We start from the raw sequence: 55,204 nt of genomic DNA on the forward strand, positions 1-55,204 counted from the left end.
CTGGAGTCGCTCGTACTGGTCGCGGTCGCGAGCGCGCTCGTCGGCCTCGTCGGCGTCTTCTCGACGCTCGAAGCGGAAGCCGCCGGACGCTAACGACCGACGAAACGCACGACACTCACGACACAGACACATGAACTGGACGAACTTCATCCGGACGCTCGGCTTCGACGAACCGACTTCGCTGCTCTCCCCCGCAGCCTACTCCGAGGAGGAGATCGAGGAGGACCTGCTGGACTTGGAGATGGACAAACGGCACGCTCGCAACATGGTCGAACGGAAGGGCGACCAGTACGACGCGAAGCTGGACGAGGCCGCGCAGGCCCCCGAGTGGATGGTCGAGGACCTGCTCCGGGAGGCCGACGACATCGAGCGCGAGAAGGAGGACTGGCAGGACGAGTGGCGCCAGCACGCCGACCGGCGGCGTCTCGTCAAGTCCGTCAAGTCCTTCCGTCGCCGCATCCGCTCGGGCGAGCGGGACCTCAACGTCTCGGAGCTGATAGCCGACACCGACGACAGCGAGGTGCGCCGGACGCTCCACGACGCGCTGAAAGACCACATGCGCTCGACGAAGCAGGTGAACGACCTGCTGCAGCTGTTCACCGACGGCCGCGACCTCGACCGCTCGCGGGCCGACGGCAACGCCCGCGACCTGAGCAAACACGAGGAGCGGATGCGCGAGCGCCAGTCCGGCGCGAGCACCGGCGCCGCCGAGTCGCGCGAGCGCGACGAGCGCCGCTCGCCGAGCCGCGCGGGCGCCGACGACTAGCGGCCCTCGCCACGCCGCGGGGACGACGGACGCCCCGCGAGTGTGAACGCAGACACACGGCCCGCGGTTCGCGGGCGCGCCGTCGACGCGGACACGAGAGCATGAGCACGAACGGTTCCGACTACGACCGGTGGGTCGCACAGGGCTACAGAGACGACGCCGAGGCCGCCGAGGCGGCCGCGGAGGACCACCTCGACGCGGACGAGCCGGCCGCCGCCGCCGCCGAGTTCGAGCGGGCCGCCGACTGCCTCCGGGCGTACGAGGACTACACCGGCAACTCCCGGAGCGACGAGATCGACCGGCTCCGCCGGCGCGCCGCGGCCGCCCGTCCCCAGTCGAGCGACGACGGCGGAGCCGGGAGCGGCGGGGAGGCGGCGTCCGGGGCCGACTCGGACCGGCTCCGTCGGCGCGTCGAGTCGTTCGAGACGACGACGGGGGTCGACTGGGAGGACATCGGCGGGCTCGAAGAGACGAAAGAGCGGATCTGCCACGAGATCGGCCTCGGCGCGGCCGCGGGGCTGCCCGAGGCGGTGCAGCCGTCGGACCGGCTCCTCCTGTTCGGGCCGCCGGGAACGGGGAAGACGCTGCTGGCCAGCGCCGTCGCCAGCGGGACCGAGACGACGTTCTTCAACGTCGAGCTGGGCGGCATCCTGTCGAAGTGGCACGGGGAGTCCTCGCAGCTCGTCTCCACGCTGTTCGACGTGGCCCGCGAACACACGCCCGCGGTCGTGTTCGTCGACGAGATCGACGCGCTCACGCAGTCCAGAGGGGACGGCTCCGACTCGGCAAGCCGGCGCGTGTTGAACTCGCTGCTGACGGAGCTGGACGGGATCGGCGGGGACGCCGACGGGTTCCTGATGGTCGTCGGCAGCTCCAACCGACCGATGGACCTCGACGACGCCGTGGTTCGGCGGTTCGACACGCGGATCTACGTGCCGCTCCCCGACGTCGACGGCGCCGCCGAGATCGTCCGGATCCACACCGTCGACGGCGGCGTCGAGTTCGAGGGGACGCCGGCGGCGTACGCGTTCGGGCGGACCGATCCGGCGGACAGCGTCGAGCACACGCTGGCCGGCGCCTGCGTCGAGCGCGGGTTCACCGGCAGCGACATCGAGACGCTGTGTCGGACGGCGATCTCCGAGATGGTGCGCGAGCGGAACCCGGAGCTGGCCGAGCGGGCCCGCGATGACCTCGGCGCCCGCGACGACGGGAGCGTCGACCTGCGACCGTTGCGCCCCGACGACTTCCGCGTCGCCTTCGACACGGTGTCGGCCTCCGTTCCCGAATCGACCGTTCGCGAGTGTCGGTCGTGGGCCGAGGAGTTCGGGTCCGGATGAGAGGGCGAGCGCGACGGGCGCGACGGGCAGTCGACGGACGTGGCCGCCCGACGCGCCGTCCCGGCGGTCCGAACCGGGGACTCAGGGGCCCCGTTCGAATATCCGTTCGAGCTCGGTCCTGTGTGGGCCGTCTCCTACGACCGGCTGCCCCCGCCAGTTGACGACGTACTTGTTCCCGGCCTTGCGGACGTAGTTTCGGCCGACCTCGTCGACCGCGACGTCGAACCCGGCGTCGGCGAGCCGTGCGGGCAGCGACGCGGTGTCGCCCGGGCTCGACCCGCCGAACGAACAGCCCCAGCCGTCCTCCCCCTCCTCGGGGTAGGAGTGACGGACGACGGTGTCACCGTCCCAGTTCCGACAGCGCCGAAACTCCCGGAACGCGTCGTCGACCATCCGGTCGACCGCGTCCGGCTCGCCGCCGGTGTCGAGGCTGCCCGTCCGGTCGGTCACGGTGACGCCGTCGCGGTCCGTCGCGTCGCCGCTGTCGCCCGACGCGCCGCCGGTCGATGTGGCGTCAGTCGTCTCGACGGGATCGGCCGGCGAACGCTCGGCCGGCTGGCCGTCGGGCGTATCGGACGGCCGGTCGGACTCGTCGCCGGCGCGACGCTGGCAGAGCCGCTCGATACGGTACGTGTCGTCGACGATCCGCTGTCTGCGCTCGTCGTCGACCGGGGCGGCCCCGTCGTCACCGCCCGAGGAGACGTACGACCGCTCGATGTGGGACTCGACGGCGTCCAGCAACTCCTCGTACAGTTCGCCCGACAGCGACGACTCTTCGAGCACGTCCCGGAGTTCGTACAGGTAGCGGCGGAAGTCGGCGGGCGAACTCGACTGCTCCACCGTCGAGCGCACGTTCTCGGCGACGGACGCGACGTAGAGCGGATCGGGCCGGGACATACGCGTGCGTTTGCGGAGCATCGGATAAAGATGGTGGCACTCGGCGGAGCGGTCGAGCCGGTACGCGGGATGCGCCGCGACCCCGCTGGTCACGCGGCGCCGTCGGCCCCCGGAAGCCGGCACCTCCCGGTCGGGTCGCCGCTACCCGGTTACGTCGATGTCGCCCGAGATACATAGGACCTCGACTCCAACGTTCGAGCCATGGACGACGCTCCCGAGCGCGAGGGCCCGGTGATCCCGGCGACGGCACGGATGGGGCGGACGGCGCTGACCGTCGCGGACCTGGACGGGACGGTCGCGTTCTACCGCGATGCCGTCGGACTCACGGTTCAGAGCCGGAGCGAACGGGCGGCGACGCTCGGCGCCGGCGGGCGGTCGGTGCTCGAACTGCGCCGGGACGCGGACGCGCCCCCGAGAGCCCGGGGACAGGCGGGACTCTTTCACAACGCTTTCCGGGTCCCCGACCGGACGGCGCTCGGCGCCGCGCTGGAACGCATCCGCGACCGCGGGACGCTGGACGGCGCCTCGGACCACCACGTCAGCGAGGCGCTGTACTGCACCGACCCGGAGGGCAACGGCGTGGAGGTGTACGCCGACAGGCCGCGGGAAGCGTGGCCCCGGGCGGACGACGGCACGGTCGAGATCGGGACGGTCCCGCTCGACCTGCAGGCCCTCGCCGCCGAGTCCGACGGCGCCGACGCGGCCCCGCCGGGGACGGACCTGGGCCACGTCCACCTGGAGGTGTCGTCGCTCGACCGGGCGCGGGCGTTCTACGCCGACCGGCTGGGGCTCGGAGTCCAGACCGAGACGCGGGGGGCCTCGTTCCTCGCGGCGGGCGACTACCACCACCACGTCGGCGTCAACACCTGGAACGGCTGGACCGACCCGGCTGGCGGCCGCGGGCTGGCGTGGTTCGAGTTCCTGCTGCCCGACGCCGAGGCGGTCGCGGCCGCCCGCAGTCGGCTCTCGGCCGCCGACGTTCCGGTGACCGACCGCGAGACCGGCTTCGAGGTCGCCGACCCCGACGGGATCGCCGTCCGGGTCCGGGCTGTTTCGGAGTCGGCGGGGTCGTCGGGGCCGTAGTCTCCCTCCGGGAGCGAGAACGCGCATCGGCCGGGGACGGAGCCTGGGTCGGCCGCGGATCGGCGGGGTTCGTTCACTTCCGCCGCGCTTGCCGAACGTTGATACCGGCGGGGGCGATACCCACCAGTGATGTACGCCGTCGTGGGCTGTAGCGACTGTTCGATGCTCTGGGTCGTCGAGGGGCGGCCGGAGACCAGCCAGTGTCCCCGCTGCGGGACGACTCGTCAGTACGCCAAACGCAAGAAGTTCGTCTCCACCGAGGAGGAGGACCACGCCCGCGAGGTGCGCGCGTCGATGCTCGCCAACCGGCAGGGCCACGGCGACGCCTTCGCCGAACTCGACTCGTTCACCGAGATGGAAGGACAGATCGACGACGCCGGCCCCTCCGACGAGGAGTACCTGGAGGGGTCGGGGCTGGACGCCGACGCGGTCGCCGAGGCGGGCGAGGCGGCGATGGACTCGGGCGGGTCGAAGAGCCGCAAGGAACGGGTCCGCGAGGCCGTCCGCGAACTCGACGAGGCGACGGCGGACGCGGTCGTCGACTACGCCGCCGAGCGCGGCGTCGACGCCCAGTACACCCGGAAGACGCTCGAAAAACTGGTCCGCGCCGGCGAGGCGACCGAGAACCGGGGCGTCTACCGCCTGCTGTAGGTCCCCGCTCCAGACAAGTCAACAGAACGGAAAGACACTTGCGGCGGCCGACCCAACCGTCGCTCGATGGATCCCGACTCGCTACGGGCGCTCGGTCGGCGGTTCTGGTACGCGTGGGGGGCGGCGACGCTGGCGAGCATCGCCGCCGTGCTCGCCGCGACGGTCGTCGTCGCGCCCGAGGACGCGTGGCTGGTCGCGCTCACCGGGGTACTCGCGGTCGTCTTCGTCGCGCTCGCCGCGGTGTCGCTGACGCAGGGCGACAGGCTCGACGCGGCGGGGATGGTCGTCGCGGCCGTCGGCTGGGCGGTCTGGAGCGTCGGCGCGGCGGTCGGGTTCCCCGGCCGGACCTTCTGGACGGGGTGGGCGCTCGTCGCCGTCGGCGCCGCGGTCGGGCTCTGGGCCGACCACGGCCACCGCGTCCGGGCCGCCGTGGGCGTCTAGCCTCAGACGATGAACAGCAGCGCGAACACCGGGACGGCGACGAAGTAGACCAGCCCGAAGACGAACAGGTTCGTGGGGATCTTCCCCTCCTCTTTCTCCTCGTCGAGCGTCTCGTGGTCGATGGCGTCGTGGAACTGCGCGGGGATGTCCTCGCGGACGGTGGCCCGCGTGCGGAACCGGTCGAGCGGGTCCCACCCAGTGAGGCCGAGCTTCCAGGCCGCCGAGACGATCCAGACGATCCCGAGGACGGGCACGAGAAAGAGGAGCACGAGCCCGACGACCGGGTGGACGACGCCGGCGTCGATGGCGCCCCCCACCAGCGAGACGGTCGCGACCGGCAACACGATCCCCCCGGCCGCCGCGTAGATCGGCGCCCTGTCGTCCATGGTCGGGTACCAGGGCGGCGACGGGCAAAGGCGTTTCTCCGGTGGGAAGGGCGTCGACGGCGGCCACAGAGGGGCGACCGCGGCGTCGGCCCGAACGCTACACCAGGCCGAGCGCCTTCGCGGCGCCGGCGAGGGCGGCCAGCGTCGTCGCCGCGAGTTTCACCAGTCGCATGATCCGGGTCGCGCGGCGCACCGGCGCGTCGGCGTCGGCCCCGTCGTCGCACTCGCTACGGCGATCGGTGGACCCTCCGTGGTCTCCCCCGGTTCCGTAGTTCCTCCTGGATTCGCTATTCCCCCTGGTCCCCCGGTTCTTCCCGTCCCCCCGATCCACGCGGTCCCGACCCTCCCCGTCGTTCGCGGGAGCGCTGCGGTCGGTCGTGCGGACGCCGCGGTCCGCGGTGCTGTTCGTGGGCATGGGTGTGGGCGCGCCCGCCGGGGCTCCCGGCCGGACGCACTCGAACTACCGGGGGACGACAGGTAAACGCCAGCCGTCACCGGAGCGGAAGTGAAACCGGAACCGATGCTCCGGACTGAAAAGATCTGTGGCTGTCAGGTGCCGATCCACGTCCGGTGCGTTCGGGGTCGAGGTCGGGGCCGGAGTCACCGACCGAGTTCCTCGTGGGCGCTGGAGAGGTGCCGGGAGGCCAGCGCCGAGACTAAGGAAAGCTCGCCGGCGAGCGCGCCGGCGGCGATGACCTCCGCGAGCGCGTCCGCGTTCGACCCGACCGGATCGCCGCCGCCGCCGACGCCGATCACGTCGAGCATCTCCGACTGGGTGGCCAGGTCGGTGCCGCCGCCGACCGTGCCGACCTGCAGGCTCGCGAGGTTGACGCTGGCGTACAGTTCGTCCTCGCGGGCCTCGACGGTGGTGATGCAGTTGGACCCCTCGACGACGTGGGCCTCGTCCTGGCCGGTGGCGATGAAGACGCCGGCGACGACGTTGGCCGCCTGGGCGTTGAACCCCAGGCTCCCCGCCTTCGCACTTCCGACGAGGTTCTTGCGGGTGTTGGCCTCCTCGATGGCCTCGGGCGTGGTGCCCAAGCGCTCCTCGACGACCTCGCGGGGGATGGTCACGTCCGCGGTGACGGTGTGGCCCCGGCCCTCGACGGCGTTGATGGCCGCGGGCTTCTTGTCGACGCAGAGGTTGCCCGACAGCGCGACCAGGGAGGCGGGGGTCTCGTCCTCGACGACCTCGGCCGCGGCGCGGGTAGCGATGGTCGCCATGTTCATCCCGTTGGCGTCGCCCGTGTCGTAGGAGAAGCGCAGGAACACGGAGTCGCCGACGAGGTAGGGCGTCACCGACTGGAGGCGGCCGTGACCGGTCGTCGACTCGGCGGCCTCGGCGAGGCGGTCCTCGTTGGCCTCGACCCACTCGGCGACTTCGGCACCCTCGGCGACGCCGTCGACGCGGAAGACCGGCGCGCGGGTCATCCCGCGCTTGGTCACGCGGGCGGTCGCGCCGCCGGCCGCGGAGATGGCCGAACAGCCGCGGTTGACGCTGGCGACCAGCGCACCCTCGGTGGTGGCGATGGGGAGGTAGAAGTCGCCGTCGGCCGATTCGCCGTGGACCGCGACGGGCCCGGCGACGCCGACGGGGAGTTGCGTCCCGCCGACGAGGTTCTCGATGTTCGACTCGGCCGACTCGGCGGCGAACGCGTAGTCGCCGGTCGCCGAGAGGTCGACGCCCGTCTCGCGCTCGACGACCAGCCGGCGGGCCGTCGCGGCCGTCTCGGCGTCGGCGCGGTCGTCGAGTTCGTAGAGCCGCAGGTCGCCGTCGGCGACGCGGTCGGCCAGCGCCTCGGGGTCGGTCCCCCCGTCGGTGGCCGCCTCGGCGGCGTCGCCCTCGGAGTCGTCTGTCATGCCCGGAGCCTCGCGGGCGACGCCCCTAACAGTTGCTGTCGCCGGCGGCGGTCGCGGTCGCCGCCCGTGGCGGTCGCTCCCGGATCACTCGCCGGCGGCGGTCGCAGCCTGCGGGGCCGCTCGGCGTTCAGCGGTCGCGGTCACCGCCGGTGAGGCGCCCGAGCGCCTCGACGAGGCGGTCCAGCGGCTGACTCGTGAGCAGCGAGACGAGCCGCTCGCTGCGGTCGTAGACCCGCTGGAGTTCCCGCACCTGTTCGAGGTGGTACCGGGCGCGCTCGCCCTCGGCGTCCTCGAGCGCCGCCTCGGCCTCGTCGAGCGCGCGGGTCATGATCCGGATCTCGCGGGTGACCTCCTGGCTCAGGAACTGCTGGAAGACATACCACAGGTCCGTCTCCGCCTCGAAGAAGGCCTTCTTGCCCTCGCCGGGCAGCGACCGCCGGTGGACGAGGTGGAACCGCTCAAGGGTGTTCATCGCAGTGCTGACCGTCGACTTCGCGTAGCCGCTCTCCTCGACGAGCTCGTCCAGCGAGACGGGGTCGGGCTCGAACAGCAGGATGCCGAACAGCCGCCCGTAGCTCCGCTTGGCGCCGTAGACCTCCGCGCTGCGCTCGACGGCGTCGATGACCGCCGCACGCGCCGATTCGACCGGGTCCTCGGAGTCTGTGTCGCTCATTGGTTGGTCCGCGGCCCCGACCGCTCGGCGGCCGCCTGGATACCCGACACTCGTGGCCCCCAACGCTTAAATCGTTCTCTACAGAATATTTTGTATATGCCGAATATTCCGATTGTCGGAAGCGGTAGCGACGGCGGCCGCGTCGCGATGACGGACGGGTCGGGCCGCGACGAGGGCGAATTCGAGAACGGTGGCCGGTCCGGCGGGGGCGACGGAGAAGCCAGCGGCGACGGCGGCGACGGCGAGGGCTCCGTCGTTCTACGCGGGACCGGCATCGAGAAGTCCTACGACTCGCGGCTCCCGTGGGGGCGCAGTGTGGAGGTGCTCGACGGCGTCGACGTCGAGATCCGCGCGGGCGAGATCGTGGGGATCGTCGGCGCCAACGGGTCGGGGAAGTCGACGCTGATGCAGATACTCGTGGGGGCGCTCGACGCCGACGCGGGGTCGGTCGACCGCTCCGGCCGCGTCGGCTGGTGTCCCCAGGAGTCGCTGCTGTACGACCGGCTGACCGTCGCGGAGACGTTCGACCTGTTCGGCGCCGCGTACGGCCTGGCCGACGAGGAGATAGCCGACGCGCGCGACCGGCTCGCCGACCGCCTCGACTTCGAGCAGTTCCTCGACTATCAGGTCCGGAACCTCAGTGGCGGCAACCGCCAGAAGGTCAACCTCGCCGTCGCGCTGCTGCACGACCCCGACGTGCTCCTGCTCGACGAACCGTACACCGGCTTCGACTGGGAGACCTACCTCGCGTTCTGGGAGCTCACCGAGGAACTGACCGACGGCGGGACCGCCATCGCCGTCATCTCCCACTTCGTCAGCGAGCGCGAGCGCTTCGACCGGATCTACGAACTTCGGGACGGCGACCTCGTCGAGACCGACGCAGAGAGCGGCCGCGCCGCGGCTGACCGCGACGGAGGCGGCGAGGGACCCGTCGCCGATCCGACGGAGGTAGCGTAGATGAGCGGGGGCGCGAACGCCGCCGGCGACCGGGTGGCCGGCGACCCCGCCGGCGGCCGCACCCGCCGCGACCGGCTGACGACCGGCCTGCTCGCGCACGTCCGCGAGTTCCTCCGGGAACCCGTCCACGTCGTCCTGCTGGTCGCGCTCCCGCCGCTGGTCGTCGAGGGCTACGGCCGCGCGATGGCCTCGTTCCCGGAGTTCCCCTACATGACGGCGGTCCCGGCGACGCTCGGCCGGGTCAACGGCGCCGTCTTCGCCGCCGCCTTCCTCGCGGGCCTGATCGGCCTCTTCCAGGTCGTCAGCGCCGTGCAGGCCGACGGCCGCCTCGCGGTCTGTGGCTTCTCCCGGGCCGAGATCTTCGTCTCCCGGCTGGGGACCGTCCTCGCGGTGAGCGTCGGCTCGGCGGCCGTCACGTTCGGCGCGCTGTGGTGGCGCGTCGACGTGGCCGCCCCCGCGGCCGCCTTCGGGGCGCTGGCGCTCGCGGCGCTGACCTACGGCCTCATCGGCGTGCTCGTCGGGACCGTCCTCCCGCGCGAACTGGAGGGGTCGCTCGTGCTCGTGTTCGTCGCCGACTTCGACGACTTTCTCGCCAGCGGGATCGTCGACGTCGACTCCCCGGTCGTGAACTTCCTCCCGCTGCACTATCCCCACGCCCTCTTCCGGTCGGCCGTGCTGGAGGGATCGGTCCCGACCGACGACGTGCTGGCGGGGCTGGCGTACCTCGCGGTCCTGTTCGCGCTCGTCCTCGGCGCGTACGTCCGCGTCGCGAACGGGGGTGAGGGCGCGTGAGCGTCGACGGCGCCCCCGGGTCGCCGGCCGGTTCCGGGAGCCGCCGCTCGACGGCGCTGGCCGCCTTCGCGAGCGGCGTCCGCGAGTACGCCCGCACGCCCGTCCTGCTGGCCCTGTTCGTCTTCCTCCCCGCCTACCTGATCGGCGCGTTCACCCGGCTGGTGCCCGCGACGACCGCGCCGCTGGACGTGCCGGGCGGCGGGACGCAGACGGTCGAGTTGGCGAGCGTCTATGCGGTGTTCATGGTCCCGCTCGTCGGCGCGCTCGTCGGCGCGCTGGCGGGCGTGTTCCTGATGCAGACGGCCCGCGACGCCGACGCCCGCCTCGTCGTCGCCGGCGCCAGTCCCGCGTCGGTTCTGCTCGCCCGCTTCGGCCTGCTGGCCGTCGTCGGGACCGTCGTCGCCGCCGTCTCCGCGGGGACGGCCGCGACCGTCTTCGTCCCCGAACGGCCGATCGTCCTCGCCGGCGCGACCCTGCTGGCCGCCCTCGTCTACGGCCTGCTCGGCGTGCTCGCCGGCCTCGTCGTCGACCGGCTGGCCGGCGTCTACCTCGCGCTGTTCGGCACGATGCTCGATATCTTCCTCGTCCAGAACCCGCTGGCGGACCCGCCCGAGTACGCGGCCCTCCTCCCCGGCCACGCGCCCGTCGAACTCGCCGTCGACGCCGGCTTCTCCGCCGACGTGGCGCTCTCGGTCGCCGGCGAGGGGCTCGCCTACCTGCTCGTCGTCGGCACTGTGACGGCCATCGCGCTGTACGGCTCGATGCGCGTCTCGTAGCGCATTGCGGTCCGGCGGGCGCCCGAACGCTTACCACCGACAGCGCCGCAACTGGGACCATGACAGCGGCCGCGGACCTGGTGCTCACGAACGCGGAGATACACACGCTGACCGACCCCGACGAGACGGCCGAGGCCCTCGCGGTTCGGGACGGCCGGATCGTCGCCGTCGGGTCGGCCTTCGACGTGGACCACCTCGCGGGCGTCGAGACGACAGTCCGCGACTGCGGGGGACGGGTCGTCCTCCCGGGGTTCGTCGACGCCCACACGCACCTGCCGATGGTCGGGCGGCGGCTGGTCAACGCCGACCTCTCGGCGGCCGACTCGCCCGCTGAGGCCGTCGACCTCCTCGCGGCCCGCGCGGCCGAACTCGCCGCCGCGGACGGCCCCGACCGCGAGTGGGTGCTGGGCTTCGGCTACGACGAGAGCGCGTGGGACGACGACCGGTATCTCACCGCCGCCGACCTCGATGGGGTGGACACGGACCGGCCGGTCGCTGCCGTCCGCGAGGACATGCACCTCGCGTCGCTCGACTCGACGGCCCTCGACCGCCTGCGCGGGGAGATGCCCGATTCGGACGTGCACACACGAGCGGGCGAACCGACGGGGGTCGTCGTCGAGGGCGCCCTCGACGAACTCTGGGCCGCTATCGAACCCGACCGGCCCGCGATGCGGCGGGCGGTCCACGCCGCCACCGAACGGGCGACCGAACTGGGCGTCGTCGGCGTCCACGACATGGTCCGCCGGTCGGAAGCACCCGCCGTCTACCGCGAGCTCGACCGGGTTGGCGAACTGCCGATCCGGGTCCGGCTCAACTACTGGAGCGACCACCTCGACGCGGTCGAGGAGCTCGGCCTCCGGACCAACCACGGGAGCGACCGCGTTCGCGCGGGTGCGATCAAGACCTACACCGACGGCTCCATCGGCGGCCGCACCGCGAAGCTCTCCCAGCCGTACGCCGATAGCGAGCGCGCGGACGGCGACTCGGGAGAAACCGGCGAGAGTACTCGCGGCCAGTGGGTCGTCGACCCGGCGGAGCTCCGCGATATCGTCGCCCGCGCGACGGCGGCGGACCTGCAGGTGGCCGTCCACGCCATCGGCGACGAGGCGGTCCGCGAGACGCTGGACGTCCTCGAATCCGCCGACGGCGCCCGCCACCGGATCGAACACGCCGAGGTGCTGACCGACGACCTGGTCGACCGGCTCGCTGCGAGCGATGTCGTCGCGTCGATGCAGCCGAACTTCCTGAAGTGGGCCCGCGAGGGCGGGCTGTACGCCGAGCGACTCGGCGACGAGCGGCGGCTGGCCTCGAACCGCTTCGGCGACCTGCTCGACGCGGGCGCGAACCTGGCGTTCGGGAGCGACTGCATGCCGCTGGACCCGCTGTTCGGCGTCGAACAGGCCGTCACGGCGCCCGACGACCGCCAGCGACTCTCGGTCACCGAGGCGCTGCGGGCGTACACGAGCGGCGCGACCTACGCGGGCTTCGACGAGGACCGCCTCGGCACCGTCGAACAGGGCAAACTCGCCGATCTGGTCGTCCTCGACCGGTCGCCGTGGGCCGTCGACCCCGACGAGGTCGCCGACATCGACGTGCGGACGACGGTGGTCGGCGGCGAGGTCGTCTTCGACCGGGACGCCGCCAGGTGAGCCGTCGTCCGGCGGGAACCGGCGGACAGTTCGGCGGTTCCGGAACCCAAAGGTAGAGGGACGGGCGGTCCCTGCGAACGCCCACATGGCCGTCCGCCAACGGGTCCGGGACGCCCTCTTCCTCTTCCCGGCGCTGCTGGACCGGCTCGGGGTCGCCGACCGCGAGAAGTCCGGCGAGGCGTTCGACCTGGCGCTGCCGGTGATGGTCACCGGGGCGCTGCGGGTGCTGTTGCGCGTCGCCGACTTCCTGATGGTCGGGATCGCGCTGGGCGACGCCGCCATCGCCGGCCTGGAACTGGGCTTCCAGTACTACTTCATCGGCTTCGGCCTCTCGCTGGCGGTCTCCTCGGGGACGATCAGCGTCGTCTCGCGGCTGCAGGGCGCCGACCAGCCCGACCGGGCGGACCTGGCGGTCAAGCAGTCGCTGTGGCTGGCGCTCGCGATATCGCTGCCGCTGACGGCCGTCGCGTGGGTGTACGCCGAGCCGCTGGTCGGGCTGTTGACGAGCGACGCCGCCGCCGTCGACTACGGGGCGACGTACCTGTCGATCGTGATGCTGTCGATGGCGCCGCGGTTCTGGTCGATGGTCGCCTCGCGGGCGCTGGCCGGTAGCGCCGACACGCGGACGCCGATGTACGTCCGGCTGACGACGCTGCCGACGAACGTCGTCCTCAACGCCGCGCTCATCTTCGGCCTCGGACCGGCGCCGGAGCTGGGCATCGCCGGCGCGGCTATCGGGACGGCCGCCGCCAACACGCTCGCGGCCGCGGTCTTCCTCGCGCTGCTGGTCTCGGGCGACTACGCCGTCGCGCTCCCGCTCGGCGGCCGACAGCTCGACCTCGGGCTCGGCAAGGAGATCCTCCGCGTCGGAGTCCCGCTCTCCGGGATGCGCCTGCTGCAGACGTTCGGGCGGTTTCCGTTCCTGTTCATCCTCGGCCAGCTGGGCGTCGGCGCGGTCGCCGCCTACGCCATCGGGCGCCGCGTCATGTTGCTGGCGCTGATGCCCGCGTGGGGCTACTCGACGGCGGCGTCGACGCTCGTCGGCCAGTACGTCGGCTCGGGCGACGACGACGAGGCCACCGAGTACGGCTGGCAGACGCTGCGGATCGCGCTGGCCACCCAGCTGCTCGTCGCCGCGGTCCTCGTCGCCGCGGCCCGCCCGATCGCCCTCGCCTTCGGCACCGACGAGGTCGACCTGACGGTGCAGTTCATCCGGGTGTTCGGCCTCGCGGTCGCCGGGTTCTCCGTCTCCCGGACGATGCGCGGCAGCCTCCGCGGCGCCGGCGACACGCGCTGGCCGCTCTACGGCACGATACTCGGCACCTACGTCGTCCGGCTCCCGATCGCGTCGCTCGCGCTGCCCGCCGGGTTCGCCGTCACCGTCCTCGGGGTGTCGGTCCCGCTGGGGGCGAGCATGGGGTACACGGCCGTCTTCGCGGCCATCGTCGCGGACTTCTACGTGAAGGCGGCGGTCAACACCGGTCGCTTCCGGTCGGGCAAGTGGCGCGACGTGGCCCGCGCCTCCGGCGTCGGCGCCGGCGCCGACGACTGATCAGTCGTCGCAGTAGCGTTCGTACAGCGCCGTCCCGCTCAGCGCCGCCAGGGCCGCACCGACGCCGAAGCCGGGTCCGTCGCCCGAGGTTGTCCCCGTCGGGTCCGTCCCCGACGACGCCCCGTCGTCCGCGGGTTCGGGCGTCGCGGTCGGCGTGGGCGAGGGCATCGCTGTGGGTGTCGGCGACGGTGTCGCGGTCGGGGTGGCTGTCGCCGTCGGCGAGGCCGTCGCGGTCGCCGACGGGGTGTCGGTTTCGGGCCCCGTCGCCGTGACCCGCGGGGCGTCCTCGCCGCCGAGTTTGACGAGCCACGCCTCGCTCCGGGGGTCGGCGCTCCGGGACTGGTACTGCGTGACCCCCGCGAGTGCGACCCCGCCGTCGCCCGTCGCGATCAGGTCGCGGACGTTGTTGACCGCGCCGACCGAGACCGTCCGGCTCCAGTTCCCGTCCAGCCCCTCGTCGAGTTCGCCGACCACGCCGACCGCCGCCTGGCTGGTCGCGGACTCGCTGCCCTGGCCCGCGACGACGATCCCCCCGTCGGTCGTCGCGAGCGCGGTGAACAGCGTCACGGGCCGGGGCGACAGCCGGCGGGTCGCCCGCCCCTCGCCGCTCCCGTCGACCGAGAGCACCCAGCCGTCTACCGTCTCGAAGCCGCTGTCCGCCGCGTAGCCGGCCGCGACGTAGCCGTCGCCGTCGGCCACCAGATCGACCAGCTGGTTCTGCGCGAGCGCGTCGCCGTCGGCCGGCGCGGTGAACTCCTCGCGCCACTGGACCTCGTCGTCGGCGTCCGCGCGGAACAGGACCGACCGGACCGACGCCCCGCCGCCCGACGACGACTGGACGACGGCCGTCCCCACGTACCCGTCGCCGTCGGGGACGACGCGCAGGATCTCGGACTGCCGGTCGGTGAACAGCCGCGTCCGCGACCGCTCCTCGCCGTCGGCCCCGACCCTGAGGACGAGCCCGCTCGCCGAGCGGTTCCGGACGCTCGCGCCGGCGACCAGGTAGCCGTCGCCGGTAGCGATCGCGTCGCGCGCGAGCAGGCGCCCGTCCGACTCGCCGTCGGTGTCCACCTCGTAGGTCTCCCACCACTGTATCTCCCCCCCGGGACCCGTCCGGACGAGCGAGCCCGTGCCGGACTGGACGTGGAAGCCGACCAGCGCGTAGCCCTCGCCGTCGACCGCGGGGAGGTGCGTCTGGAACTGCGGCGGCCGGCGGTCCTCGCTCTCGACCGTCGCCATCCACTCGCCCTCTCCGCTCGTCGCGTCCGTGCCGAACAGCCACCCCGGGATCCCCGACGCCTGGCCCCCCGACTGGCCAAGGACGACGTACCGGTCGCCGTCCTCGACCACCGAGGTCGCGGCGTTGTACGTGGCGTCGGAGTACGTCCGGTTCCAGCGGAGCGGTAACTCGTCGGCGCCGCTGTCGGAACCGTCCGCACCGTCGCGGCGCGACGCGCCCGCGGTCCCCCCGAGGGCGACGCCGGCGGCCGCCAGCCCGGCGCCGGTCAGCACCCGTCGTCTCGACAGATCTTCTGTCATACGGTCGTCAGTCGCGGCGGCCCCGCCATAAATCGCCTCATTCGGCGGCGGGGACGGTCGGTCCGGGCGGGGCCGGTCCGAGCGGACAAACGGGGGCTTTAGGTCACTGGCCGCGGAATCGCCGCCCATGAGCTACGCGACGAAGTTCACGCTCGGGACGATCAGCATCGCCGCACTGCTCGCGCTCGCGCTCGTCGTCGTCTTCCTGTCGTAGGTCGAGCCCCGCGGGGGGACCGCCGCGGGTCACTCCCCGTCGGTCGAGTCCCCCCGTAGCCGGGCCAGCAGCGCGCTCCCGCCCAGCGCCGCCAGCGTCGCGCCGACGCCGAAGCCGGGGCCGTCCGCGGACGCCGTGGTCGACTGACCGTCCGGGTCGGCGGTCGCGATCGGCGCCGGGCTGGCGGTCGCCTCGGGCGTCGGCGTCCCGGTCGGCGTCTCGGTCGGCTCCGCGGTGGGCGAGGGAGTCAGCGTCGGCCAGGGCGTCGACGCCTCCGTCTCCGTGGGCGTCGGCGTCGCGGTCTCGGCCGGGTCGCCGCCGAGCTTCGCCGCGATCGGATACGACCAGCCGTCCGCGTTGAGGTGGTTACCGACGACCGCGACCCCGCCGTCGTCGGTCGCCGCGGCGTCGGTGAGCGCCGACGGCTGGTCGAGCGGGTCGACGAGCTCCCACTTCGAGGAGAGCGACGCGTCGACGCCGCGGAGCCAGACGTACCCGACCTCCTCGTCGCGGACCGGGAACGTCGAGCCCGCGAGGACGAACTCGTCGCCGTGGGGGACGACCGCGACGAACTCGCCGGCGCCGTCCCCGCCGGGGCGACGGAGTGCGCTGTAGAGTCGGTCGCCCGCGGCGTCGGTCGAGAGCGTCCACGCCCGCCCCTCCGCGTCCTCGTCGGCGGGCGAGACGTACCCCGCGAACAGGTATCCGTCGTCCGTCTCGGCCACGTCCTCGATGTAGTGGTATTCGCTCGCGTCGCCGACCGACCGCTGCCGGTAGAGCCGCGACCACTGCGGTTCGCCGTCGGCGCCGGCCTTCGCCACCCAGCCGTCCTGTCGCTCGGCGTCGCGTTGCGATCCGTCGCGGGCGCCCCCGTAGACGAGATACGACCCGGCGGCCGTCCGCTGGACGCCCCAGGCGTACGTCGCGTAGAACTCGTCGAGCCGCCGCTGCCAGCGGACCGACCCCTCGGTATCGACAGCGACGAACCACGTGTTCGGGTTGCGCCACGCCTCGGAGTACCCGACGAACACCGGGCCGCCGTCGACCCCGGGCGCCACGTCGGTGACGCGGAAGTCGTCGAACGGCGGCTCGTAGGTCCGGCGCCACTCGATCTCGCCGTCGGCGGTCGTCCTGAGGACCATCGGCTCCGTCGTGGCGTCGAAGCTCCCCTGGTCCTCCGTGTATCGCCCGAGGAAGAAGCGACCGCCGTCGGCCGCCGGCGCCGACCCCTCAGTCAGGAACTGGCCCTCGACGTAGGCGGTCGTCCCGGTCCGGTCCGTGCCGCGGACCGCGTCGACCCCGTACTGCCAGGGGTCCGTGTCGTCAGAGTCGTCCCCGGAGAACCCCCCGACGCGAACGCGACCGCCGCCCGCTCGCACCGAGACCGGCCTGGTCACGTCGTCGTCGTTCTCGACGAGCGCCTGCCAGCGGACCGCCGGCGCCCCGTCCTGGTCCCCCCGGGCGGCCGCCGAACGGGTCCCCAGCTTCGCCGCGATACCCCCCGACAGCGCGGCGCCCCCTGCCAGCAGGACGCCCCGCCGCGAAACGTCGTCGACCATACACCCCCGCTTGGCCCCGTCATCTGTTTTAAACGTTCGCGCCCGAACCCGGGACACGGGACCGCGGTCGCGGTGGCCGACTCGGCCGGGCGGGAACCGATGGGGTTTACCCCGGACGGCCCCTGCCGACGGACATGACCACCTCGCCGAGCGTCGCACCGGTCGCCGACCGGCGCCGCCCGCCGGAGGCCCCGCTCCCGGGAGGGCGTCGCTGATGTTCAGCGACCGGGACCTCCCGCCCGAGCTGGCGGCCGTCCGCGACGAGCACGCGCCCGGCGCGGTCGTCCTCGACTGCGCGCGGGACTTCGAGACGCTGCCGGCCGCCCAGGCCGAGGACCTGGCGCTGGTCACCGACGCCTTCGACCCCCGCTCGTACCCCGAGGCGTGGCTCCCGGCCGACGCCCCGGAGCTGCTCCGCCGCTACGCGAGCGACGAGCTGACCGTCGGCGCGCCCGGCGACGGCGGCGTCGCCTGGACCCGCCAGACCGAGCCGCCGGTCGTCCTCGTCAAGCCCCGGCTGGAGGGGTCGCCCGACGCCTTCGTCGACTTCCTCGTCGCCGAAGCGCTCGTCCAGGTCGGCCTCGACCGGCCGGAGCACTTCCTGGGCTTCTTCGGCGAGCGCTACCGCGACCTCGCCGCGGCCGCCGAGGACCGCCTGGACCCGACGGGCACCTACCAGCTGGCCGCCGCGCTGTACGACGCCTACCTCGGCCTGCACACCCGCGAGACCTTCGCCGGCTGGGCCGACGACCACCCCGACCTGTTCGACGCGTGGGTCGACGCCGGGGAACGGCTCGAACCCCGGCTGGCCGACCTCTCGGCGGAACTCGCCCGCGGCGAGACGGGCTTCGGCGACGCCGCCGAACTCGCCTGCGCCGCCGTCAAACACGGGACCGAACCTCCCACTCCGTTCGGCGCGCTCGACACCGACGCCTACCGCGAGTACGGCGCCGACTACGCCGTCCAGTGGGCCGAGAAGACCTTCGACCGGCTCGACTGACGACCCGCTCACCGGCCGTCCGCATACACCTTCGTTTCGTGTGGAAACTATGCACACACCTTCGCGATCGAAAACCGGGGGACTGCGACCGTGTGACGGGCGTCTGACGGGGCGGAGTGAAAGTGAAATTCGTGCCGGGGAATCGCAAGACGTGGGCGGGGTTCGAGTCGAAACGAGGGGGTTCGGCGGAAATCGAGCGAGAGCGGCGGTTTGAGGTGAAACGAGGGGGTTCGTCGATCTGGTGTGGAAAGGGAGGTTCAGTCCCCGGCGGCCTGCTTGTCGATCCCTTCGAGGTCGGCGCCGCCGACCGACGAGCGCAGCGCGTCCATGCCGTCGTCGCGGTCGACGCCGAAGTTGTCCTGATACAGCTCCTCGACGCGCTCCATCTCCGCCTCGGAGAGGGGCGGCACGTCGGCGGCGCCGGCCCACTCGTCGATGTCGTCGGTCGTGCGGAACGTGGGCGTGACCGTCGCCACCTCGTCGTGGCCGAGCAGCCAGCGGATCGACGCCTGGCCCATCGTCCGGGTGCCCTCGGCGTGGTCCGGATCTTCGAGGAACCGGAGCGCGTCGACCTTCTCCCAGCCCGTCTCGTACCACTCGTCGGGCCGGTGGGCGCGGTGGTCGCCCTCGCCGAGTTCCGTGTCGGGGGTGACCTGCTCGTTCAGCAGGCCCGAGGAGTGGGGCACCCGCGGGATGACGCTCGTCTCGGCGTCGAGCTCGCGGATCGCCTCGATGGTGTGCCGACCGGGCGTCTGCTCGAAGACGTTGAAGACGAGCTGGACGGCGTCGAACCCCTCCTCGACGGCCGTCTCGGCCTCGGCGAGCCAGCCGATCGAGGGGCCCAGCGCCCAGCCGACCGAGTCGACGCGGCCGGACTCCTGGAGGGCGTCGAGCGTCTCCAGCACGTCCGCGTCGACCTCGTCGACGTTGGCGTTGTGGAGCATCAGGTGGTCGACGTGCTCCATGTCGAGCCGGTCGAGCGAGCGGTCGAGGGCGGTCTCGACCCACTCGGGGTCGACCCGCTTGGGGAGCTCGCCGTGGCCGGCCTGGGGGTTGTTGTAGAAGTCGTAGCCGACCTTCGTCGAGATGGTAACCTCGTCGCGGTACTCGCCGAGCGCCTCGCCGACCAGCTCCTCGCTGTCGCCGTGGCCGTACACGTCGCCGGTGTCGAAGTAAGTGATGCCGCGGTCGACCGCGTGGTGGAGCATCTCGACGGCCTGCTCGCGCGTGCGGTCGCCCCACCAGTCGGTGCCGACGACCCACGCCCCGAAGCCGACCTCGCTGACTTCGACGCCCGAATCGCCGAGTTCGCGCTGGTTCATGCCCGCGGATTGGGCGTCGTCGCACTTAGCCGCCGCGGTTGCGCGCCGCCGGCGCGAGAACTGTCCACGGGGACCGCGACGGTCGGGGCGTCCGGACCTGGTCCGGTCAGTCGCTGGCGGTCCGGGGCTGGACGGCCGCCGAGTCGGCCCGCCGGTAGTAGGTCGTGCCGGGCTCGTCGGCGCCCACGGTGTCGACGTGGCCGTACTCCTCGAGCTGGTCGAGGTGCGGCTCCAGCGCGTCGTAGGTGACCGTCACGTCGGCGGTGTACGCGAGCTGTCGCCGGATCGCCGTCGTGTCCGCCCTGGCCCGCTCGTCCAGGAACTCGAGGATCTCCCGCTGGATCTCGTAGAGGTGTGTCATTACCAGGAGTGTGGGCACACGGGCTTATAAGCACCCTCTGAGTCGGGTTCGAGTAAAGAATTGGATCGGGTCGGTGAAAGTCGACGACGGCGGACGGGTCGCCCGTTCGCGGCGGCCGGGCGCGGACTCCCGTTCGGCGACCCGACGGCCGGGTCACCGGAGCGCGTCGAGCCGGCACTCCATCTCCGCTTCGAGCCGCTCGGCCGCCTCGGCCGGCGTCCGGTCGACGTGTTCGACGTGTCTGTCGAAGAAGCCGGCCGTCCCGAGCAGCCGGACCGCGTCGTACACCGGCGCGCGCTCCGCGTGGCCGTCCGGGAGGGTGTCGGCCCGCCGGCGGTAGCCGTCGCGAAACGCCACGACGAGGCGCTCGCCGTCGGCGGCGTCGCCCGCGTCGGCCAGCCGGTCCTCGACCCGGTGGAGCTCCCGGGCGGGGTCGCCGACGTGGGCGATCTCCCAGTCGATGAACCCGACCGCGCTCTCCGAGCGGAAGACGTTCGGCATGGCGGCGTCGCCGTGGACGAGGGCGGCCGGCGCGCGGTCGAGCACCGCGGCGTTCGCTCGGACCGCCTCGATCACCTCGTCGAAGTAGTGGTCGTACCGGTCGGTCGAGGCCAGCCGTCGCTCCCGCTCGATCTCGGCGACCAGCGTCTCCGTCCACGAGCCGGTCTCGACGGTGAGTCCCCCGGCGTCGCCGCCGACGACCCGTCCGTGGCGGTCGAACTCCCGGGCGTGGATCTCGGCGAGCGCGGCCCCGACACGCTCGATCTCCGCCGCGCGCTCGTCGGTCGACCAGTCCGCCCAGGGGCGGTGGAAGTTCGCACCGTCCATCGGCGCCGTGGCGAGGTAGGGCGTCGAGGCCGCGGTCCCCGTCGCGAGTATCCGGGGGACCGCCACGTCGCAGTGTGTCGCCACGTACGGGATCACCGCCCGCTCGGTGGCGATCCGCGACCCGTCGCCGTCGACCGCGACCTTCAGGAAGGCCGCGTCGCCGTCGGCGAAGTCGACGCGGACCGTCCGGTTCGCGTCGTTCCAGGAGGGTCCCGTCCCCGACCGCTCCTCGACCGCTCGACCCGGGAACGCCTCGTCGAGGGCGGCTTCGACCGCCTCCGTTCCGTCGGCCATCGTTGCCACCCCGTTCCCGCGGCCCGGGTTTGAGCGTTGCCGTCGCGTGGGGGATGGTACCACGCCCGTCCGGTCAGTCCTCGCCGTCCGGACCTCGCCGGAGCAACCTGCCGAGCCCGCCGAGCGCGGCCAGCGCACCGCCGACGCCGAAGCCCGACCCGTCGCCGCTCGTGGTCCCGTCGGCCGTCGCGTCGCCCTCCGCGACCACGGTGGACTCGACCGGTCCGTCGGTCGTCCCGGCCGGCCGGCCCGCGGTCGCGGTCGGCGAGTCGGTGGCGGCCCCGGCGTTCGCCGTCGTCCCGGTTGGCGACTCGGTGGCCGTCGCGGTGCCGGTCGGCCGCGCGGTGTCGGTCGGCTCGTCCGCGAACGCGCCGGCGAGCGCCGACTCGCCGCCGGCGACCGGCAGGTCGACGGCGCTGTCGGCCAGCGACAGCGCGACCTCCCGGTTTCCGGGCGGGTGGAGCGTGAACTCGTGGTCGCTCGCGTAGACGACGACCCCGATCCGCGAGTCGGCCTCGAAGACGTGGTCGGTCGCCTGGAGCGGGAACTCGACGGTGACCCGCCCGTCGTCGGGCAGCGGGGCGGACTCCCGGAGCGACTGCCGGTAGGCGAGCGGCGTGTCGTAGTCGCGGTAGGCCGGCCGGTTCAGCGGGTCCGCCCAGCCGCGGGTCACGATGTCGGCCGAGTAGGGGCCGTACTCCACGAGCGCGACGCTGACGACCGTCGGCTCCGCCAGCGACAGCGACAGCGACGGGACGACCCGCCCGCTGACGTGGACCGGCTCTGCGAGCGGTGGCGTCTCGTAGCGCAGCCGGTGGGGCGACTCGTCGGCGGCGACCAGCTCCGCCGCCGGCGTCGACGGGTCGTCGACGAGCGACTCCGTGCCGGAGCCCGGGTCGCCCGTCGTCACGCCGCCGCTCGTCGCACCGCCGGACCCGAACCGCACGGTGGCGGGCTCGGCGGCCGGGACCGGCCACTCCGCGTAGGTCTCCATCGACCCCTCGGCCGCCGACCGGCCGCCGTGGACGACCGTCACGGGGTCTTCGTCCATCACGCCGGTGTCCTCGTCTTTCAGCCAGCGGGCCCACCAGCGGTCGAGTGTCCGCTCCCACGCCTCGCCGGCGGGGCCTCTGTGGCCGCCCTCGTAGAGCCAGAGCTTCAGCGGCACGTCGCGGGCGGCCAGCGTCTCGTACCAGTCGGCGGCGTTGTTCGGCTTGACGATGGGGTCGTCGACCGCGTGGGCGATCAGGACCGAGCAGTCGACCCCGTCGGCGTCGGCGAGGAACGTCCGCTCGTGCCAGAAGTCGTTGTAGTCGCCCGTCGCCAGGTCCTGCCCGTCCTCGACGCGGTCGGTCCAGTGGCCGCAGTCGTCGCGCCTGGCGTTGCTGGCCTGGATCCACGTGCCGATGTCGGTGAACCCCTCGCTGCCGTCGGGGACGACGGAGACCGGCGTCCCGTTCGAGCGGAAGAGGCCGTACTGGCCGACGTTGGCGGACTGAGGGACGATGGTCTCCAGGCCGTCGACGCCCGTCGTCGCCGTCCCGTTGGCGAGTTCGCCCAGCGCGGACCCGCCGATCATCCCCGTCCGGCCGTTGGTCCAGTCGGCCGCGACCTCCGCGCCGCCCTCGGGCGCGTCGTAGGCGGTCGCGCGGCCGTTGAACCAGTCGACGACCGATTCGAGCGCCGAGACCGTCGGCGGCCCGGCGGCGGTGTAACAGCCGGTCGAGCGGGCCGTCCCCAGCGAAGAGACCCGCGCGACCGCGTACCCCTGGGGGATGTAGCGCCGCTCGATCCGCCGGAGCGCCGACGGGCCGCCGACCGGCGAGTGCGCGGGACCCGGCCCCCCGGCGCCCGACGGGTCACCGAGCGTCGCCGGTTCGCTCGCGGCTGTCGTCGCAACGGTCGGGTCGTCCCCGTCGGCCGGGTCGTCCGGTGCGGGCGCGATCGACCGGTCGTAGTACATCTCGGCGGTCGCGTCCCCGTGGGTCTGCTCGCCGTGATAGGGGCTCGCGATCGCGATCACGGGCGGCCGCTCGCCGTCGCCCGTCGCCTCGGGCCGCGACACTCTGACGTGGATCCGGTCGGGGGTCCCGTCGTCGTCCGTGTCGACGCCCGTCTCGACCCAGGCCTCCTCCCGGACCGCCCCGCCGGCGTCGTCGGTGGCGTCGGTGCGGTCGGCCGGTGTCGCGGACGCACACCCGGTGAACGCGCTCGTGCCGACCGCCGCCGCCGTCACCGACGCCAGCACTCGCCGTCTGGACACCGCTCCCGCCGGTGTCGGGCCGGTGGCGCGCTCGCCGTCGCTCCCGTTCGACTGGTCCGTCATACCCGGTGGTAGCGAGGGGGCCCGTATCGCCGTTCCGAAGGGTGAAACGCGCCTTTTCGTTACCACGGGTGACGCTGCGAGCGGCCGTCGGTCACTCGGCGGCCGACTCGTCGCCGGGTCCGGTGTCGCCGGACGCCGCCGCGGCGCCGTCGCTCGTGCCGTGCCGGAGCCGCGGCCGCGCGACCGACTCGCGCCACCGCAGCTCCCCCTCGCGCCACCGGACCCAGCCGGCCAGCGCCCCGAACCCGGCGACCAGGGCGCCCAGGGCGACCAGCCCGCCCTCCGGGCCGAACGACCCGCCCGTGAGGACTGCCGGACCGGACTGCTCGACCGCGACGACGGTCACCGGCGTCGTGAAGCCGCTGACGGGGAAGCCGAACAGGGAGGCGATCGAGAAGTTCCAGGTGACGTGGAGGCCGACGGCGGCGGCGATCCGGCCGGTCAGGAGGTAGCTGGCGGCGAACAGGCCGCCGAACAGCGCGATGTTGCCCAGCGCCAGGGCGGTGGCGCTGGGGTTCAGCCCGTGGGCGACGCCGAAGGTGAGGCCCGAGACGGCGGTCGCCCCGGCGAACGCGCCCCCGAGGCCGATCCCCCGCCAGCCGGCGAGCCCCTCGGCGACGTTGGTCAGCAGGTACCCCCGGAAGAGCAGTTCCTCGAAGACGCCGACGCCGACGAAGTACGCGAGCGTGAGCGCCAGCGCCAGCGCGGGCGCGACGCCCGGACCGATGGCGATCGAGGGGTCGGTCCTGGTGACGACGGTGCCGGTCACCCGCAGCAACCCCGCGGCGAGTTCGACGGCGAACACCAGCCCCGGGAGCGCGACGCCGAGCGCGAGGCCGAACGCGAGGTCGGCCCACCACGCCCGCGAGCGGTCGAGGCCGAGGTCCGAGAGGTAGCGGCGGTCGATCAGCCAGGCGGCGGCGAGGACGCCGACGACGAACCCGGCGACCTGGAGGGTGCGGGCGGCGACGGTGACGAGCGCGGTCAGCGTCGACCCGGCGGCGCTCGGCGCGAGCGCTGCCAGCCCGGCGGCGCCGAGGACGCCGCCGACGCCACCGACGACGAGGACGACCAGCGCGAGCCCGAGCCGCCAGGGCGCGCGCGGCCGCCGCTCGCTGTCGTTCCAGAGGAGCGCGCGGAGCGCGCCGAGCCCGCCGCGTTCGCGACCGTCCGGCGACGACATGGCGGATGGATCGGCCGTCGGTGACTTAAAGCCACGTCGGTCGGGGTTGCGAACCCACGTCGGACGAGCGGGGAGTGACATCGGTGTCACCGGGTTTCGGACCGGTACGGAAACCCCTATTGTCGGCGGGGCCGATCCACGGGGTATGACAAAGCGCCACGTCTCGCTGCCGCCCGGCGGCGAGGAGGGTATCCACGCGTTCATCGAGGAGGTCGATCGGCGGCTGTCGGGCGAGGAGGACACCTGCGACGTGGTCGAGGACGTGCTCGTCGACCTGTTCGGCGACCGGGAGGCCTACGAGCGCTGGCAGTCCGGCGGCGAGGTCTCCCCCGCCGAGCGCGTCCGCCTCCAGGGCTACGACCCCTGCAACGTCACCCTGGAGAGCGAGTACTACGCCGAGGTCGAGGGGATGGACGAGGGGGAGTTCGAGCGCACGAAGTACCTCCAGTGGCTCTGGCGCCAGTTCGACGCCACGCCGATGGCCGACAACGTCGAGTTCGCGCTGCGGTTCAGGCGGATGCTCGCCGACCACCTCTTCGCCGACGTGGGCGAGGACTGCCGCTTCTTCAAGGGGATCACCTTCACCTACGGCCACAACATCTCCGTCGGCGACAACGTCGTCGTCCACGACGACGTGCACCTCGACGACCGCGGCATGCTCACCATCGGCGACCGCGTGTCCATCTCCGACGACGCCCACGTCTACAGCCACGACCACGACATCGTCGACCAGACCGCCGTCGACAACTACCACACCGTCATCGAGGACGACGCCCGGATCACCTACGACTCGATGGTCCGCGCGGGCGTCCGGATGGGGGAAAACTCCGTGCTCGCCGCCAAGTCCATCGCCGGCAAGGACGTGCCAGCCCACCACATCGCCGCGGGCACGCCTGCCAAGAGCATCGCAGTCAAGGACGGCTGGGAGCCGGTCGCCGAGGACCTCGAAGACGCGAACGTCGACCGCCGCGAGTCCCGGAAGATCGACTACGACCTCCCGGAGAACCTCGACGTCTTCGACGAGTTCGGCCGCGACCGGCAGCCGCCGGGCGAGTAGCGCCCGCCGGCCCCGTTCAGAGCCCGCGGAGCGTCACGTCGCCGTTGGTCGAACGGAGCGTGAGCGTGTGTTCCGGCTCGCCCTCGCCGAGTCGCCCCTCGATGCGGCGCTCGCCCGAGCTATCGACGGTCGCCGGGACGCCGTCGATGTCGGCGTCGCCGTTGCTCGTCACCAGGCGCAGGGCCGCCGACAGGTCTTCGGGCACGGCCACGGCCACGTCGCCGTTGGTCGACCGACAGACCGCGTCCGCCGTCATCGCGTGGATCTCGATGTCGATGTCACCGTTGGTCGTCTGGGCGCCGCCGACGCCGCCGCCGGTGGCTGACACGTCGCCGTTCGTCGAGCGGAGGTCGGCGCTTCCGTCGATACCCTCGACGTCGACGTCGCCGTTCTCGGTCCGGAGCCGCCCCTCGCAGGGCAGGTCGGTCACCGACACGTCGCCGTTGTCCGTCGTCACCTCCAGGACCGTCAGGCCCGACGGGACCGCCAGGTCCAGGTCGACGGTGACCGCGGCGCCCTCGGGGATCCGCGGCGCGACGATCACGCGGTCGGCCTCGAAGCTCGCCTCGACGGTCACGTCGTCGAGGGCGTCCTCGCCGGAGCTGGACTCCTTGCGAACGGTGCCCGAGAGGGTGTCCCCGTCGCCGGCCGAGAGCGTCACGTCGCCGCTTTCGTTCCTGACGACCAGTTTCCGGGCGTCCTCGGGGTCGAACGAGCGCTCGACCGTCTCGGAGTACGGCGACACCGAGAGCACGCACCCGGCGAGGCCGACGGCGCCGACGAGGCCGCCGCCCGCGCGGAGGAACGCGCGACGCGAGCGATCCCGTGATCCGCGGCGAGAGCGGTCGGACGACGGGTCGGCCGATCGGTCGGAGGGGGGGACTGGCGGGGACATCTTCGTCCGGGGGCGACACGTCTGGCCGGCAAAAGCGTGGCGGTCACAGCGCCGATCTCCGCGTCTCGACGGTCGATGCGGTCGATCCGCGCCCGGCGTCGCTGCCCGGGAACGGGACGGCGAACACGGCGACGCGGAGGACCGCTTTCGCCTCCCGACCAAACAACCAAGTGTCGTGGCAACGTACCACACGGTATGGAACCGTGGGGCTGGATCCTCGTCTACCTGGCCGGGTTCACCCTCTTCCAGCTGCTGCTGGTCCGGTACTTCTCGGAGGACCGGTCGCTCGGGGGCGTCTCGCTGGAGTCCAACGAGGCCTCGCCGCCCCAGTCGGGGGAACGGGGGCGGTCGGTCGGGGAGCGCGACGGCCGCTCCCGCGAGGCGGCCGACGAGGGGGCCGAGGGCGTCCGCTGTCACCAGTGCGGGACCGAGAACGCCGACGAACAGCCCTACACCTACTGCCGCGAGTGCCTGGCACAGCTCCGGTGAGGCGAATCCGTTATCAGGAACGATACCGGGGGCCGAACCCTCAAGGGACAGCCGCCGGAAGCCCCGCGCATGGAGGGCTGGGCGTTCGCCGCCGTCGCGCTCGGGGTCGTGCTCGGCTTCGAGCTCGTCCTGTTCCGCTATTTCACCCCCGAACGGTCGGCAGCCGCGAGTCCCGACGACGCGAGCGAGCAGTCCGGGACACGCGGGGCCGGCGGGAGCGTGCGAGCGGGCGGGCACACCGCGGGGACCGGCCGCGACGAGGCGGGGAGCGTCGTCTGCGAGGCCTGCGGGACGGCCAACGCGGACGCCCCGGCCGTCGTCTTCTGCCGGCAGTGCCTGGGCCGACTCCGCTGAGCGGGCCGACTGTCCTGAGCCCGGCCGGTGTGCGTCCGGGTCGACCGCCTCGACACCCCGACAGGCCCGACGCCACCGCGGCCGTTCGCGACCCCGGCGGCGGTAACGCCGCCGCTCAGTTATCAGCCGTGAAAAGCGAGGGGCAAAGGTCTATAGCGGGGTCGTCGATCCGACAGTATGCGCGTCTCAAGCGGCGTCCCTGGGTTCGACGAACTCGTCCAGGGCGGCCTCCTGAAAGACAGGCTCTACGTGGTGAGTGGTCCCCCGGGGAGCGGGAAGACGACCTTCTCCTCGCAGTTCATCACGCAGGGCGCCAAGGCGGGGGAGAACTGCCTCTACGTGACGATGCACGAGACCAAAGAGGAGCTGATGCAGGACATGTCGGGCTACGACTTCGGCTTCGACCAAGTGATGGCCTCCGGGAAGGTCCAGTTCCTCAACCTCATGACCGACGGGGGCAAGCGGACAATCACCCAGTTCGGCACGGAGGGCGGGCTCACCAACCGCATCGTCGCCTTCCTCGAACAGCAGGACATCGACCGCGCGGTCATCGACTCGACGATGCTCCTGCAGCACTTCTTCAACGACGTGTCCGACGAGATCACGGGCTTTCTCTCCGCGCTGAAACAGACCGACACGACCACCGTCCTGATCTCCGAGATGACCGACCCCTCGTCGTACGCCGACGAGCACTACCTCGCCCACGGCGTGATCTTCTTCCACAACTACCTCGAACAGGGCGGGATGACCCGCGGGGTCCAGGTGATCAAGATGCGCGGCACCGCCATCGACTGCGACATCCGCGCGATCGACTTCTCCGACAGGGGACTGCGGGTGCGGCCGGACAAGAAAGTCGAGGCCTGACCCATGGGACTGTACGAACAGAAGTACGGCACGTCGTGGGCGACGCTGGACCGTGACGAGGCGACCGAACGGGCCTACGCGCTCGGTGTCGCCGAGTCGCTCGGCGAGTACAACCGCGAGGAGTTCGAGGCCGTCCACGACGAGATGGACACCGCCTACACCAAGAGCATCGTCGAACTCGCGTTCCGCGAGGGGAAAAACGAGGGCCGCGAGGCCGCCCCCGCGGGCGACGCCGACGACGAGCAGGTGTGGGACGAACTCGTCGAGGGCGAGACGGTCACCGTCGACGAGGACGAACTGCCGACCGGCGGCCGCGACGGGCTCCCCGAGGCCGTCGAGAAGTTCGAGGCCATCGAGAAGCCCGACCCCGAGGAGATCGACGCGACCGACCGCCCCGACTTCCTCGACAAGTAGCCCGCCGAGCGGTCGGCGGGTTGGCCCCGGGGTGAGGATCGCCGCGGACCGGCCTCGGCGCGACCGCCGCGACGGGCCGGCTCCGAGGCGAGGGCCGCCGCGGGTCCGCCGGGTTTGCGTCGACCGCAACCGGCTTGGGGGTTCGGTGTGACTGACAGCTATGGTCGCCGCGGATCTCCACGTCCACACAGACAACTCCGACGGAACCTTCCGTCTCCCAGAGGTCGCGCCCGCGGCGCGAGCGGCCGGGCTCGACGCCGTCGCAATCACCGACCACGACCGCGTCCACCCCGGCCTGGACGCGCCGGTCGTCGAGCGCGACGGCGTCGCACTGGTCCACGGGATCGAACTCCGCGTCGAGGCGAGCGACCAGCGGGTCGACGTACTGGGCTACGGGGTGCGACCGACCGACGCGCTGCTCGCCGAGATCGACCGGCTCCAGCGCGACCGCGTCGAGCGCGGCCGCGCCATCCTCGACTGTCTGGAGGACCGCCTGGGCGTCTCGCTCCCGGTCGACCCCGAACCCGGCCTCGGCCGGCCGGACATCGCCCGCGCCGTCGTCGCCAGCGACGCCGACTACGAGTCGGTCGGCGCCGTCTTCGACGACCTCATCGGCGAGGGCGAACCCTGCTACGTCGCCCGCGACGTCCCCTCCTTCGAGCGCGGCCGGGACCTCCTGGCGGAGGCCTGCGCCGTCGTCTCCCTCGCCCACCCGCTCCGGTATCCGGACCCGCAGGCGGCGCTGGAGCTTACGCCGCGGCTCGACGCCGTCGAGGTGGCCTACCCCTACGGCGCCCGCGGCCACACCGGCGCCAACGGGGAGCTGTCCGTCGACGACGTGGCCGCGGTCGCCGAGCGCCACGACCTGCTCGTCACCGGCGGGAGCGACGCCCACGAGCGCGACCTCGGCGAGACCGGCCTGTCGACCGAGCGATACCGGCTGTTCCGCGACGCGCTCGACGCCGGGCTGTGATCGACACGCGTCGGGGGCGATTCCTTCGAAGGTACGGCGCGCGAGCGGGGCGGAGGGCCGCGGTGGCCACAGTCGCCGCGGCCGCAGGGTTCAATGCCCCGCGGACCCAAGCGGGGGTATGCAGTGTCACTACTGCGACCGCGAGGCCGAGATCGCGGTCGAGAAGGACGGCGTCAAGGTCGGGGTCTGCAAGACGCACTTCCGCGAGCAGATGGAGGAGATCGCGGACTCCGACTGGCTCGACGGTATCGAGGAGGACCTCGACATCGACCGCGCCGAGTGACCGCCGCCGACCCCCACTCGTCGCTCCCGTAGCCGCCCCGCCGTCGACCCGCCGGCCGCTCGCGCCCGCCCGCTCCGGTCCCCGCGTCCGCCCCGCCGGTTCGCTCGCCCGCCGGTCCGCCCCGCAGATCGACTCGCCGGTTCGTCGCCCGCGGACCCGTCCACCGGTTCGCCAGCCACCCCCGCGAGACTTTACTGACTCGCCGTCGTAGCCGCCGGTATGAAGCGCATCGCTCGCGAGGCGGTCGACCGGCGGATGGGCCCCGCCGCCGACAAGCGCGCGCTCGGCGCCGCCCTCGACACGGAGGAACTGGCCGTCAACTACTACGAGCTCGCTCCCGGCGACAGCTTCGGGTTCGGCTACCACCGCCACCCCGAGCAGGAGGAGGTCTTCTACGTCCTCGAGGGGACGGCCACCTTCGAGACGGAGGACGGCGAGGTGGCCGTCTCGGCGGGCGAGGCGGTCCGGTTCGCCCCCGGCGAGTGGCAACTGGGCCGCAACGCCGGCGACGAGCGGTGCGTCGCGCTCGCGATGGGCGCCCCGAAGGACGACCGGCGGACCGAGATGCTCCGGGACTGCCCCGACTGCGGCGGCCGCACCGAACAGACGGTCGAGATGGCCGACGACCGCGAGTCGCTCGTGACGCGCTGTACCGACTGCGGCACGGAGACCGGCCGGTTCGACTGAACGGCCCCGCTCAGGCGACCCGCTCGACGGCGTTGTACAGCGCCAGCCCGGCCACCGCGGGCCCGAGCGTGACGACGAGGGCGAGCGTCAGCCAGGCGACGGTCGCGGCCAGCCCCTCCAGGAAGAGGACGTTATAGCGCCCGAACCCGCCGGGCGCGACGAAGAGAACGGCGCTCGCAACCATCGCAACCGGCCAGCCGAGCGTCGCGTACTCCAGCGCCTCGTCGGCGTCCAGCAGCGTCCACCGACCCAGTAGCTGCCGGCCGATCACCACCGGGAAGACCGCCAGCACCAGCGCCGCGCCGACGGCGACGCCGGCGAACGTCAGTCCCGCGCCGGGGTCGACGAACAGCGCCAGTCCGACCGCGCCGGCGGCGGCCAGCCCCACCGCCACTGCGACGACCGAGCCGAGGGCGTCTCCGAAGTAGTCGGTCCGCGTCGAGAGCGCCCACGTCCCGAGCGCGAGGACCGGCGAGGTCGCGACCAGTCCGAAGTAGACCACGAGCGCGACCGCCCCGACGAAGCCGTTTGCCATCGCCGAGTGGTTGGCGCGATTTCGCATAAGTCCCGGGGCCGTCTACCGGCGATTTCGGCCGGAACTCGCCCCGACGGCGTCGAACTGTCGCGTGGCGTCACTCGAAGGCCGGAATGCCGGTCGCTGCCCGCCGTTCCACCGACTCGGACACGGGCGTCACTCGAAGGCCGAGATACCGGTGAGGTCCTCCCCGACGATCAGCGTGTGGATGTCGTGGGTGCCCTCGTAGGTGTAGACGGTCTCGACGTTCGCGAGGTGGCGCATCGGGGAGTAGTCGGTCGTGATGCCGTTGCCGCCGAGCATCTCGCGGGCGGTGCGGGCCACCTCGCGCCAGGCCGCGACGTTGTTGCGCTTGGCCATCGACACCTGCTGGGGGCGCAGCTCCCCCCGCTCCTTGAGGTCGGCGAGCCGGTGGGCCAGCAGCTGGGCGGTCGTGATGGCGGTGGCCATCTCCGCGAGCTTCTCCTGCTGGAGCTGGAAGCGGGCGATCGGGCCGCCGAACTGCTCGCGGTCGGCGGCGTACCCGCGGGCGGTCTCGAAACAGTCCCGCGCCGCCCCGACGGCGCCCCACGCGATGCCGAAGCGGGCCTGCGTGAGACACGACAGCGGCCCCTTCATCCCCGACACCTCGGGGAGGACGGCCTCGTCGGGGACGTAGCAGTCGTTCAGCCCGATCTCGCCCGTGACCGAGGCCCGCATCGAGAGCTTGCCGTCGATGTGGTTCGTGGTGATCCCCTCGCGGTCGGTCTCGACGAGGAACCCACGGACCGGGTTCCCCTCCGCGGAGCGGTCTTTCGCCCACACGAGCGCCACGTCGGCGATGGGCGCGTTCGTGATCCACGTCTTCGACCCGTTCAGGACGTATCCATCGTCGTCGGCGCGCTCGGCGCGCGTCTCCATCGCGTTCGGGTTCGACCCGTGGTCGGGCTCCGTCAGGCCGAAGCAGCCGACGGCGGACCCGTCGGCCAGGTCGGGCAGCCACCGCTCGCGCTGGGCCGCCGAGCCGAAGGCGTGGATGGGGTACATCACCAGCGCCCCCTGGACCGACGCCATCGAGCGGACGCCCGAGTCGCCCGCTTCGAGCTCCTGCATCACGAGCCCGTAGGCCCGCTCGCCGAGGTTCGCCGTCGCCTCGTGGTCGAGGTTGGGGGCGTAGAAGCCAAGCTCGCCCATCTCCTCGATCAGCTCCGTCGGGAACGTCCCCTCTTCGAAGTGCTCGCCGATGTCCGGCCGGACCCGCTCGTCGACGAACTCCCGCGCCGTGTCGCGGACGAGCCGCTCCTCCTCCGAGAGGTCGGCCTCCATATCCACGTAGTCGAGCATGGCTATCCTTGGCGGGCTGTCGTGAAAAACACTCGCGGCGACGCGCCGTCGGAACAGACGGCGGACCACGCCCCTCAAGTTCGTCCGCCCCTACTCCCGAGTGATGAGCGACACCGAGGGTCCCCTGTCGCCGGACAGGCCGGACGCCGAGAGCGAGTTCCGGGTCGACGCGCCGTTCGAGCCGGCGGGCGACCAGCCGGAGGCCATCGAGCAACTCGCCGACGGCTTCCGGCAGGGCATGGACAAGCAGACGCTGCTGGGTGTCACGGGGTCGGGCAAGACCAACACCGTCTCCTGGGTCGTCGAGGAGATCCAGAAGCCGACGCTGGTCATCGCCCACAACAAGACGCTGGCCGCCCAGCTCTACGAGGAGTTCCGCGAGCTCTTTCCCGACAACGCCGTCGAGTACTTCGTCTCCTACTACGACTACTACCAGCCCGAGGCCTACGTCGAACAGACCGACAAGTACATCGAGAAAGACGCCTCCATCAACGACGAGATCGACCGCCTGCGCCACTCCGCGACCCGCTCGCTTTTGACCCGCGACGACGTGATCGTGGTCGCCTCGGTCTCCGCGATCTACGGGCTGGGCGACCCGCAGAACTACGTCGACATGAGCCTCGAACTGGAGGTGGGTCAGGAGATCGACCGCGACGAGGTGCTCTCGCGGCTGGTCGACCTCAACTACGAGCGCAACGACGTGGACTTCACCCAGGGCACCTTCCGCGTCCGCGGCGACACGCTCGAGATCTACCCGATGTACGGACGCTACGCCGTCCGCGTGGAGTTCTGGGGCGAGGAGATCGACCGGATGCTGAAGGTCGACCCGCTGGAGGGCGAGGTGAAATCGACCGAGCCCGCCGTGCTGATCCACCCGGCGGAACACTACTCCATCCCCGAGCAACGGCTCCAGCGCGCCATCGCGGAGATCGAGGACCTCAAGGAGGAGCGGGTGCGGTACTTCGAGCGCCAGGGCGACCACGTCGCCGCCCAGCGCATCGACGAGCGGACCACCTTCGACCTGGAGATGATGCGCGAGACGGGCTACTGCTCGGGCATCGAGAACTACTCCGTCCACCTCTCCGAGCGCGACTCCGGCGACCCGCCCTACACGCTGATCGACTACTTCCCCGACGACTTCCTCACCGTCATCGACGAGTCCCACCAGACGATCCCCCAGATCAAGGGGCAGTTCGAGGGCGACCGCTCACGGAAGGAGTCGCTGATCGACAACGGATTCCGGCTCCCGACCGCCTACGACAACCGCCCGCTCACCTTCGAGGAGTTCGAGGAGAAGACCGACAAGACGCTGTACGTGAGCGCGACGCCCGCCGACTACGAGCGGGAGGTCAGCGACCAGGTCGTCGAGCAGATCGTCCGCCCGACCCACCTGGTCGACCCCGCGGTCGAGGTCTCGCCGGCGGAGGGCCAGATCGACGACCTGCTGGACCGGATCGACGACCGCGTCGAGCGCGACGAGCGGGTCCTGGTCACGACGCTCACCAAGCGGATGGCCGAGGACCTCACCGAGTACCTCGAAGAGGCGGGCGTCGCCGTCGAGTACATGCACGACGAGACCGACACCCTCGAACGCCACGAACTCATCCGGTCGCTGCGGCTGGGCGACATCGACGTGCTCGTCGGGATCAACCTCCTCCGGGAGGGGCTGGACATCCCCGAAGTGTCGCTCGTGGCCATCCTCGACGCCGACCAGGAGGGGTTCCTGCGCTCGGAGACCACCCTGGTCCAGACGATGGGGCGCGCCGCACGGAACGTCAACGGCGAAGTCGTCCTCTACGCCGACGACCCCAGCGACGCCATGGAGGCGGCAATCGAGGAGACCAACCGCCGCCGGGAGATCCAGGAGGCGTACAACGAGGAACACGGCTTCGAACCCACCACGATCGACAAGGAGATCGGGGAGTCCTCGCTGCCGGGGTCGAAGACCGACACCGACGGCGCCGCCTCGATGGACCCCGACGACGACGAGGAGGCCGCCCGCGCTATCGAACGCCTCGAAGCGCGCATGGAGGAGGCCGCCGACAACCTGGAGTTCGAACTCGCCGCCGACATCCGCGACCGCATCCACGAGCTCCGCGAGGAGTACGACCTCGCCGGCGGCGACGACGAGGAGGGCGTCGTCCCCGAACCCGTCGACGAGTTCTAGCAGCCACTTTTTGCGGCGGAGGATCCCCGCAGCGCGCCGAAGGCGCGCGGATGCTACCCTCGCTCAAACGGTCCGACGGAAACGTGATACCGTCTCACACACCCACCGAACACTTTTTTCGAACCCCACCGGATCGCCGCCCATGAACTCCGACTGCTGACCGGACCGGTGACGGCGCGACGCCGCTCGAATCCCCGATAGTCGCCCGTTCGCCGCTCCGGTCGCCGCCGGCCGCCCGTTCGATAGCCGCGCCGGCGGCGTTCTCCCATTCTCCGACCCGACAGCCGTCAGTCCGTCCGCCGTCGGTGCGGACGGACGCGCCCGCAGACCGACCCAGCAGTCACACAACACGACGATGACCGATCGAACGATCCCGCACGCACAGATCACCGAACTGCTCGCTCGCATCCGGCCGACCTGGACCGTCGAGTCAGCGACGCCGGCCAGCGACGGCTCCCACGTCGTCTACTTCCTCGACGTGGCGACCCCCAACGGGCCCCGGGAGTGCGTCCTCAAGGCGACGCGTCCAGACCAGAGCCCCGTCTGCGACGACGAGGCGCGGGTCCTCGCCGTCCTCGGCGCCCACACCGACCTCCCCGTCCCGGCGGTGTTCGGCGCCGTCGACGACGACCCCGACCTGCCGACGCCGGCGTTCCTCGCGTCGGTGCTCCCGGGCGCCAACCACAGCCGGACGGCGTTCCCGGAGTTTTCGCCCGAAGCGATCCGCGAACTCGGCCGCTCGACCGGCCGGCTCCTCGCCGAGCTCCACCGGTTCGACGCGGTGGACGCCTACGGGTTCGTCGGCGTCGACCACGACGGGTCGCTCGACGGCGGCCGCCCGAGCGCCGATCCCGCGTCGATCACCGTCCACGACCCCGCGGACGACTGGACCGGCTACCTCCGCGGGGAGATTGAACGACTGGACGACGCCCTCGCGGACGCCCGGTTCGCCGACCTGCGGGGGGAAGTCCTGCCAGCGCTCGACGCGGCGGTCGACGACCTCGCCGGCGAGTTCCGACCGGCGCTCTGTCGGATCGACCAGTCGCTGGACAACTCGCTGGTCGACCCCGAGAGCGGCGCCGTCACGGGCCTGCTCGACTGGGAGTTCGCCGTCGCCGCGACGCCGGCATACGACCTGGCGTTCGTCGAACACACCCTCGCCGGCGGCCACTGGCCGCTGCTGCCCGACCAGCCCGACTACGGCGAACGGGTCCGCGAGGGGCTCCTCGCCGGCTACCGCGAGGCCGGCCCGAACCGCGTCGTCGAGCAGTTCCGCCGAGATCGCGAGTGCTACGCGCTGCTCGTCGAGGTCCACTCGATGCTGAACTTCGACTCGTGGTTCGACCTCCGGGGGGTCGACTCCGGCGGGCGCCGCGAGGCCGCCGCCGACGCGCTCCGCGACCGCGCGCGCCGCTACTGCTGAGGGGGAGCCCCCCGAACCGGCCGGGTCCCGTCGTCAGTACTGTTCCAACGGAAAGTTATTTCCCGCGAGTCGACAGTTACAGCGGTATGCGACGGGCACAGGGTCGCTTCGGGCGGACGGGCGGACGAACGGGCGTTCGGACGACGGAGGGCGGCGCATGACCGGCGACGGGCGGAGCCGGCGGCGCTTCCTCGCGGGGGTCGCCGGCGCGGTCCCGGCGACGGCCGCGCTCGCCGCCGGCAGCGGCGGGGCGAGCGGGTCGACCGCGGGCGACGCCGAGCGGGCCGACCGCGACGGCCTGGAGACGCGCGACGACTGGCCGATGTTCGGCAACAACCTGCGCAACTCGGCGCGGACGCTCGCTACCGGGCCGGAGGAGGGCGTCCGGATCGGCTGGGAGGCCGACGTGGCGGCGACGACCCAGCCGGCGGTCGTCGGGGTGCGCCTGTTCGTCGGGACCGAGGACGGCGTCGTCGCGTACAACGTCGAGTCGGGCGAGCGGATCTGGCGGGCCGAGACGCCCTCGCGAGTGGTCACCTGTCCGGCCGTCGTCGACGACATCGTCTTCGTCGGGACCGCCGAGGGCACCGTCTACGCCTTCAGCGCGACCGAGGGCGAGGAGGACTGGACCTACGAGGTCGGCGACACGGTGGCCTCGCCGGTGGCGGTCGACGCCGACGAGAGCCACGCCTACGTCGCCAGCGAGGACACCGTCTACCAGCTCGACGCGCGGGCGGGCTTTCTCAACTGGGACAGCGAGCGCGAGGAGGCGGTCTCGGGCGCCGTCGCGGTGGCGCCGGACAAGGAGACGGTGTACGTCCCGACCGCCGCGGGCCGGATCGTCGGCCTGGACTACTCGACCGGCCAGGCCAACCGGCTGACCTACGGGCCGACGAGCGGCGAGATGGGGCCGCCGGCCATCGACCGCCGGTACGCCTACTTCGCCGACCGCGCGGGCGGGCTCTACGAGGTCGACTCCCGGAACGGCAACACCCGGCTCCAGCGGTCGCTCAGCGGCGGCGTCAGGGGCGGCGTCACCTACCGCTACGACACGGTCTACGCCGCGACGGACCGCGGCCACGTCCACGCGTTCGACACGGCCAGCGGCGAGACCGACGAGGCGACCGAGCGGTGGCACGTGGAGCTGGCGGAGGGGATCACCGCCCCGCCGGTCCTGACCGAGGGCGGCGAGACGCTGTATCTCGGCGGGGAGGCGGGGACCGTCTACGCGCTGGCGATGTCCGACGGGACGCGCCGCTGGTCGGCCGAGGTGGCCGACGGCCCCGTCGAGCTCACCGTGGCCGCCGACGCCGTCTGGGTGACCGGCGACGGGCTGGTCGCGCTCGAACCCGGCGACCAGACGGAGCTCACGGGGGCGACGCCGACCCCGACGGCGACGCCCACGCCGACCGAGACGCCGACGCCCTCTCCCACGCCGACCGAGACGCCCACGGCCACGCCGACAGCGACGCCCTCGCCCACGCCGACGGCGACGCGGACGCCGACGGACACGCCCGCGTCGACCCCGACGGCCACACCGTCACCGACGGCCGCGGAGACGGCGACGCCGACCGAGGCGGTCGCGTCGACCCCGACGGCCACGCCGTCCCCGGCGCCGGCCGGCGGCGACGGCGGGGACGGCGACAGCGGCAACGGCGCGGCGACGACGACAAGCGGCGACGGCTCGCTGCCGGCGTGGGCGGCGCTGGCCGGGATCGGCGGGCTGACGGCGCTGGGGCTCCGGCGGGCCGCCGGACCGACCGGCGGCGACGGACCGGACGACGACTGACGGGGACTGGCGAGGCAGTGGACAGCGGCGTCCGACGGGTGACGACGGGTCGGGTTCGACCCCGCGACTGCGGTCGGTCGCTTGCGCTCGCAAGCGGCGTGCGACAAGATATTTGACGGGGCCGGACGACTCCCCGCCAGAGGCCCGTTGGATGGACGACACGACCCCGCACTCAGATTCGACACGCCCCGCACCGACGCGGCGGCGCTTCCTCGCCGGCCTGACCGCGGCCGGCGTCGCCGGTTCGACCCTCTCGGCCGTCGCCGGCGGACAGCCCCCCGCCGCCGACCGCGCGCCCAGCGGCGCCGCGTCCCGCAGCTGGCCGATGTACGCCTACGACGCGGCGAACACGGGATACAGCACCGCGAGCGCGCCCAAAGACGGGATCGCGGTCCGCTGGGACCGGGCGATCGACGCGACCGCGGAGCCGACGTTCGACGACGTCAACGCCTACGTCCGGAGCGCGGACGGCAGCCTGTACGCGCTGGACCGCGGCTCGGGCGAGACCCGGTGGCGCTACCGGACCGACGGCGAGAGCCCCTCGCCGACCGCCGCGGCCGTCTCCGGCGGTACCGCGTTCATGGACGACGGCGCCGCGGTGCTGGCCGTCCGGACCGGTTCCCAGCGGCAGTACTGGCGCACCGAGGTCGACGGCGTCGTCTCGGCGCCGGTCACGGTGACCGACTCGCGGGTCCTCGCGGGGACCGACGCGGGGACGCTATACTCGCTGAGCCGCGACGGCGGCGCCAACAGGTGGTCGTTCGACGCCGGCGACTCGATCGCGGCCGCGCCGGCCCGCGGCGGCGACCGCGTCTTCGTCGCCGCCGCCGACGGGACGGTCTCCGCCCGCGACGCGACCGGCGGAAACGGCCGCTGGCAGTTCGAGGCCGACGCCCGCACGGGGGCGGTGCCGCCGGTCGTCAGCGGCGACCGGGTGTACGTCGGCGACAGCGGCGGGACGGTGTACGCGCTGGACCGGACGGACGGCCGTGTCCGCTGGCGGGTCGACCTGGACAGCGCCGTCGTCGGCGGGCCGACCGTCGCCCGCAACACCGTCTTCGTCCCGACGACCGACGGACGGCTCCACGCGCTCAACACGAGCGGCGGGAGCGAGCGCTGGTCGGTCGACCTGGGGTCGGCCGCGAGCCGCAAGCCGGTCGTCACCGACGACGCCGTCTACGTCGCGACCGCCGAGGACACCGTCTACGCCTACTCCCGGACCGAGGGCGCCGAGAACTGGCGCGCGGACCTGCCGGTCAACGACCCCGCGATCTCGGTGGTGAACGACATGGTCGCCGTCGTCGGCGGGCTCTACGTCGCGCTCGGGAGCGGTTCGGCGACCGCGATCGACCGCGGGTCGTTCGACGCGGTGACGACGCGGTGGACCTACGAGACCGGGGGCACGGCGACGGGGTCGCCCGCGCTCACCGACGACGCGCTGTACACGGCCGACGACGAGGGGGTCTGCTACGCCCTCGACCCGACGGAGGGCGGCGAGCTGTGGCGCTCCGAGGCCGACGCGGACCTGACCGGCCCGGTGGCCGACGGCGACGGCGTCTACCTCGGGGCCGCGGACGGGACCGTCCGCGCGCTGGCGGCCGACGACGGGAGCGAGCGGTGGACCGTCGAGACCGACAACCCGGTCCCGGCCGCGCCCGTCCGCTGGTCGGACCTCGTCGTCGCGATGGACTCCCAGGGCCGACTCTACGGGATCGACCGCGCGGAGGGCGACCAGCGGTGGACCGGTCGCGTCGACAGCGGCGGGACGAGCCCCGCCGCGGGCGGCGACCGGATCTACGCGAGTTCGCCCAGCGGCGTCGTCTCCGCGTTCGACGCCGCGACCGGCGAGGAGCTGTGGGGCTTCCGCGCCAGCACCACCGTCGGCGCCCCCGCGGCCAGCGCCGACACCGTCTACGTCGGCGACCGGAACGGTCGGTTCTACGCCGTCGACGCCACGGGCAAAGAGCCCGCCGAGCGGTGGTCGACGGAGCTGGACGGGGCCGTCAGGGCGGCGCCGACGGTCGCCGGCGACACCGTCTACGTCGGCACCGACGCGGGGACGCTGTACGCCTTCGACCTGGAGGGCGACCGCCGCTGGGAGGCCGAGGCCGGCGAGTCGATCCGCTCGAAACCCGGCGTCGCCGGCGACCTCGTGACGGTCGGCAGCGAGAACGAGAGCGTCTACGCCTTCGACGCGGCCGACGGGAGCCGGCGGTGGGCCTACGACACCGCCGCGCCGCTGCGGACGACCGCCGCCTTCGGCAACGACACCGTCTACGTCGCGAGCGCCGAGATCGCCGCGCTCGACCCGCCCAACGCCGTCCAGACGCCGACCCCGACGGCGACGGCCACGCCGACGGAGACGCCGACGCCCACGGCGACTCCGACGGACGGTGCCACGCCGACCGACACGCCGACGCCCACCGACACGCCGACGACGACGCCGACCGACACGCCGACCGACACGACGGGGACGATGCCGACCGACACGCCCACAGCGACCGACGCGTACGCCGGTGGGACCGCCACCCCGACCGGGAGACCGACGACGACGGCATCCGGCGGGGCGGGCGGACCGACGGCGACGCCGACCGACGCTCCGACGCCGCCGGCGACGACGACCACCGGCAGCGGGGCCGGCGGCGGAGGCGGTGGTGGCGGCCCGCTCGACGGGTTCGACGTCGAACCGGACTGGCTTCCCTACGCCGGCGCGGGCGCGGTCGCCGCCGTCGCCGCGCTCGGGGCGGCGGTCAAACGCTTCGGCGGTGGCGGTAGCGGCGGCACCGGCGGCAACCAGGCCGACGCCCTGAACTGGGGCGGCGGGCTCGACGACGACGACAACTGACTCGACCGCCGCTCCCCTCGGGATTCGACGACCCCTAGCCGCTTCTATCCCACTCGGTGGCGGGTTCTGTATCGCGATATGCGATTTATTACGGTGGGCGAGGGCCTGGTCGGTCGCAGGTGGCGGACCCGCGGCGTCGAGCGGATCGAACGGCTCAGCGGCGGTCGCGGGCGCTCCCGGTGTGGTCAGGAATCCCCGACGAACGCCGTCAGGACCGCCGATTCCGCCCGCCGCAGGAGCTCCCCCGCCGTACTGCGGGCGCAGTCCAGTTCCCCGGCCACGTCGGCGACCGATCCGGACCGCTCGATGTCGTAGTAGCCGACCGCGACGGCCGCCTCCAGCGCCTCCCGCTGGCGGTCGGTCAGCCGCGCGGGCTCGGGCCAGCGGCGGAACTCCCGGACGCGTACGACGTCGGTGTCGACGACTGCGTCCAGTTCCCCGTAGAACTCGGAGAGGGCCTCGGACTCCCCGACGGCCTCGAACCGGGCCGTCCCCGAGGCCCGGAAGGTCACCGGCGGCACGAAGGCCACCCGCGAGTCGGCGACCACGTCAAGCACGGCGTCGGGCAGTTCGTAGGTCGACTGCCGGACGAAGGCGTAGGTTCCACTGTCGGCCGCGACGAGCTGTACCTCCGTCGTCGAGTCGACCGCGTCGAGGACTTCCCGGACGGCCGCCGGACCCGCGTCGAACCAGGTCAGCGTCGTCACGTCGGCCGTCGGCCCCCAGATCAGGAGGTCCGCCCGGGTCACCGGCCCGTCGGCCGCCAGCCGCCGGTGCAGCGGATGGGCGGCGTCCGGCGGGTAGGTCGCCTCGAAGGTGACCTGTCGCATCGGCTACGCCGTCGGCACACGTATAAAAGACCGTATCGATCCGGGGAAACGACCGAGGCAGCGGCTCGACTACGGTCGAGTGATGCGGCACTCGACGCTCGCCGGCGAGCGCGCCGACGGGGCGGACGTTCCACGGACGGTAGCGTACGGACGAACGGGGCGTCGGCTGGCCTGGGACGAGTACGGGGTGGCCGAGGGCGACCCGGTCGTCTTCCTCCACGGGACGCCGGGGTCGCGGCGCCTGGGCGCGCTCGTCGACGACGCGGCCCGCGAGGCCGAGGTTCGCGTGCTCGCGCCGGATCGGCCGGGGTTCGGCCGGTCGGCGGACTGGCCGGGGCGCCGACCGACCGACGCGGGTGACTGGTTCGGGCCGCTGCTGGCCGACGCCGGCGTCGAACGGGCGCGCGTGGTCGGCTTCTCCGGCGGGGCGGCCGACGCGCTCGCGCTCGGGGAGCGGCGGCCGGACCTGGTCGACCGGGTCGACCTCGTCTCCGGGGCCGTGCCGCCGTCGGTCGCCGCGGCGACGCCGCGGCTCCAGCGCGTCCTGGGCCGGCTGGCCGCCGGGACGCCCCGCTTGCTCGGGGCGGCCCTCCGCGGGCAGACCTGGCTGGCGGCGCGCGGCGACCCCTCGGCGGTGGTCGGGCAGTACACCGACGACCCCGACGGGATCCCGCCCGAGGCGGCCGAAATCGTGTACGAGGACTTCCTCGAAGGCGTCGGCCGCTCGCGCGACGGCGTCGTCACGGAACTCGCCTGGATCGCGGAGGGGTGGGGCGTCACGCCCGCCGACGTGACGGTTCCGGTCCGTCTCTGGCACGGGAACGCCGACGCGAACGTCCCCCTTGCCGACGCCGAGCGCCTGCGCGACCGGTTGCCCGACGCCGACCTGACCGCCCTCGACGGCGACCACCTGAGGACGCTGCTGGCCGCCCGGTCGCGCGCGTTCGCTATCGCGCCCCGGGATTGATTGTCCCGGCGGCCGACCCGCCGGTATGGTCGAGCGGCGCCACGAGACGGCCGTCGTCGACGGCCACCGGATCCACTTCCTGACTGCCGGCGACCCGGCGGACCCGCCGCTGGTGTTGCTGCACGGTGGGATCATCGACGCCGCGGGGGTGAGCTGGGGCGCCGTCGTCGAACCGCTCGCCCGCGAGTACCGGGTGGTGGCGCCGGATCTGCTGGGCTACGGCCGCAGCGCCAAGCCCGACGTGACCTACTCGCTTTCCACCCACGTCGACGTGGTCGCGGCGTTCGTCGAGACGGTCGGCCTCGACGACCCCGCGGTCGCCGGCATCTCGATGGGCGGCGGCGCGGCGCTGGGAGTCGCGCTCCGCGCGCCCGAACGGGTCGACCGGCTCGTCCTGCTCGACAGCTACGGGCTCGGCCGGGAACTCGCCAACGGCCACCTGACTCGCCTGCTCGCGAAACAGGGGCTGACGAACAAGCTCGCGATCGCACTCATGCGGCGCAGTCGCGGGTTCACGGAGGCCAGCCTCGGGAACATCGTCCACGACACGGACGACCTCTCGGCCGACGCGGTCGACGCCGTCTGGGAAGAGGTCAAGCGCCCGGGCGTCGGGAAGGCCTTCCGGAGTTTTCGCGCGGCGGAGGTGGGACCCGACGGCTACCGCACGGACTTCTCCGACCGGCTGGGCGGCCTCGGGGTCCCGACGCTGCTGCTCCACGGCGAACACGACGAGGTGTTCCCCCACCGCTGGAGCGAGCGCGCGGCCGCCCGCATCCCCGAGGGGGAGTTCCGACTGCTGGACGACTGCGCCCACTGGGCGCCCCGCGAACGTCCGGGCGCCGTGGTGGACCTGATTTCGGGATTTGTCTCACCGTAGCCGTTCCTCGAGATCGGCCCTCTCGCTCGCACTGCTACAGTTTCCGGCACGTTCGCGGGCAACCAGGAATAAATCACATATCGCGATACGGATTGATGGTGAGTCGGCGATACGCGGTCGACGCCCGGCTGTCGTCTGTCTTTTGGGTTGCCGAACGCTTCAAATGTGACCGCTCGAAAACAGTCTGTATCCGTGCCACGACCGGAGACCATCGAACGGATACGGGAAGCGGAGACCGAAGCGGAGCGAATCCTTGAGGACGCCGAGGCCGACCGCGAGGAGATGCTCGAAGCGGCCTCGGATCGGGCGGACAGAATCCGGGCGGAGATCCGCCAGCGGGCCGAACGCCGGAGCGAGGAGCGACTCGCCGAGGCCCGCACGGAGATCGAGGCCAAACGGGAAGCTATCCTCGAAGCGGGTCGGGCGGAGCGGAGAACGCTCGAAGAGCGAGCGACGGCGCGACGGGAGGATGTCGTCGGGTTCGTCGTCGATCAGGTGGCGGCCGCGATACGAGACGATGCCGACTACAGTCGCGGAGATATTCTCAGCGGGATGGACCTGTCAAATCGAACGTTCGATGATGTGAGATGGTTCTACACGGACTGTTCGGGTGCCGATCTCACGGACGCGACACTCTCGGGAAGCGCCCTGGGCTGTGACTTCGGGACGACGACGCTCACCGGGAGCGATCTCTCCGGGGCCAATTTTCGTTCGTGTGACTTCTCCGGAGCCGATCTCAGCGAGAGCGACCTGTCGGACGCGGTCCTGTCTTGGGCCTCCTTCGAAGACGCCTCGGCACCGGATGTCGACTTGAGGGGAGCGACGCTCACGGGCGCGGCGGGCGTTCGGGCCGACTTCAGCGGCGCGACGGCTGAACGGACCGTGGCCAAGCGAGCCGACTTCCGGGATGCCATTCTCGCAGATGGCGATTGGTCGCGGGCGTATCTGCCGAAATCGAACTTATCGGGTGTCGATGCGGCCGATGTCGACTTCCACGACTCCGCCCTCCGCGGTGCGGACCTGTCCGGTGCCGACCTGTCCGGGGTCGACCTCTCGGGGGCGACACTACAGGGGGCGGACCTCGCTGGCGCGACGCTGACTGGTGCCGATCTTACCCACGCATCGCTCATCGAGGCCGACCTGACCGGGGCGAACCTCCGGGGGGCGGACTGTACGAGTACGCTCCTTCGGCGCGCGACGCTCCGCGAAGCGACGCTCGCCGACGTGACGTTCGCCGCCGGATACGACAGCCAGGGGACGAAGCGGCGTCCGTCGCTCCGGGGCGCCGACCTGACGGATGCAACACTCGACGGCACGGATCTATCGGCGGTCGAGACGGCTGACGCGACGTTCTCCGAAACGCGGTGAGCCCTCGGGGGTGTCGAAGGTCACGGGGCGTTCCCTCGACAGACCGCCGCGGACCTGCTGACAACGGTACCTTGATGATCCGACTCCGCCACGTGTCCCTATGCCGAACGGACGCAGGCCCCATCATCAAGTGGCCTCTCTCACGGCCGTGGGTGTCGGCGAACGGGGTGTACGCGCCCTGGAGCGGTTCGCCGAGGAGTCGAGCGATGACGACCAGGTCACGGCTCGGTTCATCTGCGTGGACACGGCGGAAACGGCCGACTCGAGGACGGACCATTTCCAGTTCTGCCGGCTCGATGCTCCGGACTCCGGAGGGTCCGAGGCCGACTCCACGCCGCCGTACGCGGACTCGGTGAAGGCGACGGCGACGGACGGCCCGGGTCCGGCGCCGCTCGTCCGTCGCCGTCTCGACTCCCGCGCGAACTTCCTCCCGCTGTTCGAGCGTATCGAGTCGACGATGACGGACGGCGCGACACCGGACGCCGAGTGGACGCGCTCTCCGGGCCACCTCAATCTGCTCGTCGGCGACCTGTCGGATCCGGCCGTGCGCGGCGTGGTGCCACTCGTCGCGAAGATGCTCGACGACGGGGCCGACGCCCTGTCGATGCCGACGCTCACGGGGGGGATGTTGCTCGCTCCGGTGGGCGCGGTCGCCGACGGCGAATCGATAGCTCCGTGATACCGCCGGACGTACGTGGGCCTCCGGGAGGCGACGGCGCTCCTGACCGACCACGAGCCGAACGCCGAGCGCTCGCTGTCGGTCCGGCCCGGTGTCGTTCCGAACGATCGGACGGAACTCGACCTCACGGAGCGACTGTTCGACCTGTTCGGGCTCGTCGGATACGATCCCGACCGCGAGTCTTCGACCGAGGTGTCGGCCTCGGTCGCGTCCGCTCTACGGGTGTTCGTGGACCTGCGGTTGACGATCACGAACGGCGGCGTCGAGGGATTCCCGGGGTCCGGAACGCCGGCGTCGACGACGAGAGGTGGCAGGGCGGCCGAGCGCGCGGATCCCGGAATGACATTCGTCTCGTGGATCGAGAGCCACCGGCGGGAGTCGCCGTCGCCGGACGACAGCGAGCGTCAGCTACCGGTCAAGTACGGACGTGCGCTCGCACCCGTCCCTGAAGATACTGCAGGCCACTGTGCCATCGGCGTATATCGTCTGGAAGAGGACCAAGCGGACAACAGGGGGTGGTCCGCCACGCGCGGAGACGAGCTGTCGGTCGAGACGCCCGGTCACTCGCTCGTCGAGGGAGACGAAGGGGTCGAACTGTGGCCGGCTTCATTCGCGTCTCGCGAAGAGCGTCACGTCTTCGTCCACCCCGACGTGGGCGCGTTCGACGTTTCGCCGTACGCCCGACTGCACGACCGATACGCTGACGACCTCCGCTCGCTCCTCGTCGGACTGGATATGTCGCCGCTTGCGTATCCCGAACTGGTTTCGATGGACGGAGACACGACAGCGCCGTGACCGGAGAGGACACCCCGGACCGGCCAATACCGTCGCGAGCGCGCAGCGGACTAGTCACAGCACGTCGAGAAACGCGTCGATAGCGCCGCTCTCGGGGTGGCAGTGGCAGTAGGTGCCGAGCGTCCGGTACTCGGTGAGGCCGTCGCGGCCGTCGGCGATGCCGTCTCCCCGTTTCACGTCGAACGCGAACCGGGCGTCCCCCGCGGGGTCGGCCGAGGAGTAGTGGAACTCGTGGCCGCGCCGGTGCTCGCCCGCCCCGGCGGTGAGCGTGTCCTCGCGGGCGCGCAGTTCCACGTGGTCGAGCGCCTGATACCGGTCGTGCATCGTCACGTCGGCCGGGAGGACGCCGGCCATCTCGTACGTCTCCCCGTCGATCGTCGTCAGCGACTCGGAGAGGGCCATCAGCCCGCCGCACTCGCCGAAGGCCGGGAGGCCGTCGGCGGCGCGGTCGGCCAGCGTGTCCAGGGCCGGCCCCGCCGCCAGGTCGGCGGCGTGGTTCTCGGGGTAGCCGCCGGGGAGGTAGACGCCGTCGCACGCCGGCAGGTCCTCGCCGTCGGCGGGCGCGAACGGGACGAGTTCCCCCCGGTCGCGGATCCGTTCGAGCGTCGCCGGGTAGACGAACCGGAAGGCGTCGTCGCGCGCGACGGCGACGCGGGGGCGGTCGCCGTCGTCCGCCGTCGACTCCGCCTGCGCCGCCGCGCCGGTCGGCCGGTCGACCGCGGCCCCGGATTCGGGTTCGGTCGGTTCCCGGGCCACCTCGCGCAGGCGGTCGACGCGGAGGTGGTCCGCGGCGGCGTCCAGCGCCCTGTCGTCGAGCGGCGACTCCTCGCCCATGTGGAGGCCGAGGTGCCGCTCCGGAATTTCGAGGTCGTCGTCGGGCGCGATCCGCCCGAAGTAGTCGAGTTCGTCGGGCAGCGCCTCGCGGATCCCCTCGGCGTGGCGGCCGCCGTGGGCGCGCTGGGCGACCACGCCCGCCACGTCGATGTCGCGGCCGGCGCGGGCGGCGTACTCCCGGAAGCCCAGCGCCGTGGCCGCGACGCTCTCCATGCCGGCCTTCGCGTCGACGACGAGGACGACCGGGAGGTCGAGCGTCTCGGCGACCATCGCCGTCGATGACGCGTCGCCGTCGTAGAGGCCCATGACGCCCTCGACGACGCAGAGGTCCCCCTCGCCGCGGCGGTAGTTGCGCCGGAGGCCCGCTTCGCCCTGGAGCCAGCGGTCGAGCGTCCGCGAGGGGCGACCGGCGACCCGCTCGTGGTGGCTCGGGTCGATGAAGTCCGGGCCGGCCTTGGCGGATTGCACGTCGAGGCCCTCGCGCTCCAGCGCGTGGATCGTCGCGAGCGTCGCGACCGTCTTCCCGACGCCGGAGCTCGTCCCGGCGAGGACGAATCCATTCACGGCCTCGCCCCCCGGGTATCGGCCCGCACGACCAGCACCGACAGGTCCGAAAAGGGCGTCCCGTCGGGGCCGTCCCCGCCGGCGTGGGTCGCCAGCTCGCCGAGCGTGGTCCGGGTCGTCACCTCGTCGTCGTGGGTGAGCCGCTCGTAGACCAGCGCGGTCAGCGACTCGCTCGCGCCAGCGTCGAGCAGGTCGGCGGCGATGTCGCCCGGCATCAGGTCGTACGGTCGCGGGAGGACGAGCAGGTGGCGGTCGCCGGCGTCGGCCCGCAGGCGCTCGCGGTCGGCGGTCAGCTCGCCCCGCTTGTGCAGCGTGACGAACGTCGACCTCTCCATCGGCGTCCGGGCGCGACTCGCCGCCAGCTGGAGCGAGGAGATGCCCGGGATCACCCGGACCGGACGGCCGACGGCCCGCTCGACGCGGCCGAGGAACTGATAGCCCGAGAAGTTCGGGTCGCCCATGAGCACCGCGGTCCCCGCGGCGCCGTCGGCGACCCGGTCGCCGAAGGCCGCCAGGGTCTCGCCCTGGTCGTCGTACCCGCAGGCGAGGACTTCCCCGTCGATCCGGTCGCGGACGTGGTCGACGACCGTCTCGAAGCCGACCACTGCGTCGGCCTCGCGGATCGCCCGCTCGCCGCGCGGGGTGAGGTACTCGGGGTTCCCGGGCCCGATCCCGACGGCGTAGACGGGGTCGGCGGTGTCCGCTGAGTCGGCGTCGGCGACGGGTCGTTCGGGCGCCGCGGCGGCGACGGCCTCCGGCGGGCGGTCGTCGTCGGAAGGTGCGTCGGTCACGATGTCGGGTCCCACGGGGGGCGGCCCGTTGACTGTTCCGGACGCGCCCGGCGGCGCGCCGGTTGGTCCGCCGGAGCGGTCAGTAGATCCGCCGCGTCACGAAGACCAGGACCCCGAGAACGAGCAGGCCGATCCCCCAGTAGACGGACGGGTACGGGAGGTATTCGAGCAGGAGCGTGACGACGCCGGACGTGATGAGCGACCACCCGATGGTCGTTCGGTACGCCATGGGCGGTCGCTCGCCACCCGCGCCGATAGTTACCCGCTGGTTTCGAGGATAGCGCGAGCTTACCGGCCGATACGGGCCGCCGCAGCGGGCGCGGCTACCACGGACGCGTTCGGCCGCCGGACGCCATCTCCGGATCAGCCGCTCGCCGCGACCGCCCGTTCCTGTCCGGTCTTCCTGCAGAGCCAGGCGCCGACGAGGCCCCCGAAGAGACCCGGGATCGCCGCAGCACCGAGGACGACGGCGCTGAAGACGACGAACAGCAGCGCTTTCGCGGGCGGGGACGACCACGCGTCGGCGAAGCTGCTCGCGCTGGCCAGTATGGTCGGGGCGATCCAGACGTAGCCGGCGAGGCCGCCGATCACGCCGGCCCTGAGACTCGCGGCGCTCACGTCGGCCGAGTACCGGCGGGCGAGGAAGCCGGCGATCAGGCCGCCGACGACGACCATGTTGAACGAGAAGTGGTCGTTCGCCCCGGAACTCCAGTAGGCGGCGAGCGTGAGCGGCATCGACACCGCGCCGCCGACGAGGGCGTACTGCCAGGCCCGCGGGATCGAACCGGGGAGGGGACCTGAACCGGGACCAGCTCGGGACATCGTCGTTCGATTGACAGTACCGCTCGGGGCGTAATAAATCACGCGTCGCCCGGCGGGACCGGACCGGATCCCCCCGGTCGACGGTCACAGCCGCTCGGCGAGCGTCGCGGCGGTCCTGGCGCCCACGCCGTCGACGGTCTCCAGCTCCTCGCGGGAGGCCGACCGGACGTTCTCGACGCTGCCGAACCGCCGGAGGAGTCGCTTGCGCGTCTCGGGGCCGATCCCGTCGATGTCGTCGAGCACCGTCGACACGTCGTCCCGCAGGGTCTGGTGGTACTGGACGGCGAAGCGGTGGGCCTCGTCGCGGGCGCGCTGGAGGAGGTGCAGGTGGCCGGCGTCGTCGGGCCAGTCGTAGACGCCCGTCGGCGTCACCACGAGCTCCTCGTCCTTCGCGAGCGCGACCGCGGGCACGTCCCAGCCGGCGGCGTCGAGGGCGTCCCGCGCGGCGCCGAGTTGCCCCTCGCCGCCGTCGATCAGCAGCAGGTCGGGGTCGGGCCGCTCGTCGCGGCCGGAGACGGCGCGGTCCGCGCGCCACCGCACCAGCGACCGCATGTTCGCGTAGTCGTCGTTCTCGTCGTCGAGTTTCTTCCGGCGGTAGTCGGACTTCTCGGGCTCGCCGTCGACGAAGGTCACGTCGCTGCCCACCGCCGACTTCCCCTGGGCGTGGCTCACGTCGAACCCCTCGATCCGTTCGACCCGCGAGTCGAGGCCGAGCGCGTCGGCCAGCGCCCGACCCTCGTCGTCGCGGCGGTCGCGCCGTCGGGCGTTTTTCAGCGCCAGGTCGACCAGCGTCGCCTCGCGGCCGGCGCCCGGCACCCGCAGCGCGACGCCCTCCCGTTCGAGCCACGTCTCCAGGTCGGCGTCGTCCGGGTGGTCCGAGCAGAGGACGGCGTCGGGCAGCTCGCGCTCGGCGTAGAACTGCGCGATGAAGGCGGCCAGCACCGCGCCCGCCCGCTCGCCCTCGGGCGCGTCGAGGGTGTGGCGCTCGCGGTCGACCAGCTTGCCGTCCTCGCTGTGGAGCCGCGCGACGGTCGCCCGCTCGCCCTCGACGGCGACGCCGAGCACGTCGACCGCCCGCTCGCGCTCGGCGTCCTCGTGGCGGCCCTCGCTGGCGACGGCGTCGCCGGCCTCACCGTGGATCGCCTCGACGGCGTCCAGCCGGTCCCGGAGGTTCGCCGCCCGCTCGAAGTGCTGGTCGCCCGCCGCCGCTTCCATCTCCCGGCGGATCGGGTCCGCGAGCGCCCCCGTCTCGCCCTCGAAGAACCGCTCGACCGCCTCCGCGTCGCCCACGTAGGCCTCGCGGTCCACGTCCGTCTCGGGGACGCAGGGCGCCGAACAGAGGCCGATGTCGTGGTCGAGACAGGGACGGTCGCGGTTTTCGAACTTGTGGTCCGAACATCCACGCAGGCCGTAGGTCTCGCGGACGGCCTTGACGACCGTCTCCAGGCGGCCCTTGTCGGTGAACGGGCCGAAGACGGTCGCGCCGGGGTCGGGGTCGCGTGTGATCTCGACCCGGGGGAACTCGTGGTCGGTCAGCTGGACCAGCGGGTAGGACTTGTCGTCTTTCAGCCGGACGTTGTACCGGGGCCGGTGGCGCTTGATGAGGTTCGCCTCCAGCAGCAGGGCCTGGGTCTCCGTGTCGGTGACCGCCACCTCGACGGACTCGGCCTCGGCGACCATCCGCCGGATGCGCTCGCTGCGCGGGTCGGCGTACGAGCGCACCCGGTCGCGCAGGTCGACGGCCTTCCCGACGTAGAGCACTCGCTCGTAGGAGTCTGTCTCGGCGAGGTCGGTGTCGCCCTCGACGGGTCCGGTTCCCGTCGGGACGGCGCCCGCCGAGCCGTCGCCGGAGTCACCGCTACCGGCGTCGCCGCCGCTCGCGCTCCGGCCGCGGGACTCCCGGGCGAGGAACTGGTAGACGCCCGGCTCGGCCGGCAGGTCGCCGGCCCGGTCCCGGACCGCGTCGGGATCCATCGCCAGTCGGTAGCGACTCGGCGGATTTGAACCCTGCGTCCGCGGGTCGGTCGCCGGCCGCCGTCGCCCCGGGACCGGTCACTCGGTCGGTTCGTCGTCGCCGGTCCCCATCACCTCGTCGACCGCCTCGGAGCGGTCGGTCTGGCCCGTCTCGCCGACGGCGCGGTCGACTTCGGCGTCGGCGTCCGGAGCCGGGGATCCGGCGTCGCCGGCGAGCGGACCCGCGCCGTCGGCCAGCGGATCCCCATCGCCGGGGGGCGCCTCCCGGACGCCGGCGTCCTCCGCGGCGCCGACCCCGGACGCTCCGGCGCCGAACAGGACGGCCTCCAGGTCGGCGACCGCGCCGTCGAGCGCGTCGTCGTCGGCCGGCACGCGGATCGGGTCGCCGTCGCCGGCGACGGCGACCTCCAGCACGCGGTCGCGGGTGAGCAGGTAGACGCCGGCGACGAAGACGGCGAACAGCACGAGGGCGGAGCCGACCAGTCGGGCGAACTCGTCGGCGTCCGCGAGCAGCGAGAGGAACCGCTGGAGGGTCGCGAGCAGCCCGCCCATCCCGAGCCGGCCGGCGCCCGCGCCGGCGAAGGCGTCGGTCGGGACGAACGATCCGAAGTCGACGAACACCCCGACCGCCAGCAGGACGGCGCCGTAGGCGCCGAGCCGGACGCCCAGCCCGACGAGGGCGGCGTCCCCCTCGTGGCCGGCGCGCACGTCCGCGACGTTCGGTAACTCGACCGCGCGGTAGTTCTCCCCGTCGCCGTCGGGTGTGAACGCGAGCAAGCGGTGGGTGGTGACGACGACGCGGTTGCCGTCGGCGAGGTCGACTCGCTCGCGGACCGTCTCCCCGTCGTACAGCAGGTCCTCGGCCGACCCGGCCCACCGGCGGCCACCCGTCCCCCCGAGGCCGCCGAGTAACCCGCGGAGTCGGGACATACCTCCCCGTGTCGCCCGCTCGGTCTTGAAACTGTGGCCCGGAGTATCTCGGCTGATAAGCGCGGGTTTCCGACCGACAGGCACGGCATTACTACGTGCGAGACCGCGCGAGCGCGACGCATGTTCGACGCCCTCCGCTCCGGTCCGGTGGCGGCGGCCTGTCGATGGGCGCTGGTCGCCGGCGTCACCGCCGTCGAGGCGGCCGCGCTGTCGGTGTGGCTGGCGCTGCTCGCCGGTGCGAGCCCCTGGTCGCGCGAGGCGGCCGTCGGCGTCGTCGCGCTCGCCGCCGCGCTGCTCGTCGGTCACTTCCTGGTCGACCTGACGGTCAACGGGCCCGCGGTCGGGTTCCCGCTCGGGCGGACGCTCGCGGTCAGCCTCAGCGAGGCGGCGCTCTGGACGGGCTGGCTGGCCGTCGTCGCCGCGCTCGGCGGCGCGCGCGGCCTGTTCGTCGGCGGCGTCGCCTTCGCCGTCGCGCTCGCCGTACAGCACACCGCCGAGGTCGACGCGCTGCGCGGGGCGCCGCTGGGATCGCGGCTGTTCGACGTGCGGACCGTCGGCTACAGCCTCGTCACCGCCGGCGGGGCGACCGCCTGGCTCGCCCTGGAGACGGGGCTCGCGAGCGCCGGCCCGCTCGCCGACATCGCCGCGGGCGTCGGGGTCGCGCCCGGGACGGCCGGGTTCGCCGTGCTGGTCGCCGCGCTGCTGGTCGAGCACGCCGTCGGCGTGGCGATCGCGCGCCGCGAGCGCGCCGAGCGGACGACGCCGGCCTGGTATCGTCGGCGCTCGTGGACCTGACGCCGCGGCGGACATCGAGTGTGTCGGCCGGCCACCGTGGCGGACGCCGGGGGAGTCGACCGGGCTGACCGGGATGTGGCGGTCGCGTCCACTGCCCGATCCGCTGGGTACAAACCCGCGCGCGCTCCAGTGGGGGACATGAGCGACGACACGGTCAGGTGCTGGCTGGTCGACCGGATCTCCCGCGACGAGAACCTCGTTACGCTGGTGTACGCGACGCCGGACGGGCAGCGCCAGCTCACCAAGCAGCTGTCCTTCCAGCTGCTGTCGCGCAAGCCGACGACGGCGGCGGTCGACGTCGACCCCGAGAAGCTCGAACCGACGCCCGATCCCGACGAGCGGGAGCGCTACGCGACCCAGGCCCAGTCGATGGCCGAGAAACACGACCCCGACGACGAGGTCTGACCCGGCCGCGGGGGACGGCGCGGTCGCCGCCGCTGGCCGGGCCGCGCGAGCCGGCTCGCGGGCGGCCGCGAGCCCGAGGAGCGTGTATGAAAACCTAAATCGGAGGGGGAGGAAGGCCCGGCCATGCCAGCCATCGAACTCGACGGCGTGACCAAGCGGTTCGACGACGTCACCGCCTTGCGGGGGGTCGACATGACCGTCGAGGACGGGGAAGTCTTCGGGTTCCTGGGGCCCAACGGCGCCGGCAAGACGACGACGATCGACATCCTCCTCGATTTCGTCCGACCGACCGCCGGCTCGGCCGAGGTCCTCGGCCTCGACGCCCGCGAGGAGTCGGAGGCCGTCCGGGAGCGACTGGGGGTGCTCCCGGAGGGCTACGACCTCTACGACCGGCTGACCGGGCGCCACCACATCGAGTTCGTCGCCGAGGCCAAACGGGCCGACCCCGACCCCGAGGCCATCGCCGAGCGGGTCGGTCTCGACAGCGAGGACCTGGACCGCAAGGTCGAGGGCTACTCCCGGGGGATGGCCCAGCGGCTCGCACTCGGGATGGCGCTGGTGGGCCAGCCGGACCTGCTGATCCTCGACGAGCCCTCCAGCGGTCTGGACCCCAACGGCGCGCGCCTGATGCGCCAGATCGTCCGCGAGGAGAACGAGCGCGGCGCGACCGTCTTCTTCTCCAGCCACATCCTCGGGCAGGTCGAGTCGGTCTGCGACCGCGTCGCCATCCTGCAGGACGGCGCGGTGGTCGCCGTCGACACCGTCGAGGGGCTGCGCGAGGCGACCGACACCGGGACGCGGCTGGTCGTCAGCGTCGACCCCGCGGACCTGGAGGCCGCCGCCGACGCCGCCCGCGGGGTCGACGCGGTCGAGGGCGCGACCGTCGAGGGCGACGACCTCGTCGTGTCCGTCGACAGCGACGCGAAGATGGCGGTCCTGACGGCTATCGAGGACGCCGGCGTCGCGGTCGACGACTTCGAGACCGAGGAGGCGTCGCTAGAGGACCTCTTCGCCGCCTACACCGACGAGGGGCCCGCACCCGAGGCGACCGCCGACGGGAGCGACGACGGTGCGGCGGACGGCGACGCCGCGGCGGACGGGGGTGACGGGCGATGAGCACCGACACCGCGTCCGGCGACGCGGGCGGGAGCGGCCTCGACGGCGCGCTCCGGGACGCCTTCGACTGGTACCCCGTCGCGAAGAAGGAGTTCCGCGACGCCATCCGCTCGAAGGGGCTGTGGGTCCTCTCCTTCCTCTTCACCGCCCTCTTCCTGATCCCCGGCGCGCAGGTGCTGCTGTTCAACGAGGACATCAGCCCGGGCGCACAGGACATCGGGATGCAGTACTTCATCTCCTCGTCGTACCTGAACATCGTCACGCTGCTGGTCCCGATCGTCGTCATCTTCGCGGGCTACGCGGCGGTCTCCGACGAACGCACCAGCGGGTCGCTGAAGGTGCTCCTGTCGCTGCCGTTCTCCCGCCGGGACGTGATCGTCGGGAAGGTCGTCGGCCGGAGCGCCGTCGTCGGCGTCCCGCTGCTGGCGGCGCTCGGACTCACCGGCCTCTTCTTCGCGCTCTCGCAGTTTACCTTCAAGTTCGACGTGTTCGCGTGGTTCGTCCTGTTCACCGTCGCGTTCACCCTGGTCTTCACCGCGTTCGTCGTCTCCATCTCGGGGGCGATGTCGACGAACCTCCGGTCGCTGGCCGGCGCCGGGATCGTCTACTTCTACCTCTCGTTCGGCTGGAACGCGCTCGCGAACTCGCTGGGCGACGTGCTCGCCGACTACGCCGGCATCGAGGGAGCGCTGCGCTGGCAGATCGTCCTGTTCGTCAAGCTGCTGAGTCCGACCCAGGCGTACAAGACGCTCACGAACTCGATGCTGGGCGAGGGCGCGGGCGCCGCGATGACCGCCCGCTACAACATGTTCCAGCAGGGCCAGGAGACCATGGCGACCATCTGCGGCGACGTGCTGAACGGGAACCCCTCGGTCCGCCAGAGCATGTTCGGCAACCAGACCGTCTGCGAGGC

The 55,204-nt window shown here is 72.6% G+C and carries 55 protein-coding genes (2 of these 55 only partly in view); 33 read left to right on the forward strand and 22 right to left on the reverse strand.

The features are described from left to right. From E3328_RS17525 to E3328_RS17535, 3 genes are all read left to right on the forward strand, one after another. Positions 1-93: the final stretch of a hypothetical protein gene (locus E3328_RS17525; protein ID WP_135365932.1), read on the forward strand. It extends 195 nt beyond the left edge of the window; only the last 93 of its 288 coding nucleotides appear in the window; the start codon falls outside the window, past its left edge; the stop codon is at positions 91-93. Between the two features lie 37 nt (positions 94-130). Next, positions 131-766: a hypothetical protein gene (locus tag E3328_RS17530; protein ID WP_135365933.1), complete on the forward strand. Its 636-nt coding sequence runs from the start codon at positions 131-133 to the stop codon at positions 764-766. Between the two features lie 101 nt (positions 767-867). Next, a complete protein-coding gene (locus E3328_RS17535) occupies positions 868-2,103 on the forward strand; it encodes an AAA family ATPase (protein WP_135365934.1) in 1,236 nt (411 codons plus the stop codon). 81 nt (positions 2,104-2,184) lie between these two features. Here E3328_RS17535 and E3328_RS17540 read toward each other — a convergent pair whose 3' ends face one another. Beyond that, entirely contained in the window at positions 2,185-3,000 is an 816-nt protein-coding gene (locus E3328_RS17540) for a hypothetical protein (RefSeq protein WP_135365935.1), read from the reverse strand. Between the two features lie 201 nt (positions 3,001-3,201). Here E3328_RS17540 and E3328_RS17545 point away from each other — a divergent pair, with 201 nt between their 5' ends. The 3 genes from E3328_RS17545 (at position 3,202) to E3328_RS17555 (ending at position 5,175) form a co-directional block, all read left to right on the forward strand. After that, a complete protein-coding gene (locus tag E3328_RS17545; protein ID WP_135365936.1) occupies positions 3,202-4,083 on the forward strand; it encodes a VOC family protein in 882 nt (293 codons plus the stop codon). A gap of 129 nt (positions 4,084-4,212) precedes the next feature. Beyond that, the gene (locus E3328_RS17550) at positions 4,213-4,734 is read left to right on the forward strand and encodes a DUF5817 domain-containing protein (RefSeq protein WP_135365937.1); all 522 of its coding nucleotides are present in this window, start codon (positions 4,213-4,215) and stop codon (positions 4,732-4,734) included. Between the two features lie 66 nt (positions 4,735-4,800). Beyond that, positions 4,801-5,175, forward strand: coding sequence for a hypothetical protein (locus E3328_RS17555; RefSeq protein ID WP_135365938.1), 375 nt, complete (start codon positions 4,801-4,803; stop codon positions 5,173-5,175). Between the two features lie 2 nt (positions 5,176-5,177). On the opposite strand, the gene E3328_RS17560 is transcribed toward E3328_RS17555, so the two are convergent. The 4 genes from E3328_RS17560 to E3328_RS17575 all read right to left on the reverse strand — a co-directional run bounded on the left by E3328_RS17560 (position 5,178) and on the right by E3328_RS17575 (position 8,094). Continuing rightward, a complete protein-coding gene (locus tag E3328_RS17560) occupies positions 5,178-5,561 on the reverse strand; it encodes a hypothetical protein (protein WP_135365939.1) in 384 nt (127 codons plus the stop codon). A 97-nt stretch (positions 5,562-5,658) separates the two neighbouring features. Then, the gene (locus E3328_RS17565; protein WP_135365940.1) at positions 5,659-5,976 is read right to left on the reverse strand and encodes a hypothetical protein; all 318 of its coding nucleotides are present in this window, start codon (positions 5,974-5,976) and stop codon (positions 5,659-5,661) included. Between the two features lie 185 nt (positions 5,977-6,161). Then, positions 6,162-7,421, reverse strand: a complete 1,260-nt coding sequence (gene hmgA, locus E3328_RS17570; protein WP_135365941.1) for a hydroxymethylglutaryl-CoA reductase (NADPH) — start codon at positions 7,419-7,421, stop codon at positions 6,162-6,164. Between the two features lie 127 nt (positions 7,422-7,548). Next, positions 7,549-8,094, reverse strand: a complete 546-nt coding sequence (locus E3328_RS17575; protein WP_135365942.1) for a GbsR/MarR family transcriptional regulator — start codon at positions 8,092-8,094, stop codon at positions 7,549-7,551. Positions 8,095-8,190: 96 nt separating this feature from the next. Between E3328_RS17575 and E3328_RS17580 the strand changes: the two genes are divergently transcribed. The 5 genes from E3328_RS17580 (at position 8,191) to E3328_RS17600 (ending at position 13,820) form a co-directional block, all read left to right on the forward strand. Next, positions 8,191-9,051, forward strand: coding sequence for an ABC transporter ATP-binding protein (locus tag E3328_RS17580; RefSeq protein WP_246023049.1), 861 nt, complete (start codon positions 8,191-8,193; stop codon positions 9,049-9,051). After that, positions 9,052-9,843 carry a hypothetical protein gene (locus E3328_RS17585; protein WP_135365943.1) on the forward strand — a complete coding sequence of 264 codons (792 nt, stop codon included), beginning with the start codon at positions 9,052-9,054 and terminating at the stop codon, positions 9,841-9,843. It abuts the gene before it with no gap. Continuing rightward, positions 9,840-10,619, forward strand: coding sequence for an ABC transporter permease (locus E3328_RS17590; protein ID WP_135365944.1), 780 nt, complete (start codon positions 9,840-9,842; stop codon positions 10,617-10,619). Before E3328_RS17585 ends, E3328_RS17590 begins: the two co-directional genes overlap by 4 nt. A gap of 59 nt (positions 10,620-10,678) precedes the next feature. Further along, the gene (locus E3328_RS17595) at positions 10,679-12,268 is read left to right on the forward strand and encodes an amidohydrolase (RefSeq protein ID WP_135365945.1); all 1,590 of its coding nucleotides are present in this window, start codon (positions 10,679-10,681) and stop codon (positions 12,266-12,268) included. Positions 12,269-12,353: 85 nt separating this feature from the next. Beyond that, complete coding sequence (locus E3328_RS17600; protein WP_135365946.1) at positions 12,354-13,820, forward strand: MATE family efflux transporter; 1,467 nt, start codon at positions 12,354-12,356, stop codon at positions 13,818-13,820. Here the strand turns inward: E3328_RS17600 and E3328_RS22385 are convergent, their stop codons facing one another. Further along, complete coding sequence (locus tag E3328_RS22385; protein WP_209452233.1) at positions 13,821-15,359, reverse strand: hypothetical protein; 1,539 nt, start codon at positions 15,357-15,359, stop codon at positions 13,821-13,823. It abuts the gene before it with no gap. Between the two features lie 243 nt (positions 15,360-15,602). After that, positions 15,603-17,132 carry a PGF-CTERM sorting domain-containing protein gene (locus tag E3328_RS22170; protein WP_167837454.1) on the reverse strand — a complete coding sequence of 510 codons (1,530 nt, stop codon included), beginning with the start codon at positions 17,130-17,132 and terminating at the stop codon, positions 15,603-15,605. Between the two features lie 214 nt (positions 17,133-17,346). Between E3328_RS22170 and E3328_RS17615 the strand changes: the two genes are divergently transcribed. After that, positions 17,347-18,132, forward strand: a complete 786-nt coding sequence (locus E3328_RS17615) for a DUF7089 family protein (protein WP_135365947.1) — start codon at positions 17,347-17,349, stop codon at positions 18,130-18,132. Positions 18,133-18,389: 257 nt separating this feature from the next. Here the strand turns inward: E3328_RS17615 and E3328_RS17620 are convergent, their stop codons facing one another. The 5 genes from E3328_RS17620 to E3328_RS17640 all read right to left on the reverse strand — a co-directional run bounded on the left by E3328_RS17620 (position 18,390) and on the right by E3328_RS17640 (position 24,446). After that, positions 18,390-19,454 (reverse strand): aldo/keto reductase, encoded by a 1,065-nt coding sequence (locus tag E3328_RS17620; RefSeq protein ID WP_135365948.1) that lies wholly within the window; start codon positions 19,452-19,454, stop codon positions 18,390-18,392. Between the two features lie 106 nt (positions 19,455-19,560). Continuing rightward, positions 19,561-19,815 (reverse strand): hypothetical protein, encoded by a 255-nt coding sequence (locus E3328_RS17625; RefSeq protein ID WP_135365949.1) that lies wholly within the window; start codon positions 19,813-19,815, stop codon positions 19,561-19,563. Between the two features lie 153 nt (positions 19,816-19,968). Next, positions 19,969-20,937 carry a phosphotransferase family protein gene (locus tag E3328_RS17630; protein ID WP_135365950.1) on the reverse strand — a complete coding sequence of 323 codons (969 nt, stop codon included), beginning with the start codon at positions 20,935-20,937 and terminating at the stop codon, positions 19,969-19,971. 73 nt (positions 20,938-21,010) lie between these two features. Next, positions 21,011-23,263, reverse strand: coding sequence for a CocE/NonD family hydrolase (locus E3328_RS17635; protein WP_135365951.1), 2,253 nt, complete (start codon positions 23,261-23,263; stop codon positions 21,011-21,013). Between the two features lie 91 nt (positions 23,264-23,354). Beyond that, positions 23,355-24,446, reverse strand: a complete 1,092-nt coding sequence (locus tag E3328_RS17640) for a CPBP family intramembrane glutamic endopeptidase (protein ID WP_135365952.1) — start codon at positions 24,444-24,446, stop codon at positions 23,355-23,357. 145 nt (positions 24,447-24,591) lie between these two features. Between E3328_RS17640 and E3328_RS17645 the strand changes: the two genes are divergently transcribed. Then, positions 24,592-25,503: an acyltransferase gene (locus E3328_RS17645; protein WP_135365953.1), complete on the forward strand. Its 912-nt coding sequence runs from the start codon at positions 24,592-24,594 to the stop codon at positions 25,501-25,503. Positions 25,504-25,519: 16 nt separating this feature from the next. Here the strand turns inward: E3328_RS17645 and E3328_RS17650 are convergent, their stop codons facing one another. Further along, the gene (locus tag E3328_RS17650) at positions 25,520-26,398 is read right to left on the reverse strand and encodes a DUF4097 family beta strand repeat-containing protein (RefSeq protein ID WP_135365954.1); all 879 of its coding nucleotides are present in this window, start codon (positions 26,396-26,398) and stop codon (positions 25,520-25,522) included. 195 nt (positions 26,399-26,593) lie between these two features. On the opposite strand from E3328_RS17650, the gene E3328_RS17655 reads away from it, so the two are divergent. The 7 genes from E3328_RS17655 (at position 26,594) to E3328_RS17680 (ending at position 30,462) form a co-directional block, all read left to right on the forward strand. Then, positions 26,594-26,887 carry a DUF7577 domain-containing protein gene (locus E3328_RS17655; RefSeq protein WP_135365955.1) on the forward strand — a complete coding sequence of 98 codons (294 nt, stop codon included), beginning with the start codon at positions 26,594-26,596 and terminating at the stop codon, positions 26,885-26,887. A gap of 69 nt (positions 26,888-26,956) precedes the next feature. Then, the gene (locus E3328_RS17660) at positions 26,957-27,241 is read left to right on the forward strand and encodes a DUF7577 domain-containing protein (RefSeq protein WP_135365956.1); all 285 of its coding nucleotides are present in this window, start codon (positions 26,957-26,959) and stop codon (positions 27,239-27,241) included. A gap of 177 nt (positions 27,242-27,418) precedes the next feature. Next, positions 27,419-28,105, forward strand: coding sequence for an RAD55 family ATPase (locus E3328_RS17665; RefSeq protein ID WP_135365957.1), 687 nt, complete (start codon positions 27,419-27,421; stop codon positions 28,103-28,105). Positions 28,106-28,108: 3 nt separating this feature from the next. Then, positions 28,109-28,519 carry a DUF8057 family protein gene (locus tag E3328_RS17670; protein WP_135365958.1) on the forward strand — a complete coding sequence of 137 codons (411 nt, stop codon included), beginning with the start codon at positions 28,109-28,111 and terminating at the stop codon, positions 28,517-28,519. A gap of 160 nt (positions 28,520-28,679) precedes the next feature. Next, the gene (locus E3328_RS17675; protein ID WP_135365959.1) at positions 28,680-29,492 is read left to right on the forward strand and encodes a PHP domain-containing protein; all 813 of its coding nucleotides are present in this window, start codon (positions 28,680-28,682) and stop codon (positions 29,490-29,492) included. 118 nt (positions 29,493-29,610) lie between these two features. Beyond that, positions 29,611-29,775, forward strand: a complete 165-nt coding sequence (locus E3328_RS22175) for a DUF6757 family protein (RefSeq protein ID WP_006882760.1) — start codon at positions 29,611-29,613, stop codon at positions 29,773-29,775. Positions 29,776-29,994: 219 nt separating this feature from the next. Then, on the forward strand, positions 29,995-30,462 hold the full coding sequence (locus E3328_RS17680; protein ID WP_135365960.1) for a cupin domain-containing protein: 468 nt from the start codon (positions 29,995-29,997) through the stop codon (positions 30,460-30,462). Positions 30,463-30,472: 10 nt separating this feature from the next. Here E3328_RS17680 and E3328_RS17685 read toward each other — a convergent pair whose 3' ends face one another. Together E3328_RS17685 and E3328_RS17690 are read right to left on the reverse strand one after the other, a co-directional pair. Beyond that, positions 30,473-30,997 carry a hypothetical protein gene (locus tag E3328_RS17685; RefSeq protein ID WP_135365961.1) on the reverse strand — a complete coding sequence of 175 codons (525 nt, stop codon included), beginning with the start codon at positions 30,995-30,997 and terminating at the stop codon, positions 30,473-30,475. A gap of 156 nt (positions 30,998-31,153) precedes the next feature. After that, entirely contained in the window at positions 31,154-32,320 is a 1,167-nt protein-coding gene (locus tag E3328_RS17690) for an acyl-CoA dehydrogenase family protein (protein ID WP_135365962.1), read from the reverse strand. 103 nt (positions 32,321-32,423) lie between these two features. Here E3328_RS17690 and uvrB point away from each other — a divergent pair, with 103 nt between their 5' ends. From uvrB to E3328_RS17710, 4 genes are all read left to right on the forward strand, one after another. After that, the gene (uvrB, locus tag E3328_RS17695; RefSeq protein WP_135365963.1) at positions 32,424-34,487 is read left to right on the forward strand and encodes an excinuclease ABC subunit UvrB; all 2,064 of its coding nucleotides are present in this window, start codon (positions 32,424-32,426) and stop codon (positions 34,485-34,487) included. A 355-nt stretch (positions 34,488-34,842) separates the two neighbouring features. Next, positions 34,843-35,910, forward strand: a complete 1,068-nt coding sequence (locus E3328_RS17700; RefSeq protein ID WP_135365964.1) for a phosphotransferase family protein — start codon at positions 34,843-34,845, stop codon at positions 35,908-35,910. 157 nt (positions 35,911-36,067) lie between these two features. Then, positions 36,068-37,699 (forward strand): outer membrane protein assembly factor BamB family protein, encoded by a 1,632-nt coding sequence (locus E3328_RS17705; protein ID WP_135365965.1) that lies wholly within the window; start codon positions 36,068-36,070, stop codon positions 37,697-37,699. Between the two features lie 151 nt (positions 37,700-37,850). Continuing rightward, positions 37,851-40,544: a PQQ-binding-like beta-propeller repeat protein gene (locus E3328_RS17710; protein WP_135365966.1), complete on the forward strand. Its 2,694-nt coding sequence runs from the start codon at positions 37,851-37,853 to the stop codon at positions 40,542-40,544. 185 nt (positions 40,545-40,729) lie between these two features. On the opposite strand, the gene E3328_RS17715 is transcribed toward E3328_RS17710, so the two are convergent. Continuing rightward, positions 40,730-41,374, reverse strand: a complete 645-nt coding sequence (locus E3328_RS17715) for a helix-turn-helix domain-containing protein (protein ID WP_135365967.1) — start codon at positions 41,372-41,374, stop codon at positions 40,730-40,732. Between the two features lie 82 nt (positions 41,375-41,456). Between E3328_RS17715 and E3328_RS17720 the strand changes: the two genes are divergently transcribed. The 5 genes from E3328_RS17720 to E3328_RS17740 all read left to right on the forward strand — a co-directional run bounded on the left by E3328_RS17720 (position 41,457) and on the right by E3328_RS17740 (position 46,060). Continuing rightward, a complete protein-coding gene (locus E3328_RS17720) occupies positions 41,457-42,341 on the forward strand; it encodes an alpha/beta fold hydrolase (protein ID WP_135365968.1) in 885 nt (294 codons plus the stop codon). A 25-nt stretch (positions 42,342-42,366) separates the two neighbouring features. Next, positions 42,367-43,218: an alpha/beta fold hydrolase gene (locus E3328_RS17725; RefSeq protein WP_135365969.1), complete on the forward strand. Its 852-nt coding sequence runs from the start codon at positions 42,367-42,369 to the stop codon at positions 43,216-43,218. 192 nt (positions 43,219-43,410) lie between these two features. Further along, positions 43,411-44,586, forward strand: a complete 1,176-nt coding sequence (locus tag E3328_RS17730; RefSeq protein WP_135365970.1) for a pentapeptide repeat-containing protein — start codon at positions 43,411-43,413, stop codon at positions 44,584-44,586. 100 nt (positions 44,587-44,686) lie between these two features. Next, positions 44,687-45,265, forward strand: coding sequence for a hypothetical protein (locus E3328_RS17735; RefSeq protein ID WP_135365971.1), 579 nt, complete (start codon positions 44,687-44,689; stop codon positions 45,263-45,265). Between the two features lie 15 nt (positions 45,266-45,280). Then, a complete protein-coding gene (locus tag E3328_RS17740) occupies positions 45,281-46,060 on the forward strand; it encodes a hypothetical protein (protein WP_135365972.1) in 780 nt (259 codons plus the stop codon). Positions 46,061-46,114: 54 nt separating this feature from the next. Here the strand turns inward: E3328_RS17740 and E3328_RS17745 are convergent, their stop codons facing one another. The 6 genes from E3328_RS17745 to E3328_RS17765 all read right to left on the reverse strand — a co-directional run bounded on the left by E3328_RS17745 (position 46,115) and on the right by E3328_RS17765 (position 51,975). Further along, on the reverse strand, positions 46,115-47,458 hold the full coding sequence (locus E3328_RS17745; protein ID WP_135365973.1) for a cobyrinic acid a,c-diamide synthase: 1,344 nt from the start codon (positions 47,456-47,458) through the stop codon (positions 46,115-46,117). Further along, positions 47,455-48,249 carry a cobalt-precorrin-7 (C(5))-methyltransferase gene (locus E3328_RS17750; RefSeq protein ID WP_135365974.1) on the reverse strand — a complete coding sequence of 265 codons (795 nt, stop codon included), beginning with the start codon at positions 48,247-48,249 and terminating at the stop codon, positions 47,455-47,457. Before E3328_RS17750 ends, E3328_RS17745 begins: the two co-directional genes overlap by 4 nt. A 79-nt stretch (positions 48,250-48,328) precedes the next feature. Then, positions 48,329-48,478, reverse strand: coding sequence for a hypothetical protein (locus E3328_RS22180; RefSeq protein ID WP_167837455.1), 150 nt, complete (start codon positions 48,476-48,478; stop codon positions 48,329-48,331). A 134-nt stretch (positions 48,479-48,612) separates the two neighbouring features. After that, on the reverse strand, positions 48,613-49,071 hold the full coding sequence (locus E3328_RS17755; RefSeq protein ID WP_135365975.1) for a DUF5518 domain-containing protein: 459 nt from the start codon (positions 49,069-49,071) through the stop codon (positions 48,613-48,615). An 84-nt stretch (positions 49,072-49,155) separates the two neighbouring features. Beyond that, complete coding sequence (locus E3328_RS17760) at positions 49,156-51,045, reverse strand: excinuclease ABC subunit C (protein ID WP_135365976.1); 1,890 nt, start codon at positions 51,043-51,045, stop codon at positions 49,156-49,158. A 78-nt stretch (positions 51,046-51,123) separates the two neighbouring features. After that, the gene (locus E3328_RS17765; RefSeq protein ID WP_135365977.1) at positions 51,124-51,975 is read right to left on the reverse strand and encodes a hypothetical protein; all 852 of its coding nucleotides are present in this window, start codon (positions 51,973-51,975) and stop codon (positions 51,124-51,126) included. Between the two features lie 120 nt (positions 51,976-52,095). On the opposite strand from E3328_RS17765, the gene E3328_RS17770 reads away from it, so the two are divergent. From E3328_RS17770 to E3328_RS17785, 4 genes are all read left to right on the forward strand, one after another. Beyond that, entirely contained in the window at positions 52,096-52,770 is a 675-nt protein-coding gene (locus tag E3328_RS17770; protein WP_135365978.1) for a hypothetical protein, read from the forward strand. 138 nt (positions 52,771-52,908) lie between these two features. Continuing rightward, entirely contained in the window at positions 52,909-53,175 is a 267-nt protein-coding gene (locus E3328_RS17775; protein WP_135365979.1) for a DUF7967 family protein, read from the forward strand. Between the two features lie 123 nt (positions 53,176-53,298). Then, positions 53,299-54,291: an ABC transporter ATP-binding protein gene (locus E3328_RS17780; RefSeq protein WP_246023050.1), complete on the forward strand. Its 993-nt coding sequence runs from the start codon at positions 53,299-53,301 to the stop codon at positions 54,289-54,291. Next, positions 54,288-55,204, forward strand: partial view of an ABC transporter permease subunit gene (locus E3328_RS17785; RefSeq protein ID WP_135365980.1) — the 5' portion only. 118 nt of this gene lie beyond the right edge of the window; 917 of the gene's 1,035 nt are visible here — the first part of the coding sequence; the start codon lies at positions 54,288-54,290; its stop codon lies beyond the right edge, outside the window. Before E3328_RS17780 ends, E3328_RS17785 begins: the two co-directional genes overlap by 4 nt.

Origin of the sequence: Halosimplex halophilum (assembly GCF_004698125.1) — an archaeon.
Taxonomy (GTDB): Archaea; Halobacteriota; Halobacteria; order Halobacteriales; family Haloarculaceae; genus Halosimplex; species Halosimplex halophilum.

What these genes read in the sequence shown, in the direction of transcription:
- E3328_RS17780 (WP_246023050.1), top strand. Translation starts at nt 53,299, where the DNA reads ATGCCAGCCATCGAACTCGACGGCGTGACCAAGCGGTTCGACGACGTC.
- E3328_RS17725 (WP_135365969.1), top strand. Translation starts at nt 42,367, where the DNA reads ATGGTCGAGCGGCGCCACGAGACGGCCGTCGTCGACGGCCACCGGATC.
- E3328_RS17665 (WP_135365957.1), top strand. Translation starts at nt 27,419, where the DNA reads ATGCGCGTCTCAAGCGGCGTCCCTGGGTTCGACGAACTCGTCCAGGGC.
- E3328_RS17650 (WP_135365954.1), bottom strand. Translation starts at nt 26,398, where the DNA reads ATGTCCCCGCCAGTCCCCCCCTCCGACCGATCGGCCGACCCGTCGTCC.
- E3328_RS17545 (WP_135365936.1), top strand. Translation starts at nt 3,202, where the DNA reads ATGGACGACGCTCCCGAGCGCGAGGGCCCGGTGATCCCGGCGACGGCA.
- E3328_RS17530 (WP_135365933.1), top strand. Translation starts at nt 131, where the DNA reads ATGAACTGGACGAACTTCATCCGGACGCTCGGCTTCGACGAACCGACT.
- E3328_RS17680 (WP_135365960.1), top strand. Translation starts at nt 29,995, where the DNA reads ATGAAGCGCATCGCTCGCGAGGCGGTCGACCGGCGGATGGGCCCCGCC.
- E3328_RS17580 (WP_246023049.1), top strand. Translation starts at nt 8,191, where the DNA reads ATGCCGAATATTCCGATTGTCGGAAGCGGTAGCGACGGCGGCCGCGTC.
- hmgA (WP_135365941.1), bottom strand. Translation starts at nt 7,421, where the DNA reads ATGACAGACGACTCCGAGGGCGACGCCGCCGAGGCGGCCACCGACGGG.
- uvrB (WP_135365963.1), top strand. Translation starts at nt 32,424, where the DNA reads ATGAGCGACACCGAGGGTCCCCTGTCGCCGGACAGGCCGGACGCCGAG.
- E3328_RS17700 (WP_135365964.1), top strand. Translation starts at nt 34,843, where the DNA reads ATGACCGATCGAACGATCCCGCACGCACAGATCACCGAACTGCTCGCT.
- E3328_RS17645 (WP_135365953.1), top strand. Translation starts at nt 24,592, where the DNA reads ATGACAAAGCGCCACGTCTCGCTGCCGCCCGGCGGCGAGGAGGGTATC.
- E3328_RS17765 (WP_135365977.1), bottom strand. Translation starts at nt 51,975, where the DNA reads ATGTCCCGACTCCGCGGGTTACTCGGCGGCCTCGGGGGGACGGGTGGC.
- E3328_RS17760 (WP_135365976.1), bottom strand. Translation starts at nt 51,045, where the DNA reads ATGGATCCCGACGCGGTCCGGGACCGGGCCGGCGACCTGCCGGCCGAG.
- E3328_RS22180 (WP_167837455.1), bottom strand. Translation starts at nt 48,478, where the DNA reads ATGGCGTACCGAACGACCATCGGGTGGTCGCTCATCACGTCCGGCGTC.
- E3328_RS17595 (WP_135365945.1), top strand. Translation starts at nt 10,679, where the DNA reads ATGACAGCGGCCGCGGACCTGGTGCTCACGAACGCGGAGATACACACG.
- E3328_RS17540 (WP_135365935.1), bottom strand. Translation starts at nt 3,000, where the DNA reads ATGTCCCGGCCCGATCCGCTCTACGTCGCGTCCGTCGCCGAGAACGTG.
- E3328_RS17625 (WP_135365949.1), bottom strand. Translation starts at nt 19,815, where the DNA reads ATGACACACCTCTACGAGATCCAGCGGGAGATCCTCGAGTTCCTGGAC.
- E3328_RS22175 (WP_006882760.1), top strand. Translation starts at nt 29,611, where the DNA reads ATGCAGTGTCACTACTGCGACCGCGAGGCCGAGATCGCGGTCGAGAAG.
- E3328_RS17770 (WP_135365978.1), top strand. Translation starts at nt 52,096, where the DNA reads ATGTTCGACGCCCTCCGCTCCGGTCCGGTGGCGGCGGCCTGTCGATGG.
- E3328_RS17550 (WP_135365937.1), top strand. Translation starts at nt 4,213, where the DNA reads ATGTACGCCGTCGTGGGCTGTAGCGACTGTTCGATGCTCTGGGTCGTC.
- E3328_RS17720 (WP_135365968.1), top strand. Translation starts at nt 41,457, where the DNA reads ATGCGGCACTCGACGCTCGCCGGCGAGCGCGCCGACGGGGCGGACGTT.
- E3328_RS17575 (WP_135365942.1), bottom strand. Translation starts at nt 8,094, where the DNA reads ATGAGCGACACAGACTCCGAGGACCCGGTCGAATCGGCGCGTGCGGCG.
- E3328_RS17670 (WP_135365958.1), top strand. Translation starts at nt 28,109, where the DNA reads ATGGGACTGTACGAACAGAAGTACGGCACGTCGTGGGCGACGCTGGAC.
- E3328_RS17640 (WP_135365952.1), bottom strand. Translation starts at nt 24,446, where the DNA reads ATGTCGTCGCCGGACGGTCGCGAACGCGGCGGGCTCGGCGCGCTCCGC.
- E3328_RS17660 (WP_135365956.1), top strand. Translation starts at nt 26,957, where the DNA reads ATGGAGGGCTGGGCGTTCGCCGCCGTCGCGCTCGGGGTCGTGCTCGGC.
- E3328_RS22385 (WP_209452233.1), bottom strand. Translation starts at nt 15,359, where the DNA reads ATGACAGAAGATCTGTCGAGACGACGGGTGCTGACCGGCGCCGGGCTG.
- E3328_RS17710 (WP_135365966.1), top strand. Translation starts at nt 37,851, where the DNA reads ATGGACGACACGACCCCGCACTCAGATTCGACACGCCCCGCACCGACG.
- E3328_RS17585 (WP_135365943.1), top strand. Translation starts at nt 9,052, where the DNA reads ATGAGCGGGGGCGCGAACGCCGCCGGCGACCGGGTGGCCGGCGACCCC.
- E3328_RS17735 (WP_135365971.1), top strand. Translation starts at nt 44,687, where the DNA reads ATGCCGAACGGACGCAGGCCCCATCATCAAGTGGCCTCTCTCACGGCC.
- E3328_RS17600 (WP_135365946.1), top strand. Translation starts at nt 12,354, where the DNA reads ATGGCCGTCCGCCAACGGGTCCGGGACGCCCTCTTCCTCTTCCCGGCG.
- E3328_RS17690 (WP_135365962.1), bottom strand. Translation starts at nt 32,320, where the DNA reads ATGCTCGACTACGTGGATATGGAGGCCGACCTCTCGGAGGAGGAGCGG.
- E3328_RS17635 (WP_135365951.1), bottom strand. Translation starts at nt 23,263, where the DNA reads ATGACGGACCAGTCGAACGGGAGCGACGGCGAGCGCGCCACCGGCCCG.
- E3328_RS17630 (WP_135365950.1), bottom strand. Translation starts at nt 20,937, where the DNA reads ATGGCCGACGGAACGGAGGCGGTCGAAGCCGCCCTCGACGAGGCGTTC.
- E3328_RS17675 (WP_135365959.1), top strand. Translation starts at nt 28,680, where the DNA reads ATGGTCGCCGCGGATCTCCACGTCCACACAGACAACTCCGACGGAACC.
- E3328_RS17715 (WP_135365967.1), bottom strand. Translation starts at nt 41,374, where the DNA reads ATGCGACAGGTCACCTTCGAGGCGACCTACCCGCCGGACGCCGCCCAT.
- E3328_RS17535 (WP_135365934.1), top strand. Translation starts at nt 868, where the DNA reads ATGAGCACGAACGGTTCCGACTACGACCGGTGGGTCGCACAGGGCTAC.
- E3328_RS17755 (WP_135365975.1), bottom strand. Translation starts at nt 49,071, where the DNA reads ATGTCCCGAGCTGGTCCCGGTTCAGGTCCCCTCCCCGGTTCGATCCCG.
- E3328_RS22170 (WP_167837454.1), bottom strand. Translation starts at nt 17,132, where the DNA reads ATGGTCGACGACGTTTCGCGGCGGGGCGTCCTGCTGGCAGGGGGCGCC.
- E3328_RS17615 (WP_135365947.1), top strand. Translation starts at nt 17,347, where the DNA reads ATGTTCAGCGACCGGGACCTCCCGCCCGAGCTGGCGGCCGTCCGCGAC.
- E3328_RS17685 (WP_135365961.1), bottom strand. Translation starts at nt 30,997, where the DNA reads ATGGCAAACGGCTTCGTCGGGGCGGTCGCGCTCGTGGTCTACTTCGGA.
- E3328_RS17705 (WP_135365965.1), top strand. Translation starts at nt 36,068, where the DNA reads ATGACCGGCGACGGGCGGAGCCGGCGGCGCTTCCTCGCGGGGGTCGCC.
- E3328_RS17775 (WP_135365979.1), top strand. Translation starts at nt 52,909, where the DNA reads ATGAGCGACGACACGGTCAGGTGCTGGCTGGTCGACCGGATCTCCCGC.
- E3328_RS17620 (WP_135365948.1), bottom strand. Translation starts at nt 19,454, where the DNA reads ATGAACCAGCGCGAACTCGGCGATTCGGGCGTCGAAGTCAGCGAGGTC.
- E3328_RS17565 (WP_135365940.1), bottom strand. Translation starts at nt 5,976, where the DNA reads ATGCCCACGAACAGCACCGCGGACCGCGGCGTCCGCACGACCGACCGC.
- E3328_RS17655 (WP_135365955.1), top strand. Translation starts at nt 26,594, where the DNA reads ATGGAACCGTGGGGCTGGATCCTCGTCTACCTGGCCGGGTTCACCCTC.
- E3328_RS17560 (WP_135365939.1), bottom strand. Translation starts at nt 5,561, where the DNA reads ATGGACGACAGGGCGCCGATCTACGCGGCGGCCGGGGGGATCGTGTTG.
- E3328_RS17555 (WP_135365938.1), top strand. Translation starts at nt 4,801, where the DNA reads ATGGATCCCGACTCGCTACGGGCGCTCGGTCGGCGGTTCTGGTACGCG.